Consider the following 56,820-nt stretch of genomic DNA (forward strand, 5'->3'; position numbering starts at 1 on the left):
TCCTTTGATCTTCCTCCCGGTCATCTCAAGATAACCCGCGTTCAGAAGCTCAGCCTGTTCGTGGGGAAGCAGATCAGAAAACGACCCACCCGCGAGTTCGTACATAGCGTCAAGATGTGGAGATCTGTCTTTCCACCAATTCCGATCTGTCCAAAACCACTCCTCGGGCCGGATAAGCGTGTAGCGCGATTCCTTGTTGGCATATGAATTCCACAAGAGCCTCGAGACCGTTTGCTCCGGGAGGCCCGCAGACACCAGATCCCGCCTATTGCAGCCTTTTGATGTATAAAGCTCGTATGTCGGTTGTGTGCTGCGGAAATCAATTCGAAGCCGCCTCGGCAACTGCTGCGGTTTCATATCAGACATGCGAACCCCACAGAAATGTCTCCTTGGTGTCGCTCAAAAAGTGACGGCTTGAATAAATCGATCCGAATCTTCCCGGCGACGGCTGCCTCACACAAGCATCGTTATCGTTTCAAGGCGATCGAGCGACGAGTCGCTGGCCAGCAGAACGCCAAGCTCAATCGAAAGCTCCTGAGCGGCGGCCGTGAAGCCCGACATCGATACGACTACCGCGAAATCGCACTTGTAGTACCGACGTGATCCAGCAGCTTCCTGGACCGCTTTCACGCCCACCGGCTTCACATAGCTCTTGCATTGGAGGGCGTACCGCAGTTCGTCTTTTTCGGCGATGAGATCGGCTCCGAAGTCACCCGTGATCGGGGTGGTCTCGACATCGTAGCCAAGCTTTGACAGGCGTTCGGCGACTTCCTTTTCATATGAGATGCCACGGGTATGGATAGGCTCAGGTCGCCTCCCGAGGGAAAGCGCGCAGATGCTGGCTATCCCTGCGGCCGCCTCCTCCTCGTCGTAGGACTGCATTATCGACACCGCTTCGCGCTTCAGGAAACGCGTGAGCTCGCGAACGACCTTGGACAGGTCTGGCTTTCCGTCCGGGTCGAGCCGGAAGGCATTCTGGTAGGTCGCCTCGACCTGCTTCCTGAAAGACAGGTAGATGCGGTAGTTCTCATGGAACGTCTTGGAGTGGTCACAGAACTTTCGGATTTCAGTCATCACCAAGGCACGTCGCGTGTGATCGAGCATGATGTCCGGCAGCAGCAATGAGAGTGCCGTCAAAGCTTGATACGCAACCGTCTCGCCAGCAAGGCGATCATAGAGCTCCAATCCGACGGTATTTAGTCCTTCAGCCAAGGCAATGTCGATGAGGCCGCCATGGTACGATATCATGTCGCTGCCGCCAGACTTCCGCCACTGGTCGTTCCAGATGTCAATCTTGTCCCCATGGATCGCGCTCTCGGCCTCGATCTCGCGCATGGGGGCTGCACTAATGCTGGCGATGCGTGCGGATAGATTTTTGAACGCGAGGAACGGCGATACCGTTTCGTCTTCCCCAAGCGGGACCAGAGGTTTCAGGTTGACTTCAACGGACCAGCCTTTTGATATCCCAGAACAAGGATAGTGGCGGAGTGCCCCCGGGGTGTCCAAATCGAACCGTTCAGATAGGTCGTCTTTCTTTACCAGTGTGGTCAGCACCCATTTATCGTGCTTTGCGATTCTCAAGGACGCGATGGCAGATGGACAATGCGTGAGCGGCCCGTTGGAAATTTGGTCCCACGCACCGATAAAGTCGCTCGTGTAATCCGTATTCATTGCCTCGCCCCGTGCCTGTGAGGTGAGTTTAGTCAGGTGCTTCACAGCCACAAGAGATCATTCCGACACATGCACATAAGATCGAGGGTGATGGGGAGGGCTCTATGCAGGATGCCAACCGCAGGTTCGCTGAGATGGCGCACCCGCATAGCTGGTACATGACCGCTGAAAACCTGCACGCGCAGGCCCTGTATCTCGGCAAGTCCAGGGGTCGTTCAAGGATCACTTTCCAGGACCACGTCAAAGGAGCCAGCACATGGTGGGATGGCGACAACAGGACCATGTTCCTGCTGGGCGGCTTCGCGCTGGAGAACGCCATCAAGGCCTTCTTGGTTTACGAGAACCCGAACTGGATATCGAACGGCAGGCTGGCGAGGCACATCAGGTCTCACTCCTTGACGAAGCTCCAGGCGCAGGTGGTGGAGATTCCGTACAAGCGCCAGTATGTCTGGGTGCTCAAGCAGTTCGAGGCAGGCATCGACTCCTGGTCTCGATATCCATGCGCCTTGACGGCCGAGGAGACCTTCCAGGAAGGCCATATGCACGCAACCCTTTGGGGCGGCTATCTGCGGGTCATGGATGCCTACGGGAACCGTCTGAGAACTCTGCTGTCGAAGCCTTGGAAGGGGCCTCATGGCGTCGCCGGAACCTATGCCTTCTACAGCGGGCCGCTCGAAGAGGGCGAGGGGATGGGGCGAAAAGGCTTCAAGCCACTCTCGGCCGCCAAGCACCTACGGTGACCCGTCAGCCCTTCAGCTTCGCCCGATCCACAGACCCGGCGGCCGAGGTGCCTTCACTTCCAGTGGATTTCCATGCTGTATCTCCCCATTCTCATCCGTTGAAAGATCAGGATCGGCGACCGCGGCGACAGCGACAATGGGGGACAGGCATGCTCAACATCGAAAAGGACACGGCGAAGCGGATCATCGACGCGCTGGCGTTGGCGATCGACAAGAAGCCGTCTTCGGCGAAGCCTTTCAGCACGGCACCTTACGACAGCCTCGCGGTGTACGGCGATTGGGGTCAGGACAACAACGACTCCAAGAACGACACTACCCGGACCCGTGCACTCTTCCTGTCCTACCTCATATTTTCGGGCGGAAGGATCCCACTGCGCGGCATCGAGATGGACGGCACCTGGCATCGTCCGGACATCTGGGTGGCGGGAGCATTGGTCAAGAAGGGCTATCTGGCCGTCGACGAGGCCGCCGGCGAATTCCATGTCACGCCGGAGGGATGGGAATTCGTCGCTGAGACGCTCGAAGGACTCCAGAAATGACGTCGTCGCTGCTCGCCCGGCCTCCGAACGGTTGGGGGCAGGACTCCCTGACGGGCTACTTCGACAATTTCCGCGGCAACCAGTTCGCCACTTTCAACAACAAGCGCCCCGCCGTCGCGGACTTGATCAGGATCGACGGGCTGTTCGTGAGGTTCCTGCACGGCGCGACTAACCCCCGTCCTTTCGTGCCCATGACTTTCATGCTGCGCGCGCATGCTGCATACCGGGCGGCTGCGGGCGCAGTCCTTGCCGGACAGCTCTACGAGGCGCAGGCCATGCTTCGGCTCTGCCTCGAGCACGGGGCTTACGGCTTCTACATCGGGGCCGACAAGGTGCGGTGGCAGCGCTGGATGAACCGGAACGACAGTGCCGCCGCGAAGCAGGCGGTCAGGGACGAGTTCACCCACAACAGGATCCGGAAGCACATCAAGGCTGCGGCCGCGACCATTGGCGGCCAGTTTGAGCGCCTTTACGAAACGCTCATCGATTTCGGCGCGCATCCGAACGAGCAGGGCTTCTCCATCAATTCCGCCATCCGGAGGGACGGCGAGAAGGTCCACTTCGACACGATCTACCTGCAGGCCGACGGAGTGCCTCTCGACATGGGGCTGAAGATGACCGGGCAGGTGGGCCTATGGGTCCCGCATGTCATGCAGCTGATCTACGTGGAGCGCTTCGAGCTGCAGGGCATACGTGCGGACATTGAGGAAATCCGCTCGCGCTTCTGACGCTCATCCCTCGACGATGATCTTGATCGCCGACGGGTCGACCCCGAACGTCACGGCCAGGCGACGCTTCGCCTCGGCGATCGTCAGCGGAACCTCGTCCGCGTCCGCCGACCCTTCGGCCTCCTCGGCGTCATCGGCTTCCTCGGCGGCGTCCCGCTCCCCGGCCTTGATGCTGGAGAGGGGGATGCGCCCGACGGCAGGGTTGTCTAGCCCGATGCCGGCTCCGACGAGCGTCACCGGGTTCTTGGCCTCGAGATCGTACATCGATAGCCAGATGCCGCGGCCGACTGGCATCTTGTACCCGGCGGCCTTCCGGGCAGCGTAGGCGCGGTCGAAGCGGTCCCGCATTTCGTCGCCCTCGACGAAGTGGACCTGCGCGAAGCGAGGCGAGTCCTTCTCGTCGACCGAGACAGCGACAACCATGTCGGCGCCTTCGAGCGTGCCCCATGCCGTGTCCGACTTGTTCCGTGGGAAGGCGACCCACGTGTTCTGCGTCGTCCGGATCGAGGCGACCTTGCTCTTTCCGTCCTTGGTGATGCGCCGGACGCTGGACTTGCCTGCCCCCTTGATGCGGCTGACTTCCCAGCCCTCCTTTTCCAGCGTCATCAGGCCCGCCTTGAACAGCTTGTCGCGGTTGATCACCTTGCCTGGAGTTGAAAACACGTTGGTCATTTTTCTATTCCTCTCTGGTTAGCTAGAGGAAACTCTCTAGAGGCTAACTCAAACGGTGTCAACGCACACTTGCGAGAACGCAGAGAGAAGCTTGAGAGAAACGAAAGAGAGATCGGAGCCGCCAGTTTCCGAAAGCCTTCTGGAAAGCCTTCTCCGCCTCCTCGGGCAATCTGCGACCAGCGCATTGGCTTCAGCCGCTGATGATTGCCGTGATCGGCACGGCTGCCGACGTGCACAGGTCACAAGCCATGAATCCGGCGACGACCTCATGATCGCAGCCGACGCCTGGATCGGCCGAGCAGATGCTGAGCAGCAGGTACCAGGCATAGGGGGTGAACATGGCAGCCTCTCCTTCGTCGAAGAAGGATCGGCGGTTGCGTGCGTTCGGGCTGCGCCCAAAAGGAAGGGGCCGCTGTCGAGGCGGCCCCTTTTGAGGTTCATCGCTTCCGGGCGCGGGAAGCCTCGACAGTCTCGGTCACGAAACCGTCGAGGTCGTTGAGCACTTGCGCTTTCCGGTCCGGCCAGGTCTCACGCGTGCAGAACAGCGTCGAGGAGGCGCCGTAGAGACCTCGGCGCTTGATCGATGTCGACCAGTCCCAGGACACCGTGATCTGCCCAGCGTAGCCCTCGCCGGCGGGATCGAAGTCGACCATTGTCACCGTGCCCCCAGGCTCGATGCCGAGACGCAGCGACATCGTGTCTGACGGGCGCATGATGACGTGCTCCGCGGAAGCAGCGCTCATGCCGCACCTCCGCACTCGAGCATGAGCAGCACGGCGCGACCGGGCTTCACCACAGCCTGGTGGCGAAGTTCCGGGTCCTCGGACCAAGTGAAGCTAAGCTCGGTAGCATCGCCACGGATTACGCCAAGGGCGACGCTGCCGTCCTTGGTCCCGAGGATCAGCATCGGCTGGATCCCATGTCGCTTGGCGAGGGCAGGGGTGATGCGGAACACACCCGACCTAAGCCCGTCGGGGCTGCGCGTCTTGCCGATACAGTTGGGAAGGTCGACGGCGGGAACGTGAACGTGGTTGAGCAGGGCAGACATAACAAACTCCATGATTCGGGGCCGCGCGGACCGACAATCGGAACCGCTACGGTGGGTAGGTTGGAAGATGTGGAGGGTGGGAGCGTGGTCCCGAGGTGTCGCGCTGCCGGAGCTTGTCGCCCCGCGAACATCACCTGCCCGATAGCATCCGTCTACGGCCAAGGTCCAGATCCGCTGACAGAAAACTTGGAGTCAGGATGAATCCTGCGTTCATGATTTCCGCGGCATCTTACCGAGAAGAAAGCCCGTGGCCGTAATGGGAATCACGGCCGGAGGCTTCTGAAGGACCTGAAGGGCTGCTTCACTTCCCTTCATATGATGATGAGTTCGTCCGGAGACACCAACAAGCCCTCAGTCGAAAATCGTGTTGGTCGGTGTAACCAGCGCGAGGGCCAGCTGCGGCGACACCTGTCGACGATACTTCCCGGCAAGGGCGATCGCGAGCGCTGCATACGCGGCGCTTGATGCGATGCTTTCCCGACGCGCTGGGAGGGCGTGGCCGAGGGCCACCTCGGATGCAAAGCAATGTAACCGCCTGCAGGGTAGGGAAGAAATCCGGGATGGCGTCCGGCGCGGCCCGTCGCTTCAGCGCCCGTCCCGCATCTTCGCGTAGGCATTGCCGGGCCGGATGTTCGCATACTTGGCGTCGCACAAATCATGGATGTCGAAATGGTCGACCCGGGTGCAGCCCTTCCGGCGGGCAATTTCATCGAGCAGCCGACCAAGTTCGCGGTCGCCACCAGCCTCGAGCATTTCGAGCTTGTCGAATTTGGCGCGCATGCCGCATTTTTCACATTCGACGAGGATCTTCGTCGCTGGATACGTCGAGATCAGAGCAGTGCTCTTCCCTTGCGAACTCATCTGGCAATCCTTGCCGCAGCCGTGCTTGAGTTGCTCGGCATGCTGATCCCAACGGCGACAAGGCGCGACCCGCATTTCGGGCATAGCAGCCGCTGAGAAAGACGGCTCAGCGGGAAATCCCTGCCGCGCGTCCAGAGCATCGAATATACGGCCAGTTCGTACCTGTTGTTGCACTCGCGGATGGTTTTCAGGTCCTCCCGATTGCCCCAAATGCATCGAGCAGTCAGCTTTACGCCGTGGTTCCACGCATCTCCAAGGGTCTCGATTTCCATGAGAACGAATAGGGAACAATGTCCTTGCTAGTCAAGACGCGTTGTGGAATCAATCCATCAATTTGGTTCTGACGCGAACGCAACCAACGGGCGTGATCGATGTGCGGCCGGGTACACATAAAGACGAATCTTGACGATATGCTGCAGGCCTTCGCCTTCGCGCAGCACAACGAAGATGTCGACCGGGCAGCCAACCAATTTCCGAGGTACAACGGAGCGCCTGGGTTGGACTACCCGCTGATCATCAACGACGTTGTGAGGGACGCGGTCGAGCCTGTCCTCGGGCCCGTTTTCAAGATGATGCGGTGGGGTTTCATTCCTCATTTCGCCAAGGCCCGCACCGAGGGCTTCAAGCACATCAATGCGAGGGCCGAGGGCGTTGCGACCAACGGCATCTTCAAAAACGCCTACCGATCCCGCCGCGCCCTGATGCCCGTCACCGGATACTTCGAGTGGCAGGACATTTTCGGTACAGGGAAAAACAAGTGGCCCTATGCAATCGCCATGGCGGACGACCAGCCGTTCTGTCTCGCGGCGATCTGGCAGACCTGGCGCGATCGGGGGACAGGCGAGGACGTCGACAGCTTCGGCATCGTCACCTGCGAGCCGAACTCAATGATGGCGAAGGTACACAACCGCATGCCCGTCATCCTGAAGCGTGAGGACTATGGCCGCTGGCTCGGCGACGAACCCGATCCCGCCGACCTGATGAAGCCGTTCCCGAGTGAGTTGATGAAAATGTGGCGCATCGACCGGAAGGTCGGCAATTCGAAGCACGACACACCCGACATCCTTGACGAGGTCCCGCCGGAGGACCTGTTCGAATAGCGTTCAGGGGCCGACGTATAGCGTAACTGACCGACAACCATCCCATCCGTTGCAGCTTGCGCTGGACCGCCGTGCCGGCTATCCCGGAAAGCATGGGCGGCAGCGGCAAGAAAGTTTTGCAGATCGATCTGGAAGGGGAGCTGCTGATGCTCGACCTTCTCGACACGATGCACGACCTCGACCAGAACGGACAGGAACTGGAGGAGGCCTTTGCCGCATTCGCGGCGGGCAATCTCTCGGCGGATTTGCATGACGACGCACCGCTGACGCTGGAGATGGCGGTCTGCCTGCCGGAGCTGCAGGGCGTGTTCACCGTCAATCCGGAATTCCGCGCCAAGTCGGAATCGATCACCGTGAAAACCCTACGAGGGGCGATCGACAAGGGCGACCTCGAATGCCGCCGACCGAACAAGAACATCTTCGTCACCCGCCGCGGGGTCAAGGAATGGCTGGATAAATGCCTCGACCGAAAAACGATCTCCCGACCCTCAAGCTCCGACGCTACAAGGCCGACAAAAAAGGCTATGTCCGCCCAGCCGAACGCTTCATCTACGACGGCGGCAAGCAGCACTACCTTGGAATCGGCGAGGATGATCTTGCGGCGGCTCAAGCAGCCCTCCGCGAGTACGTCGCCAAAAAACACGCCGAAGAAGTAGCGAAGCCCTCCAGCCGTCCGAAAAGGCTGCCGCCTTCGGAGACGGCCATCGCCGACGCGATCGCGCACTACTCAATCAAGGTCGCGCTCCGGTTCGAGCCGTCCGAAAACAACCCCGGCAAGCCGCAGCAGAAGCGGGACTTCCTGATGCGGATGGAAGCCTTGCTCGACTACTGGGGCGAGAAGGTCGTCGACGACATCGACGCGAACACCTGCGGCGAGTTCTCCAGGAATCATTCAGCCTCCACGGCGCGACGCTGCCTTGAGGACCTGCGCGCGGCCGTGAAGCGCTACGTCAAGGACCGCAAGATGGCGGCCGGCGGCGACTACGTATTCGAGCTGCCAACGGCGAACGCCGCCAGATACGGCTTCTTCACCCGCGGCCAGCTGGCACGGCTGGTCTGGGCCGCGCACCGGAAGAAGGGCACCTACAGCTACACCGGGAAGCGGGCAAGGGCCGACAGTCGCGGCAAGACCGTCGAGACGGCTGCGCGTCCCCGCAGGCACATCGCCAGGTTCCTGCTGACCGGAGCCTACACGGGAACCCGCACGGACCGCATCGAGCGAGCCAGCTTCTACAAGGAAGAGGGAAGGCCGTGGGTCGACATCGACAACGGCATCTTCTACCGCAACTGGCAGGGCGAGATGGTTCCCGACAACAAGCGGGCTGGCCCCGTCCGCATCCCGGGCCGCCTGCTGGCGCACATGCGCCGCTGGAAGGCGAACGGCGCGCGTTACGTCGTCGAGCATCAGGAAGGCAAGACGGGGTCGACGGCCAGCGCCTTCTTCCGCCTGCTGCGCGAAACGCTTACTCCCGAGGAGATCGCGGCGCAGGACCTGAACAGGCACACTCTCCGGCACACCTGTGCCACCTGGGCGATGATGGGCGGCCGACCGATAGAAGAGGTCGCAGGGTATCTCGAGACGAGCGACAAGATCATCCGCAAACACTACGGCCACCATCACCCCGACCATCAGGCCGGATTCGGAGAGGCCTTCACGACGGGGCGCGCCGGCCGCCTGGGTTTCGGCCGGGACGACAAGGCCAAGAAGCCCGCCAGGCAGACGGCTGCCAACAACCCGGTGCTCGCCGAGGAAGTGCGCGGCTCGATCCGCGACCTGCTCGAGGCCTTCCAGGCACCCATCGCAGCCACCGACGTGCTATCAGCTACGCCTGACGCCGGGCTTGAGGCGCTGCGTGAGACGGTCAAGCGTTCTGGCCGTTCCGGAGACTGGAGCGCCGTCCTCCACAACGAAATGGCGTGACCGCCACGGATGCCGCCACGAATTGCCACGGAAACAACCGGAACTATCGGGGAACAACGGGCATCAGCGCGAAAAAAGATCAAGGAAAATCAGTTATTTAGTCGTCGCCCCGCTCGTTTACACCGAAGATGTCGGCGGTTCGAGCCCGTCATCGCCCACCATATCTTTCCCCCAGTTGATGTTTTCCGGTTGCGGGCGCCACGAAATCGCCACGTCGACAACGGTCAATAGCTCACCTGTTGTCCTTCGTGCGGGCGGTGCATTGCTTTTTCACGGGTGAGCGGCATTTTCGCAGGAAGTTTTTTGGGCCTCGGGCGTTTATCTCAATAGAGATAGCCATTGCCGTGGAGCTACAGCTCCCGCCGGGGGCAACTGGGCCTCTCGGCTCGCGACCGCGGGTTTGTGGCTGCAGGTCAAGGGAAAATGCCCGTTCAAGCTTTCATTAACCGAATTGCCACGGCCGTCCCTGATCACGGCGTTCACGAATTCTTCCTTCAATTTGCGGGCTCCCAGTTGGCAGATCCCCGCCGCCGCGCAATTTTCAATCGCATGGCCGACAAGGGCGGCATCGAACATCGCTATTCCTGCTTCGCACCCGCTGGTGATCCTGAGGGGCTGAGCGTCGACCTGGCGGGTGTTTTCAAGCGCGGTGCGTTTCCGGGTACCGCCAAACGCATGGAAATGTATTCCACTGCCGCGCCCGCGCTGGCCGAGCGAGCATTGGAGCGACTCCTGGAGGGCGAAGACAGGAAAGGTGTCACCCATCTGATTGTCACCACCTGTACGGGCTTCTCCGCTCCCGGCATCGATCTGGAAATAATCGCCCGGTGCAATCTGCCCACCACCGTGGAGCGCACGATCATCGGCTTCATGGGATGTTATGCGGCAATCAATGCGCTCAAACTGGCGCGGCACATCGTCCTGTCGGAACCTTCGGCCCACGTTGTGATCGTCTGCATCGAACTCTGTACGCTCCATCTCAAGGAGACGGCCGATCTCGAAAAACTGCTGTCTTTCTCGCTCTGGGGCGATGGCTGCGCGGCCGCGTCGGTGACCTCCCGCCCGTTCGGCATCGGCCTGGACAGTTTTCACGCGATCGTGGACGCCGACGCCCGCGACTTGATGAGCTGGAGCTTGCACGACGACGGTTTCGACATGGTTCTGTCGGGGCAAGTTCCTGCTGCAATCCAGAATGCGCTTGGCAAAGGGATCGGCGCCATCTTGGGAAACAGGATCGCCGCCAACATCGACCTTTGGGCTGTTCACCCGGGTGGGCGTTCCATTCTCGACGCCGTGGAGCGCGCGCTGGATCTTCCTCCCGATGCGCTGTTGCCGTCGCGCGATGTGCTTCGCGAAAACGGAAACATGTCTTCCGCCACAGTCATGTTCGTGCTGGAGCGGATGCTTCGCGGGTTCACGGATGATGACGTGGGCTGTGCAATGGCATTTGGCCCCGGCCTCACGGCCGAGACGATGATGTTCCACACGGCCGGCCGTGCGTGACATGGCCACCGGTCTCGACAGCCGTCTTATCCAGCCGGAACTGCTCGATCATTTGCCTCCCGACGATCCCAGGGCGATTGGCTCCCGACGTGATCTGATTTGGATAAATTCGCTGATGTTTCAACATGCGATCATGTCCAACCTCCTGAAGGCCAGCGTGCGCGAGGGTTCGATCAGAATCTTGGAAGTCGGGTCCGGCGACGGTGCATTCATGCTCTCGGTTGCAAGGCGCCTCGCCACGAAGTGGATCGACGTGGAGCTGGTCATGCTCGACCAGGTTGACCTCGTCACCGACCGGCGGCGCGCCGATTTCGCGGCTCTGGGCTGGCGGGTTGAAACCGTTACCGACAATATCTTCGACTGGATCGCAAAACCCGGGGGTGCCGCCTACGACGTTGTCTCGGCCAATCTCTTCCTGCACCATTTTTCCGACACCGCCTTAAAGATCCTGTTCGAAGCCCTATGCCGTCTGGCGCCGGTATTCCTCGCCGCCGAGCCGAGCCGAAACATTGTCGCTTTAAAAGCGTGCCCGCTCCTGCGCCTTGTCGGTGCAAACCAGGTCACCATGCACGATGCGGCGGCAAGCGTCCGCGCAGGTTTCGCTGGCAAGGAACTTTCCGGTTTGTGGCCTCTCGGTTCCGCGCAGCAGTGTGAAGAGCGCAGAATTGGCCCGTTTACCCACGCCTTCCGCGTTTTCCCCAAGGAAGGACTTGCGCGATGTACGATGCCATCGTCATAGGTGCCGGCCCAAGCGGCTCGTCGGCAGCATTGGCCTTGCGCGGCCAAGGTCGTTCTGTGGCCATCATCGAAGCAAGCGAGTTTCCACGCCGCAAGGTCTGCGGCGAATTCATGTCGGCGGTCAATCTGGAGCTGTTGGACCGTCTGAAGGCCGGCGTGGCGGTTCGTGCCAAGGCAGGGCCGGAAGTCAAGCGGGTTGGCTTGTTCGCGTCGGGCCCTGGCATCATAGCGGGCATGCCGCGCGCCGCGGGAAATGCTTTCGGGCGGGCGCTTGGACGGGACGTTCTGGATGGCATCCTCTTGGACACGGCGCGCAATGCCGGAGCCGACGTTTTTCAGCCATGGCGCGCGGTGGAGATCGCCAGCAATGGCGATCGTGCCATCGTCCGGATCGCCAACAGGGAGGGTCAGACAAGTCTTAGCGGGCAGGTGGTGATTGCGGCGCATGGCTCCTGGGGGCAGGGCAGGTTGCCAACCAATCTCCCGAAGAGCAGCGCGGCATCCGATCTGTTTGGCTTCAAGGCCCATTTCAGGGGAGCGTCGCTCGCTCGAGACCTCATGCCGCTCCTGGTGTTTCCGGGCGGCTATGGTGGCATGGTGTGGGCGGATCAGGACAGGATATCGCTGTCGTGCTGCATACGCCGCGACGTGTTGACTAGGCTGCGCAAAGAGGGCGGTGCGATGTCCGCGGCCCAAGCCGTTCACGCGCACATACTGGCATCGTGTCCGGCCACGGTTTCCACGATCGGCGACGCCAGCCTCGAAGGTGAATGGCTTGCCGCCGGTCCCCTACGTCCGGGGATGCGCCCACGATTTGCCGACGACATATTTCGGGTCGGCAACATCGCCGGCGAGTCTCATCCCATCATCGCTGAAGGCATCTCCATGGCCCTGCAGTCCAGCTGGCTTCTCGCTGGCGAATTGGCAAGGTTCGAACAATGGGACCGGACGGCGCGCATCGCCGTCGGCAAACGCTATTCAAGAGCGTGGAGCCGGCAATTCGCCACTCGCATTCATGCCGCCGCACTGTTGGCGCGCATTGCCGTCCTCCCCAACTCTAATACGGCGATGAAGACTTTCGTGGGTTGGTTCCCGAATAGCCTGACCTTAGGAGCCAGATTGTCCGGCAAGACAAAGGCCTTGCCTGCTCTCAGCCATCCGTAAGGGCATGAAGCCGGCCGGACGCTTGGAATTCGCTGAAGCGCTGGAGCCCGAATCGCAACTCAACAGGCACACGCTTCTTGGCGTATGGCTGCCCGCTCACGGCGGCACCATCCGGAAATCCTTGCCCTCGGGCAGCAATTGCCCGCCGTCGACGACAATGGTGGTGCCGGTGATGTAGCTGGCGTCGTCCGAGGCCAGGAACAGGAAGGCGTTGGCCACGTCGCGCGGGCTGCCGAGCCGGCCGAGCGGGATCGAATCCTCCATGTTCTTGATATAGGCGGCGCCGCGATGCTGTTGGATGGCTTCGGTGAGGATATTGCCGGGTTCGACGCCGTTGACGGTGATGCCGTAGCCGGAGAATTCAAGCGCCGCCGCGCGAATGAAGCCGTTAATGCCTGCTTTCGTCGCCGAATAATGGCCGTGGCCAGGGCTGGTGACGTGGGGGCCGGTGATCGATGAGGTGTAGAGCATGCGGCCAGAGCGCTGCGCCTTCATCGGCACGAGGGCGGCGCGGCTGGCATTGAAAGTGCCGCGCAGGTTGACGGCCATGACGCGGTCCCAGTCGTCGGCGCTGGTGTTTTCGATCAACTGCCAGGGATAGATGCCGGCATTCTGCACGATGATGTCGAGGCGGCCGTGCTGTTTCAGCGAAAGTGCCACCGCGGCCTCGGCGTCGCTCATTTGCGAGATGTCGGTGCGGATGAAGGGGACGCCCAGTTCATCCGCACTTGCTTGCCCCGCCTCCGCCTCGCTGTCGGCCAGCACGAGCCGTGCGCCTTCTTCCGCAAAGCGCAGCGCGATGCCCTTGCCGATGCCGCGCGCGGCGCCGATGATCAGCGCTACCTTGTCTTTCAGTCGTCCTGTCATGCCAATCCTCGCCTCACGCCCTCTCACGCCAGTCTTTGGCGAATGGTTTGCTTGAATGCGTCGAGCAGCACCGCGGCCAGAACCAGCAGGCCGTGGATGACCTGGGTGAAATTGGCGGGCAGGCCCATCAGGTTGATCGCCGTGTTGATGGCCGAGAGCAGGAGCACGCCGGCATAGACGCCCGGCAAGGTGCCGACGCCGCCCTTCAGGCTGACGCCGCCGATAACCACGGCTGCAAAGGCATTGAACAGCAGGCCGACGCCAAGATTGGCGGTGGCGCCGGAGGTGCGGATCGCCAGCAGCCAGCCGGCGAGCCCTGCGATGGCGCCGGCGAGCACGAAGGCGATGATCAGGTTGCGGTTCACCCGGATGCCGGCGCGGAAGGTCGCGGTTTCATTGCCGCCGATCATCACCAGGTGCCTGCCGAACGGCGTCTTGGCCATGATCAGCGAGAAGACCACGAAACAGGCCACCGCGATCCAGGCGGTAAGCGGCAGGCCGATCAGGCGCTGGATGCCGAACCACCGGATGGCGGGTGCCAGATCCTGTGCCGAGCGGCCGCCCGAAATGACCAGCACGAGGCCGCGTACCCAGATGTAGGAGGCGAGCGTGATGATGAAGGCGCTCATCTTGACCTTGACCACAAGATAGCCGTTGAAGGCGCCGATGAGGCCGCCGACGGCCAGCGCCAGCAGCAGCGAGACCGGAACCATCAGCCATTCCGGGTGCAATTGAACACCGAGGCCGATGCCCGAGGAGCAAAACAGGATGCCCACCGCCATGGCGCTGAGTGCGGCGACGGATTCGACCGACAGGTCCATGTGGCCGGCAATGATGACCAGCGCCAGGCCGATCGACATGACGCCGAGCACGCTCGACGCCTCGATGATGTTGGCGAAGATGCCGAGTTGGAAATAGTTCGGGATGAACAGCGAGAAGACGACCAGGACAAGGAGCAGCATGAACCAGACGAGGTTGTCGAGGACGAACTCCAGGGCGTGACGCGTGCGAGGGTTCATGTGTCGATCCGGTTGGCGTGCGCAATCAAGGCCGCAGCGAATTGTCTGCGTCTCGTTTCATGCGGGCAGGGATGGGCTCCGGGCCAGGTATGGCCCGGAGCGTTCAGGCGACATGCCTATTCGACCGACTTGACCGTATCGGTCGGCGGCTTCTGGTTGCCCCAGAAGGCCGGGTTGTCGACGTTCTCCTTGGTGATGGCGGCACCCGGAATCTTGATGTTCGGGCCCCACGCTTCCTTGGTGACGGTCGATTTCAGGCCAAGCACGTCGTATTCGCCGGGCTTGATCTCTTGCTTCTTCGCGACCTTGTCCATGAACATGGCGACGGCCGCGGCCTGTGCGTAAAGCGGCTGCTCTACTTCGACATTGAGCCAGCCCTTGCGGATCAGGTCGAGGCCGACCGGCGCGCCGTTCGAGCTCATCAGCATCACGTCGCCCGGCTTCTTGCCGGCGGCCTCTAGCGAAGCGACGGCGGCGACCGACAGGTGCGCGGCATGGCTGAAGATCAGGTCGATGTCGGGATTGGCCAGCATCTGGTCGGCAACGATGGTGCCGGCATTGGTGGCCTCCCATTGCATGGCCGGCAGCGAGATGATCTTGACGTCCGGGAACGCCTTCATCTTCTCTTCAAAACCCTTCTGGATGTCGAGCGTGTAAGGATCGCCGGGGTCGCCAAGCACCTGAAGGACCTTGCCCTTCACCGAGCCGTTCTTGGCTTTCAGAAGCTTTTCGGCCTGATCGGCGGCGACATAGCCGATCTCGACGGTACCCGCGACCGACGTGAAATCGGACGGTGTCGACGTGATCTGGCGATCGAATTCGACCACCGGAATGCCGGCGGCGCGGGCGGCCTCGATCGATGGTTTCAGCGCATCGAAATCGACGGCGGCCAGGATGATCGCCGCCGGCTTCAGCGCGATCACGTCGTTCATCTGCGATTGCTGCGCGTCGGTCTTGTTGTCGGCGTTCAGCGTCTTCATCTCGTAGCCGGTCTGTTTCAGGAACAGCTCCAGCGCGCTCACCGATCCGGTTTGGAACTCGTCGAGCAATGTCGGCACCAAGTAGTAGACAATACCCTTGGACTGGGCGAATGCCGGCGTGAGCGTGGCAAAGGCCAGTGCCAGGATACCGAAGACAGCAAGAAGTATTCGCTTCATGTCGTTGGCTCCCTGTTAAGCCGGACCCCTCTTTGTCCCTCAGCCCGCCGGTCCGGCACCGGCAAGCGTCTCCCCGGTGATCATGTTGATCACCGCATCGGGACTTGTCTTGTTGCGTGCGACATCGCCCGCCACGACGCCTTGCCGGATCACCACGATCCGGTCGGCGACCTGAAAAGCCTGCTGCATGATGTGGGTTATGATGACGACGCCGATACCCTGGCTCGCCACTTGGCGGATCATGTCGAGACCGCGCCGCGTCTGTTCGACGCCAAGTGCGGCGAACGGTTCGTCGAGCAGCACGAGTTTGCCGCCCCAGTGGACAAAGCGGTTGAGCTCGATGGCCTGGCGCTGGCCGCCCGAGAGGTGCTCGACATTGGTGCGCAGTGAAGGAATGCGGGTACCGGCGCTGGCCAGCGCCTTGCCGACGACAGCCTCCATGGCGCGTTCGTCGAGCACGGGAATGCCGAGCACCTTCCTCGTGATCTCGCGGCCCATGAAGAAATTGGCCACAACGTCGACATTGGTGCAGAGCGACAGGTCCTGGTAGACGGTCTCGATGCCGGCCGCCTTGGCTTCCGCCGGCGAACGGGCCAGGAACTCCTTGCCCTCGAACAGCATGCGGCCGGATGTCGGTTCGAGACCGCCCGCAATGATCTTGACCAACGTCGACTTGCCGGCGCCGTTGTCGCCGAGCAGCGCCACCACCTCGCCCTTGCCGATGGAAAAGCTGATCCCCTTCAGCGCTTCGATCGCGCCATAGTTCTTGGTCACGTTGTCGAGCACCAGCAGGGGTTCGCTCATGCAGCAATCTCCCTGGCCGAAAGGATGTCGCGGCCGCGCTCGCGTTCGGCGGCGAACATCTGGCCGAAGCGTGGCGACAACACCCCTGAGACGGCGAGTGCCGCCGCGCCGCGCAGCACGGCATGCTGGCCGCCGCTGGCGACGATGACACGCGGCGTCTTGCGATCAGCGCGAGCCGAAACCGAATTGTGCAGCGGTTCGGCCGCGTCCGCCAGGCGTTCGAGCAACTCCGACGCCGCCAGGCCGCCGAGCACGACCGTCTCTGGGTCGAAAAGGTTCTCGATGATGGCGATGGCATTGCGGAAGATCGGGCCGACCTGTGCCACCCAATCGGCGTCGCCGCCGGCCCGGCGGCCCCGCGCTTCGAGCGAGAGGTAGCGCTCGAGGCAGCCGCGGTTGCCGCAGGGGCAAAGCTCGCCATCAGGGACCACGGGAATGTGGCCGATCTCGCCCGCATTGCCCCAGGCGCCGCGCAGAACGCTGCCGTCATGCATCATGGCGCCGCCGAGCCCAACGCCGAAATAGAGATAGTAATAATCGGAATGGCGGGCTCCGATGCCATAAAGCCTCTCGCCCATCGCGGCGGCGGCCATGTCGCTCTCGAAGAACGCCGGCAATCCCGTCGCGGCCGTCAGCCGTTCACGCAGCGCCACGTGCTTCCACCCGGTCATCGTGGTCGGGCCGACAAAGCTCATGGAGTCCACGTCGAACGGACCGGGAAGCGCCATGCCGATGCCGATGACGCGGCCGCCGGGCCGCTTGCCCGTCAGGTCGCGAACCATGGCGCCAATCTGGTCGAACGCATGATCAGGCGCCGCGTTGGGGGCTTCGCGGCGTGAACTCTCGATAACGTCGCCGCTGAGATTGATCAGTGCGGCGTCTATTCCAAGCGGCGTCAGGTGGATGCCGACGGCATAGCCGCCTTCCGGGTTGATGCGCAGCGTCGCGGGTGGCAGGCCACGGCCCTTCGGCTCTTCGCGTACGGAAAGGATGTAGCCCTGTTCCTCCAGTTCGCGAACGATGGTCGACACGGTCTGGACGGTGAGCCCGACATGCTTGGCGATGTCGCTACGTGCGATCGGGCCATGACGGCGGATGGACTCCAGCACGATGCGCCGGTTGTACGGCCGCCCGAACTCCTGATTGGTCCCCCGCAATGCCATGCCTTGCGCCCTCACGTGACGTAAGGTTCGCATCAAATATTTATTCAGTCAAATGGAATTCAAAAATAATCGGAGCGCGGACGGAACTGAAGATCCGTGGTGTCTCATCCTCGGTGGATCAGCGATGAGGCGGGAGACTGCCTGGTGAGGGAGAGGCGTCGCTCGGCCGGTGGCTCGGGATTCAGCTGGCGGGCGAGCGGTTGCCCTTGTCAGAGATACTGCGCGACTTTCCTTCCGACGGTCAGAAAGCGTAGCGGATCGATCGCCTCGCCATTGTGCCGCACTTCATAGTGAAGATGCGGGCCAGTCGAGCGTCCGCTGCTGCCGGTCTTGCCGATGATGGCGCCGGCGTCGACTTTTTCGCCTACCGTCACGTCGATCTCGCTGAGATGTCCGTAGCGCGTGGCAAAACCATTGCCATGGTCGATCTCGACCATACGGCCATAGCCGCCATTCCAGCCGGCCTTGGTGACGACGCCGGGCGCTGTCACCCGCGCCGCCATGCCGATGGGCGCCCTGAAATCCATGCCCGAATGCAGCGCGGCCGTGCCGAGAAGGGGATCGGTGCGCACACCGAACGGGCTGGTGACGGAGTGGCCGGGGGCGGGATTGGCAAGCGGCAGCCGGCGCGCTTCCTTTTTCAGCTGGTCGAGCGTGTCCAGCGCCTCGTCCAGTTCCTTGACCTTGCTGTCGAAGATCATCGACGAGTCGAGCGGGATCAACGGTCCGCCGACATCGCTTTCGTTCTTGCCGAAATCACTGTCGACCGGCAGTCCGGCTGCCTGCAGCGCCTGCTGGATGGCATCCGCGCTCTTGTAGGCATTGTCCGCGAGCGTGCTGATGCGGCTGAGCTGCTCATTCTCGATGGATTTCAGCGACTGGTTGATCGAGACGAACAGCTTGTCGGCACGATCTGCGGCTGAATCGCTGGGCAGCGGATCGGTGCGGGTCGACCACAAGGAGAAGGGCCTGGTGTCGGCGGTCCCGAGGTCGGCGCCCAGGCTGGCAACCGCGTAGGTCTGCGCGGGCTGGTTGATGCTGCCGGTCACCTCGGCGCGCTTGTCCGTCTTGGCGGCCGCGGCCGGATCGTCGGCGGGTACCGGTCCGGCGTCGTTTTCGGCGCGTTGGAGCAGCGGGCCGAGACGGCCATGCCGCTGACTGAGCTGCGTCTGGCGCTGAAGCAGTTCGCTGACCTTGGTTTCCATCAATTGCTGGTCGAGCAGCTGCCTGCTGGTGATGCGGTCGACCTGGGCGCGAAGCGCCGAAATGCGGTCCTCGTAAGCCTGCTGCATCCGCGCCTGGCGTGCGGTGGTGGCGCCGATCAGGTCGTCGCGCAGCACGAGATAGGATGTGGCCAGGAGGTAGCCGATGGCAATGGCGGCGAGTGCTGAACCGATGAATGCCGCCAGCCAGGGGCGGACCGTGAAGTGCCTGATCTCGTTGCCTCGGGCGATGATGACCGTATGTGGTTCCTTGCGCCTGCCGAAGACTGCGGACTGACCGGTTGCGTTCACGGGACCAAGCTTTCGTTTACGACACCACGAGAGCTTGATTACACATTATTAGGGTTAACAAAGGATTGCCCTATCGGCCGCGCGGCGCCGAATGCACGCAGCGCGGACACGAGGTTGCGCGAAAATCTCCAGGACGCGGACCCTATGCCGCGGAATCGTTGGCGATGAACACTCATGTTCCGTCGGGAGCATCCAGTAGCTCGCAGAGCAAGGCTCGGGTTTCTTAACTGTCTTCGATTGCATTTAGTTGACGCTTTTCGAGTAAAGGCGTGTTGGTATTTGGGATTCACCGTGGCGGTAGGAATGCTGGACGATCTGGTTGGCAAGATCCTCGACAAGATTTCGGGCACCAGTCTGCTGGCGACCGGGCTTTTGCTGCTGACGGCCTTTGTCAGCGCCCTCGTGGCCTATTGGCGCACGGTCGAGGAGAAGAGCTGGAAGGAGTTTTTCGAGTTCGTCATCCCGCATGAGGTCATCACCCATCCGTCCGCGAAGGCCGACCTGCTGTTCTGGGTCACGAAGAAGGCCCTGATGCCCTTCCTGATGCTGCCCGCCGGAATCGTCTTCGTCACGGCGGTGGGCTACGGGACCAACTGGCTGTTTTCCACACTGTTCCAGTTCCAGCCGCCTCTGATCGAGGGGCCGGCAGGGCCGGTGACGGTGCTGATCTTCACCGTCAGCATGCTGCTTGCCTACGACATTTCCTATTATCTCTATCACGTCGCCCAGCATCGCTATCCGCTGCTTTGGGAACTGCACAAGGTGCATCACTCGGCCGAGGTGATGGTCGGGATCACCAAGGACCGGGTCCATCCGCTCGACGAGTTGATGAACCGGGCCTGGGACGGCCTCATCGTGGGGCTCTGCTTCGGCATCTGGTCGCTGATTTCGCTGAACCTTGTCGAACTGACCGTTTTTGGCGTCAACGTCTATGTCATGCGCAACATCCTGATGATGGATTTCGTCAGGCACACGCATTTCAAGATCTCGTTCGGCCCGCTCAACAATTTGATCCTGTGTCCTCATTGGCACCAGTTGCATCACAGCACCGATCCGCGCCACTACGACAAGAACTTCGGGCTGCTCTTCTCGTTCTGGGATCGGCTCTTTGGGACATTGTGTGTGCCGAGGCCCGACGAGGACTTCAAGTTCGGGCTGGTTGACCGCGATGTGCGTGACTACCAGTCTCTCGCCGGCCTTTACGTCATGCCGTTGAAGCGGATGTGGGGGCATATCGCCAGGCGCATCCGGCCCGGAAAATCACGCTCACGCACCTCGCGATCCTCGGAAGGGACACGGCCATGAACGCTCCCGTTGTGCTCGCCATCCCGCGGACACGCACCTTCGAAATCGTGACATCGGCGGTGCGCCTGGCCGAGATCGCACCGGCCTGGAGCGCGCTCTGGCAGCGGGCCGGCGGGCTTGTCTTCCAGCACCCGGACTGGATCGCGGCCTGGTGGCGAACCACCCCGCATCAGGAACGGCGCGCGCTCAGGATTGGCCTTGCCTGGAACGGCGACCGGCTCGACGGCGTGATAGCGCTCGCGACCTTCAGGCGCTCCGGCATCCGCATACTCGAATGGGCAGCGAAGGATCACAGTGACTATGGCGACGCGCTGGTTGCACCTGACAGCGACCCGCGGGCGATCTCCCGCCTCTGGCAGCATGTTTTTGACCAGGGCGGCTTCGACCTGATCTATCTCAACCGTCTGCTGCCGGATGCCGGTGTTCATGCCCTGCTGGAACCGGCCCATGGCAAGGCGCTTCGGCCCAACCACCGCACTGAAATCAGCTATCGTGTCGGCGGCTCCTGGCAGCGTGGGGCGGAATGGTTCGAGACGTTGTCCAAGAAGGGCCGGCAGAACTATCGTCGTGGCCGCAAGTTCATGGAAGAAAGCGGCGCATTGCGTTTCCGGCTGCTGGATCCGGATGAGCCGCGCGAACCGGTGCTCGAGCGGGTCGCGACGTTGAAGCGCCTCTGGCTCGCCCGCCATGGTCGCGCCTCGGATCTGTTCGACAAGGGCTCGCCCGTTCTCGCCGCGCTTATTTCGGTGCTGGCCGACCTCGGGCTGTTGCGCATCTTCGTGCTGGAGCTTGACGACAAGATCGTCGCCGTCTCGATCAATTTCGAGCAGCGCGGCACGATGATGGCTTTCGTCACCACCTATGATCCCGAATACGAGCGCGCCTCGCCGGGTATGGTGCTGATGATGGACTATATCCAGTGGTCGTTCGACCGTGGCCTTGCCACGATTGATTTTCTCTGCGGCGGCGAGGATTTCAAGCGGCGCTTCGCCACGCAATCAGTCACGCTGTCGTCGATGATGGGCGCGCGCGGCTTGCGTGGCCATCTTGCCGCGCTGGCCGATCAAGTGAGCCATGCTTCGAAATCCTGGAGGACGCGGCGGCAGCCGAAGGCTGAGGCCCCTGACGAGTAGCGTCCATAATTGTCGATTGCTTTGGTGGGCTTTGGCGACGTTCAGAGCGCGCGAACGGCTTCCAGCACGGCCTCGGCATGGCCCTTGACGCGGACCTTGCGCCAAATCCTGGCGATCCTTCCGTCGCGTCCGATCAGGAACGTCGCGCGCTCGACACCCATGTATTTGCGGCCATACATCGATTTCTCGACCCACAGATGGTAGGCCTCGATCACCTTGCGCTCCTCGTCGGCGGCAAGATCGATGGTGAGATCGTATTTCGACTTGAATTTGTCGTGTTTCTTGGCGCTGTCGGGCGACAGGCCAATGACGACGGCGCCGGCCTTCTCGAATTCCGGCTTCAGCTGTGAGAAGCTGATCGCCTCTTGCGTGCAGCTTGTCGTGTCGTCCTGTGGATAGAAATAGAGCACCACCGGCTTGCCGGCGGATGCCGCCAGGCTGAGCGATCCGCCGCCGTCCCGCGGCAGGTCGAATTGCGGCGCGGGATCGCCTACGTCGAGGTCGGCCATATCGATGCCCTTGTTTGAGGTTACGCGCGAAGCCACACCGATATAGTGTCGAGCGGGGATTCGTCCACGAGCGAATTCGTACAACGGAAGATTGCGTGGATCAGGAGCAACCGCAGCACGAGAAGATCAGGTTCAGGCGGGACGAGATCACCGACCTGGGGGCTTTGCCGTCCGCGTGCCGCGTCCCGCCTCTCGGTCAGGCGGCCATCGGCCGCGGCGTTCGCATCCTTTCACGCCTGTTTGCCGGCCTGGTCGCGTTCATGCTGCTGGTCGCGGTGGCCGTCTATCTCATCGGCCTTTCCGGCATCGGCTCGGACCGGCTGCGCGTCGAGGCGGAGAGCGCCATAGAGAGGCTGGCGGGCGTCGACGTCAATGTCGCGGTCGGGCCCGCGCGCATTACGCTCGACAGTTCGAGCTTCGTCGCCCTCCAGGTGAGCGATGTCAGCCTGAAGACATCAGACGGCAAGCCGATGGCGGATGCCGGTCGTGTGCGCTTTGGCGTGCGTCTGGTGCCGTTGCTATGGGGTGAGGTGCGGCTGACCAGTGCCAGGATCTCCGATGCCCGTGTCGTCATGGCGGCGATGCCGTCCGGCGGCGACTGGACCGCGGCGCTGCGCAACCAGGACGGCCTCGTCGATCCGGAGAAACTGTCGGACGCGGTGTTCGGCAATATCCATCGCGCGCTCGATGCCGTGCGGGAAGATTCGATGCGCCGGATCGATCTCAGCAATGTCGAGTTCGTGCTGCCCGACGCCGGATCGATCAAGCTGGTCAAGATCGCCGACGCCACCGTGGTTCAGTCGGGGCCGGGGGGCATGAAGTTCACCGCCGAGGCGGATGTCGACGGCAGGACAGTCACGGTTGCCGCCGCCGCCATCCGCGATGTCGCGGCGCACCGGGTAACAAGCCTGGATGCCAGCATCAATCTGGCGGATGCCGACGCCACCGCTGCCGGCTCCGGGAAGCTTGGTGCCGTCGCGTTGAAGCTGACGGGATCGGAAGGCTCAGGCGCCACCGCATCACGCCTGGCCGCCGCCCTTTCATCCACCGGCTCGGTGCTCGATCTTGGCGCGCGCGGGCTGCTGCCGGCGGATGCCGATGTCAATGCGACGCTTGTCTACGGCTCCAACAAGATCCAGGTGGACAGGTTGCTGCTGAAAACCGGCCGGTCTTCATTCGATTTCGGCGGCTCGATCGGGCCAAAACCGGCAACCGGGGTAGCGGGTGAGGAACCCTCGTACCGTTACGATCTGACCAGCGACGGTTCGACCTTGGCACCGTCGGAATCGCCTGAACCCGCATTGATCTTCCTGGCGCGGATTGCCGGCGTCTACCAGCCGCAAAGCCGTAAACTGGTGGCCGAGCAGATCGCGGTTCGGTCCTCTGGTTCCGGCGAGGTGCTTGGTACCTCAACAGTGGAATTCGTTGACGGCAAGGCTCCCGGGATCAATCTGGCGCTCAGCGTCCATGACATGCCGGTCTCGCACGTCAAACAGCTTTGGCCATGGTTTTCGGCGCGTAATGCGCGGCTCTGGGTGCTGAACAATTTGTTCGGCGGCCGCGTGGTCGACGCCAATCTCCAATTCCAGGTGGTGCCGGACCGCCTCGGCAATGGGGTACCGCTTTCCGCCGACGAGGTCTTCGGCCGCTTCCAGATCGAGGGGGCGCGCTTCGACACGGCCGGGCGCATTCCGCCGATCCGCGACGCGGTGGGCGTCGTCGGATTCCACGGCAACGACGTCGACATTTCATTGTCCTCGGGCACCGTCTTCATGCCCAGTGGCCGCGTGGTTGCGGCCAGCAACGGGACATTGACCGTCAAGGCGGCCAACCGCCCGCCGGTCATCGGCGCTCTCGATATCGACGTTGCCGGCGATGCGTCCGCTGTCGCCGAACTTGCATCCTATGAACCGATCAATGCCATGCGCCATGTCGGCCTTCTGCCGGAGGATCTTTCCGGCAGCGTTACCGGCCACGTCAAGGCGGACATTCCGCTGCAGTCGGGCGTCGATACCGCGAAGCTCGATTGGCTGGTGTCGCTCGACTATACCGGCCTGTCCTTGGCCAAGCCGTTCGAGGGACAGGCCGTAACCAATGCCGATGGCTCGATCACCGTCGACCCGCAAAAGGCTGTCATTTCGGCTAAGGCATCGCTGAATGGCATTCCGGCCGAACTCGATCTGGTCGAGCCGCTGGCCGATGACGGGCCGGCGCGCAGCCGCAAGGTAGCCCTGGTGCTCGACGACAAGATCCGCGCCGCCGCCATGCCCGGCCTGACGCCGCTGCTTGGCGGAACGGTGAAGGTCGCGATCGACAAGAGCGGCAACGGCAACCAGAACGTCTCGGCCGACCTGACCAACGCCAGGCTGGACATTCCCTGGGCCGGCTGGAGCAAGGGGGCGGGGGTTCCCGCCAGCGCCACATTCGTCATGACCAAGTCCGGCGACACCACGACGCTGTCCGACTTCGAGCTCGACGGCAAGACGTTCTCCGTCGACGGCAGTATCGTGCTGGTCAACGGCGCCTTGTCTTCGGCCAAGTTCAGCAAGGTCACCTTGAACAGGGGCGACGACGTGGCTGTTTCGGTCAAGCGATCGGGCAAGGGCTACGCGGTCGACATCAATGGCAGTGCGCTCGACGCTCGTTCGCTCATCAAGCAATTTACGTCCGATGTGGACACCGCAACGAAGACGACGGGAACAGACGACATTTCCGTCAGCGCCGATGTCAATCAGCTGACCGGTTTCCACGATGAGCAACTGTCCAACCTGAAGCTCGACTACAGTGCGGCCGGTTCAAGGGTGAACGGACTGAAGGTGAGCGCGACGGCGAGTTCCGGCGCCGCCATCGCCATCAGCAACACCACCGGCGACGGCAGACGCTCGCTCAACGTGCAGTCGGCGGACGCCGGCGCCATCCTGCGGTTCCTCAACATTTATGAGCACATGGAAGGCGGCGCGATCACATTGGCCCTGTCGGGAGCCAGCGATGGACCGATGAAGGGCAAGGTCGACACCAGCAACTTTTTCGTCGTCAACGAACCCAAACTCGCCTCCATCGTCTCGACCACGCCGGCCGGCGATAGCCGCAGCCTCAACCAGGCGGTGAAGGGCAAGCTCGACACGTCGCGAGTGAAGTTCGAACGGGGTTACGCCGAGATCGACAAGGGTAGCGGCTACCTGAAGCTGACCAATGGCGTGCTGCGTGGCCCGCGCATCGGCACGACGTTCCAGGGCATCCTCTACGACCAGAACAACAATATGGACATGACCGGCACCTTCATGCCGGTCTACGGCCTCAACCGTATTTTCGGCGAACTGCCCATCGTCGGCGCGCTTCTGGGCAATGGCCGCGACCGCGGCCTGATCGGCGTCACCTACCGGCTCAGGGGCAATGCCAACAAGCCGGTGCTCGACGTCAATCCGCTGTCGGTGATCGCGCCGGGCATATTCAGGTCGATCTTCGAGTACCGGTGAGGGTCCTCAGGCCGGCCGCACCAGGATGTGCTTTTTCCTGCCCAATGAAAGCTTCACGACATTTTCCGGACTCAAATCCTGAAGCGTGACCAGTCGACGGTCGTCGCTTACCGGCTGGTCGTTCAGGCGCACGGCGCCACCCTGGACGTGCCGCCTTGCCTCGCCATTGGACGATGCCAGCCCCGCGCTGACCAATAGCGACAGGATGCCGACGCCGGATTCGAGCGCGGCCCTGTCCGTCTCGACCGTGGGCAACGTGTCGGCGAGAGCGCCTTCCTCGAAGGTCTTGCGCGCCGTCTCGCTGGCCTGTTCGGCGGCCGCGCGGCCGTGCAGATGGGCGGTGATCTCCGTTGCGAGGATCTTCTTCGCCTCGTTGATCTCGGAGCCACCCAGCCGCTCGAGCCGTGCAACCTCGTCCAGCGGCAGCGTGGTGTAGAGCTTCAGGAAACGGCCAACGTCGGCATCCTCGGTGTTGCGCCAGTACTGCCAGAATTCGTAGGGGCTCAACATCTCTGGATCGAGCCAGACCGCGCCCGAGGCGGACTTGCCCATCTTGGCGCCGGACGAGGTGGTGAGCAGCGGCGTGGTCAGTGCGTAGAGTTGCGCATCCTCCATGCGGCGGCCGAGATCGATGCCGTTGATGATGTTGCCCCATTGGTCGGAGCCGCCCATCTGCAGACGGCAGCCAAGGCGCTTGTAGAGTTCGACGAAATCATAGGCCTGCAGGATCATGTAGTTGAATTCAAGGAACGACAGCGATTGCTCGCGGTCGAGCCGCAACTTGACGGAATCGAAAGCGAGCATCCGGTTGACCGAAAAATGCCGACCGACATCACGCAGGAAATTGACGTAGTTGATCTCCATCAGCCAGTCGGCATTGTTGACCATGACCGCGTCGTTCGGACCGCTGCCGAATTTGAGGTAGGGCATGAAGTTGCGGCGGATACCGGCCAGGTTGTCGTCGATGTCCTGGGGCGTCAAAAGTTTGCGCGCCTCGTCCTTGAAGGACGGGTCGCCGATCATCGAGGTGCCGCCACCCATCAGCGCGATCGGCCGGTGTCCGGTCTGCTGCAGCCAGTGCAGCATCATGATCTGGATCAGCGAGCCGGCATGCAGGCTCTTGGCCGTGGCGTCGAAGCCGATATAGGCCGTCACGGTTTCCTTGGCGAAGATAGCGTCGAGGCCGGCATCATCCGAGGTCTGGTGGATGAAGCCGCGCTCGCTCATCGTGCGCAGGAAATCGGATTTGAAGGCAGGCATGTTTTCTTTCCCGAAAGCGTACGCCCGGTCCGTCGCGGGCATATGTGAACGCGCGCGTTTAGCACTCAAGTCGCATCAGCAAAAGTGGAATCCGGTTTTGCGCCGGATCGCGCGCCAACCAAGAGTTCGCGATCAGCAAAGGCGGAACCTGGTCTTGCTGCCCGCGGATGGCAATTGCGAATCCTTGCCTCATTCATGCCGCTGGCGTAATGAGGCGCCGCGCAAGGGCAGCGCCAGCACGCCGCGACGGGGTCGTCCCGCAGATCAGATCCGGAAAGCTCCCGCGATGAACAGAAACTACCTCTTCCTCTTTCTGTTCAGCTTGCTAATGAGTTTCAGCGGCTTGGCGAGCCTTCCGCCGATCGACCGCGACGAATCCCGTTTTGTCCAGGCGACCAAGCAGATGGTCGAAACTGGCGATTATATCGACATTCGCTTCCAGGATGTCTCACGCTACAAGAAGCCGATCGGCATCTACTGGCTACAATCGGCAGCTGTCGCATTGAGCGGCGAGGGCGCGGCCGCGCCGATCTGGGTGTACCGCCTTGTCTCGATGCTCGGAATCGCGCTCGCTGTTCTAGGCATCGCCTGGACGGGCACAAAAATGTTCGGCGCCAATGCCGGCCTTGCCGCCGGCCTGATGATGGCGGCGATTTTCGCGACCGCCTTCGAGGGACGCGACGCCAAAACCGACGCCATGCTTCTGGCCTGCTGCGTGGCCGCGCAGGGCGCGCTGGCGCAGGTCTATCTGGCGGCGCGCCGCAACGAGCCGGTGGCGGGCCATCTGCCGTGGATATTCTGGTTCGCGCAAGGCGTGGGGATCCTCATCAAGGGGCCCGTGGCTCCGCTCCTGTCGCTGCTGACGGCGGCGGCCCTGTTTGCTTTCGAACGCGACTGGCGCTGGCTTTTGAAGCTGAAATTCGTGCGCGGCGTGGCGCTGGTATTGCTCATCGTGCTGCCCTGGGTCGCTTTTATCGGCTGGAAGAGCGGCGGCGCTTTTTTCCAGGAAGCCGTTGGCAAGGATATGCTGAACAAGGTCGCTTCGGGCGAGGAATCGCACGGCCTGCCACCGGGTTTCTACATGCTGACCTATTCGCTGTTCATGTGGCCGTTCGGCCTGATCGCGGTCGGCGCCGGGCTGCAGGCCCTCAATCGGGTGCGTGACGATTTCAGGCTGCGCTTTTGCCTGGCATGGTACATTCCGTTCTGGCTCGTGTTCGAACTCATCCCGACCAAGCTGCCGCACTACGTCCTGCCGGCCTATCCCGGCATGGCGCTGCTGATCGGCTGGCTGCTGACATTGCAGCCGCAGGACGCCAATGCGCCGCTCAGACGCTGGCAGCAGTGGCTGTGGTGGTCGACCGCGTTCGGTCTGGTGGTGGTCAGCCTCGGCTTGGCGGCGGTCTGCATCGGGGCACCGATCTACCTTACGCACAGTTTCTCGTGGTGGAGCATCCCGGCGGCAGCGTCAGCGCTTTGCGCCGGCTACCTCGCCTTCTCACGGCAGTTGCAGGTGCCGCTGCCCCGTATCGGCGCCACCGCCGCCTGTGCGGGCATCACCTATGCCTTGCTGTTCGGCGTCATCGCCCCGTCCCTGAAGCCGATCTGGCTGAGCCCGGCGATCAAGGAAGCGGTGCGCGCCAACAAACCTTGCGACACGACCGTGCTGGCCTCGGCGCGCTATCAGGAGCCTAGCCTGGTGTTCCTGGTCGGCACGAAAACGGTGCTGACCGATGTCGGTGGCGTGGCGGAGCATCTGCTCGCCGATCCTGCTTGCTCCTTGGGCCTGGTGCCGATCGGTGACGAACAGAAATTGAATGGCATGCTGTCCGTGCAAGGCAAGTCGGCCAACCGCGTTGCCGAAGTCGACGGCCTCAACTACTCATCGGGAGACAAACTGTCGCTCGGTCTTTATCGTGTGAGCCAATGACTTCGATGATGGCGTCGTGTTCCCAATGCTCGTGAAATCGCGCCCACCCGTTTCCAGCTCGCTCCTCGGGATAGGACGCCGATCCTTCGGCAATTTTCGCGACACCCTGCAACTGGCAAGACGACGCCTTGCCGTTCGCCCCGCTCGCTATCCCAACATCTCATGGTGGCCGTGGGGCCTGGTCTGGGTCTTTCTGACGGCAGCAGCCTTTGTTCGTCTCGATACTCCGGCGGGGGTGGCGCATGGTCAATGGTCGCCCGATGTGGCCAGGCTTGCCGAGTTCTTCACGCAGTTCGGGCTGGGCGGCTGGTATCTTATTCCGTCCGCGCTCCTGCTTGTCGCGGCCAACCTGACGGATTGGCGAAGCCTTTCGCGGCGCGCGCTGATGCTGGTCTACAGTTGGACCTGTCTGGCTTTCCTGGTGCTGAGCTCCGTCGGCCTGTCCGGCCTCACCGTCAATGTCCTGAAATATGCCATTGGCAGGGCCCGCCCGCTCTACTTCCAGGATTTTGGCGTCCTTGCGCTGCACCCGTTTGCCTTCGATGCGCGCTTTGCCGGCTTTCCCTCCGGCCATGCCACGACGATGGGCGCCGTGTTCGGTATCCTGCTGCTTCTGTTTCCGCGGCGTTGGTACATCGCTTTGGTGGTCACGGCCTGCATCGCCTCGACCAGGGTCTTCGTCGGCGCGCACTATCCGAGCGACACCGTTGCCGGCTTCGGCCTCGGCTGCGCCTTCGCGCTGGCGTGCGGACTGGTCTTTGCCAGGCTCGGCTTCATCTTCCGGCCGGCGCCTTCAGGATTGCCGGTCCGCAAAACATCGTTCCGACTTATTGCCCCGGAAAAATAGGTCGGTGCCGGATAATCCGCGCCGCGGCAGCCTTACGTCGAGGAGGCGGGCATTGCCCGCCCGCCCTTAGCCCGGCGAATACGGATCGCCCGATGTCTTACCTCAGCCGCTTCGGTCGCGGATCGGACAATTCACCGGCCAGCCGGCGATCGAGATAGTCGGCGCATTCCTCGATCAGCACATCGGCGTCGTTGGCGAAGAAATGGTTGGCGCCGGGCAGGGTCTTCTGCGTGATGGTGATGCCCTTTTGCGTGTGCAGCTTGTCGACCAGGCCTTGCACGTCCTTCGGCGGCGCCACCTTGTCGGCATCGCCATGGATGATCAGGCCCGAGGACGGGCAGGGCGCCAGGAACGAGAAATCATAGGTGTTGGGCTGCGGCGCGATCGAGATGAAGCCTTCGATCTCGGGCCGGCGCATCAGGAGCTGCATGCCGATCCAGGATCCGAAGGAGTAGCCGGCCACCCAGCAGCTCTTGGAATCCGGATGCAGCGACTGCACCCAGTCCAACGCCGCCGCTGCGTCCGACAACTCGCCGGTGCCATGGTCGAATTCGCCCTGGCTGCGGCCGATGCCGCGGAAATTGAAGCGCAGCGTGGTGAAGTCACGCTTCTGGAACATGTAGAAGAGGTCATAGACGATCTTGTTGTTCATCGTGCCGCCGAACTGCGGATGCGGATGCAACACGATGGCAATCGGCGCGCTCTTTTCCTTCGAGGGCTGGTAGCGTCCCTCCAGACGGCCGGCAGGACCGGTGAAAATGACCTCAGGCATGAAATACTCCACGTGACATATACAAGTGCGCGGCGCCCGGAACACTCTTCCTCTGGCTCCGCTTCCACAGACCTTGACGCAGGGCGAGCGTCTTCCTAGAAGCTAGTTTAGAATTGTTCAAAACTGGGTGGCCGAAACGCAATCGCCCGATCGCCTCGCCGCAAGCCGCGTAAATAGGACGGCTTGCCTTGGAATTTCAAGGAAATAACGCCATACGTCGGCGGAATGGCTTCTGACGGGAAGAACTGGACGAAAATGGCCGCGATACGCGCCTATCTCGACTATAATGCCAGTGCGCCGCTGCTTTCTGCGGCGCGCGAGGCCATGGTCGCGGCGTTTGATGCGGCCAATCCCTCGTCGGTCCATGCCGAAGGGCGCGCCGCGCGCAGGCTGATCGACAATGCCAGGCGCGACGTGGCGGCGCTGGTCAACGGCAAGGCCGAACATGTCGTCTTCACTTCGGGCGCGACCGAGGCCGCATCGACGCTTCTGACGCCGGACTGGCAGATGGGGCGCGGCGCCATTCGCATGAGCCGGCTCTACGTGTGCGAGGCCGACCATCCGTGCCTGCTGAATGGTGGACGCTTCCCGGCAGACCTGGTGACGCGGATCGGTGTCGGCGCCGATGGCATCGTCAATCTCGACGCCTTGATGGCGGCGTTGGCCGGTCACGACAAGGCCGATGGCTTGCCCTTGGTCGCGATCCACGCCGCCAACAACGAAACTGGCGTCATCCAGCCGACCGATCGCATCGCGGAGATCGTCAGGGCGGCGGGCGGCATTCTTGTCGTCGACGCGGTCCAGGCCGCGGGCCGCGTTTCCATCGATATGTCGGCTGGATATGCCGACTATGTGATTCTGTCCTCGCACAAGCTCGGCGGCCCCAAGGGCGCTGGCGCCTTCGTTGCCGCTGCCGACCTGATGATGCCGAGGCCGCTGATCAATGGTGGCGGCCAGGAAAAGAGCCACCGTGGCGGCACCGAAAACCTGCCTGGCATCGTCGGTTTTGGCGCCGCTGCGCGGGAAACCCTGGCCGGGCTGAACACCATCGGTGCCGTGCGTCAGCGTCGCGACGAGGTTGAAACCATCATCAAGACCCTGGTGCCGGACGTCGAAATCTTCGGAGCCGGCGCACCAAGGCTTGCCAACACGACATTCTTCGCTATTCCCGGGGTCAAAGCCGAAACCGCCCAGATCGCCTTCGATCTGGCGGGCGTGGCGCTTTCCGCCGGCTCCGCCTGCTCGTCGGGCAAGGTCGGACCGAGCCATGTGCTCAAGGCCATGGGGCACGGTGACAGCCTTGGCGCCCTGCGCGTATCGGTCGGTGCAGAGACCGGCGCCGAGGACATCGAACTGTTCCGCGCCGCGCTGGCAGGCATCGCCGCGCGGATGGCGGGCAGAGAGAAGGCCGCGTAGCGGTTGGAGCATCGGAATCCGATGCTTGAGAAAAACGGATTTGGGCTTCGGCCTTGTAGAGCCGTGCGTTTCATATTGGCCGGGTGAATTTCCGGTCGAGGCGCACTATATGGAACTTACGCTGCCGCGGACGCTGCTCGCGCGTTCATTTGGTGGTGCCATAGTTTGAAAACTGTCGGGCCTTGACCCCGGCGTGGATGGAGAACGCATATGCCTGCTGTGCAGGACACGATCGATCGGGTCCGAAAGATCGACGTCGACCAATACAAATACGGATTCCAGACCGAGATCGCCGTCGACAAGGCTCCCAAGGGCCTGAGCGAAGACATCATCCGTTTCATTTCGGCCAAGAAGGACGAACCGTCCTGGATGCTGGAATGGCGCCTCGAAGCCTATCGCCGCTGGCTGACGCTGGAAGAGCCGACCTGGGCGCGCGTCGACTATCCCAAGATCGATTTCCAGGACATCTACTATTACGCGGCGCCCAAGAGCACGCCAGGACCGACTTCGCTCAGCGACGTCGATCCCGAGATATTGAAGGTTTACGAGAAACTCGGCATTCCGTTGAAGGAGCAGGAAATCCTCGCCGGCGTGCAGAAGACCGACGCCTCGGACCTCGAGGAAGTCAGCGACAACGTCTACAAATCAGGCCGCGTCGCCGTCGACGCCGTGTTCGATTCCGTCTCCGTCGTCACCACCTTCAAGAAGGAACTGGCGCAGGCCGGCGTCATCTTCTGCTCGATCTCGGAAGCGATCCGCGAACATCCGGAGCTGGTGCAGAAATATCTCGGTTCGGTCGTGCCGACCTCCGACAATTTCTACGCCACGCTGAATTCGGCCGTCTTCACCGACGGCTCGTTCGTCTTCGTGCCCAAGGGCGTGCGCTGCCCGATGGAGCTGTCGACCTATTTCCGCATGAACGAGAAGAACACCGGCCAGTTCGAGCGCACGCTGATCATCGCCGAGGAGGGGGCTTACGTTTCCTATCTCGAGGGCTGCACGGCGCCGCAGCGCGACGAGAACCAGCTTCACGCCGCAGTGGTCGAACTGGTCGCGCTCGACGATGCCGAGATCAAATATTCGACGGTGCAGAACTGGTATCCCGGCGATGCCGAGGGCAAGGGCGGCATCTACAACTTCGTCACCAAGCGCGGCGACTGCCGTGGCGACCGTTCGAAGATTTCGTGGACGCAGGTCGAGACCGGCTCGGCGATCACCTGGAAGTACCCGAGCTGCATCCTGCGCGGTGACGATTCCTCGGGTGAGTTCTATTCGATCGCCGTCTCGAACGGCTACCAGCAGGTCGATAGCGGTACCAAGATGATCCATCTCGGCAAGAACACGTCGAGCCGCATCATTTCCAAGGGCATCGCCGCCGGTTTCTCGCAGAACACCTATCGCGGCCAGGTCTCGGCGCACCGCAAGGCGACCAACGCCCGCAACTTTACCAACTGCGACTCGCTGCTGATCGGCGACCAGTGCGGCGCGCATACCGTGCCCTACATGGAAGCCAAGAACTCGACCGCGCAGTTCGAGCATGAAGCGACGACGTCGAAAATATCAGAGGACCAGAAGTTCTACGTCATGCAGCGCGGCATCCCCGAGGAAGAGGCGATCGCGCTGATCGTCAACGGCTTCGTCAAGGACGTCATCCAGCAACTGCCGATGGAATTCGCGGTCGAGGCGCAGAAGCTGATCGGCATCTCGCTGGAAGGCTCGGTGGGCTGACCGGCCCAGACAAATATTCAGGAAACAAAAATGCTTGAGATCAAGAACCTGCATGCCCGCATCGTCGATGACGGCACCGAAATCATCCGTGGCTTGAACCTGACGGTGAAAGCCGGCGAGGTTGCCGCCATCATGGGGCCGAACGGCTCGGGCAAATCGACCCTGTCCTATATCCTCGCCGGCCGCGAGGACTATGAGGTGACCGAGGGCGACATCCTCTACAACGGCCAGTCGATCCTCGAAATGGATCCAGCCGAGCGCGCCACGTCAGGCATCTTCCTCGCCTTCCAGTATCCGATGGAGATACCGGGCGTCGCCACCATGGAATTCCTGAAAGTGGCGATGAACGAGCAGCGCAAGGCGCGTGGCGAGGAGCCGCTGAAAATCCCGGAATTCCTGAAGCGCGTGAAGGAAGCCGCTGCATCGCTCAGCATGGACATGGCGATGCTGAAGCGGCCGCTCAATGTCGGCTTCTCCGGCGGCGAGAAGAAGCGCGCCGAAATCCTGCAGATGAAGCTCCTGGAGCCGAAACTCTGCGTGCTCGACGAGACCGATTCCGGCCTCGACATCGACGCGCTGAAGATTGTCTCGGATGGCGTCAACGCGCTGCGTTCGCCGGACCGGGCTTTCCTGGTCATCACCCATTACCAGCGCCTGCTCGAACACATCGTGCCTGACAGCGTGCACGTGCTCTACAGGGGCCAGGTCATCAAGTCGGGCGACAAGTCGCTGGCGCTCGACCTCGAGGCCAATGGCTATGCCGGTGTGATCGGCGAAGCCGCTTGAGATGCCAAGTCATTTTGTTCCAAAAGACAGGCGAGACTGATGAATATGCACACACAACCGCAGCGGACACCGGCCGAGACGGCGTTGATCGACGCCTTCGGCGACCGGCTGTCGCTGCTGCCGGGTGACGGCGCGGTGATGCTGAAGCGCGACGACGCCATCGAAGCGATCAAGCACGGTCTGCCGACGCGTCGCATCGAGTCCTGGCACTACACCGATCTGCGCCGGCTTTTGAACGCGGTGCCGGACTTCGATCCGGCCGCCGCCGTGAAAGCCATCGCGCCAATCGTCGACGGTTCGACGGTTCTCGCTCTGTTGAACGGCGTGTCGAGCGCCAAGGCGCCGGACGTCGAGGGTGTCAGCGTCCAGCGTCTGTCCGAAAAGCTGACCGACGGCAGCATCGCGCCGGGGCTCGACCCCTATGGCAGTGACGATGCCATTGGTGCGCTGAACACCGCTTTCGTCGCCGACGGCTTTTTCGTCGACATCGCCGATGGCGCCGAACTGGAAAGGCCGGTCGAGCTGCAGAACCTGCAGGCAGGTGGCCAGACCCATGTGCGCTTGCCGGTGCGTGTCGGCGCCGGCGCCAAGGCGGTCATCGTCGAGCGTCAGGCCGGCGAGGGCGCTGCGCTGACGAGCTCGGTCAGCCAGCTCGTGCTCGGCGAGGGCGCCGAGGTGACCTGGTTGATCGTCCAGGAGCAGCCGGAGACGGCGACACACCTGGCGCAGTTCAAGGCCCATATCGGCAAGAATGCGAAACTGACGCTGTTCGTCATGAACGCCGGCGGCAGGCTGGTGCGCCAGGAGATCATGATCAAGACGACGGGCGAAGGCGCCGACTTCAAGCTGCGCGGCATCAATCTTCTGGCCGGCGACACCCACACCGATGTCACCATGGTGCTCGACCACGCCGTGCCGCATACGACATCGACGGAGGTCATCCGCAATGTGGTGACGGGCAAGGCGCGTGGCGTGTTCCAGGGCCGCATCAACGTTCACCAATATGCGCAGAAGACCAACGCCAAGATGGCCTGCAACACGCTGCTTTTGTCGGACGATGGCGAGTTCTCGACCAAGCCGGAGCTCGAAATCTTCGCCGACGACGTCATCTGCGGCCATGGCGCGACTGTCACGGAGATCGACCACGACCATTTGTTCTACCTGATGGCGCGCGGCGTCGACGAAAAGAGCGCGCGGGGGTTGCTCGTGAAGGCGTTCGTGGCGGAAGTGATCGAGGAACTTGACGACGAAGCGATCGTCGAGGCGCTGGAAGCGCGGCTCGATGAATGGTTTGTGACGCATGGGTAATTGGATGAGGCCTCGCCCAGGCGAGCACCCCTCATCCGTCTCGGCGCTTCGCGCCGATCCACCCTCTCCCACAAGGGGAGAAGGTAAAGCACCCTCTTCCTTCTCCCCTTGTGGGAGAAGGTGGCCGCGAAGCGGTCGGATGAGGGGTGCGTGACCGAATGAGGCAATGACGTTGTGATGGACCAGAAGATCGAAACCACCCCCTACGACGTCGAGGCGATCCGCCATGATTTCCCGATCCTGTCGCGCGAAGTCTATGGCAAGCCGCTGGTCTATCTCGACAACGGCGCCTCGGCACAGAAGCCGCAGGTCGTGCTCGATGCGATCCAGCACGCCTATTCCCAGGAATACGCCAACGTTCATCGCGGCCTGCATTTCCTCTCCAATGCCGCCACCGACGCTTATGAGAAGGCGCGGGAAACGGTGCGCCGTTTCCTCAACGCGCCAAGCACCGACAACATCGTCTTCACCTCGAACACGACCTCGGCGATCAACACCGTTGCTTATGGTTATGGCATGCCCAATATCGGCGAGGGCGACGAGATCGTGCTGTCGATCATGGAGCATCATTCCAACATCGTTCCCTGGCATTTCATCCGCGAACGGCAGGGCGCCAAGCTGGTCTGGGTGCCGGTCGACGACCTCGGCGTCTTCCACATCGAGGAATTCGAAAAGCGCCTGACCGACAGGACGAAGCTGGTCGCCATCACGCAGATGTCGAATGCGCTTGGCACGGTGACGCCGATCAAGGAGATTGTCCGGATCGCGCATGCGCGCGGCATTCCCGTACTCGTCGACGGCAGCCAGAGCGCCGTGCACATGGCCGTGGACGTTCAGGATCTCGATTGCGATTTCTTCGTCTTCACCGGCCACAAGGTCTACGGCCCCTCGGGCATCGGCGTGCTCTACGGCAAGAAGGATAGTCTCGCCGGCATGCGGCCCTTCATGGGCGGCGGCGAGATGATCGAGGAAGTGACGGAAGACATCGTCACCTACAACGAGCCGCCGCATCGCTTCGAGGCCGGCACGCCGCCGATCGTCCAGGCGATCGGGCTCGGTGCGGCGCTCGACTACATGGACTCTGTCGGCCGCGAGCGCATCGCGGCGCACGAAGAAGACCTCAAGACCTATGCCCACGAACGCCTGCGCGCCATCAATTCGCTGCGCATCTTCGGTGATGCGCCTGGCAAGGGCGCCATCATCTCCTTCGAGCTGCAAGGTATTCATGCCCATGACGTCTCGATGGTGATAGACAGGCAAGGCGTAGCTGTCCGCGCGGGCACCCATTGCGCGCAGCCGCTGTTGAAACGCTTTGGCGTAACCTCCACATGCAGGGCATCGTTCGGCATGTATAATACCAGGGCCGAAGTCGATGCTTTGGCCGAGGCGCTTGAAAAAGCGCGCAAGTTTTTCGGGTGACGACCATGGATGATGTGAGCACCACCGCAGAGACCGTTTCGGCCGGCAACAGCGTCGTTTCCGCCTCGGCCATCCCCGCGGATGAACTGGCGCGACTGACCGATGACATCGTCTCGGCGCTGAAGACGGTCTACGACCCTGAAATCCCGGCCGACATCTACGAGCTTGGCCTCGTCTACAAGATCGACATCGAGGACGACCGCTCGGTCAAGATCGACATGACGCTGACCGCACCGGGCTGCCCGGTGGCCGGCGAGATGCCTGGCTGGGTGGAAAACGCCGTTGGCGCCGTCGAAGGCGTGTCCGGCGTCGAGGTCAACATGACCTTCGACCCGCCCTGGTCGCCCGACCGCATGTCGGAAGAGGCACAGGTGGCGGTGGGCTGGTATTAGGCTTGAGGCTGAAGGCGTTTAGCTCCAGTCAAATATGATCAGCGCCAGTTTTTCGACGGGCTCGTAAAACAGCACGATCGAATCGGCCCCATGGCTGCGATAGAAATATCCGGGGACCGAGGCGACGTGGACGAAACGATGTCCAGCTCTGCTTGTCGGTATCACTTGGACTTTGCGCCCATCAGGCGTCAACGTTTCCTCGACAGCAAGGTCGAGACTGAAATGCAAATTCCAGAATTCGGCGGCGCCACCGAGTTTCTCGATCAGCGGGTATGGCTCTGGATTGTCGAACTTAAAGCGGCCATCGGGCTCGACACAATGCACGGAGCCCAGCCTCCGATATGTATCGAGACCGTTGCGGTATGACGCCTCTTGCTCTCGGTACTGTTCGCGCAGTTCGACATACTCGTCTCTCAGATCTGCCGTCACCTCTGCTTCGGGCCAATTTGCAAGGAAATAGCGCCTGTCGCCCATGAAGCGGTACCGGTCGCCTTCGACTTTGAAGATGATGCAATTCTCGCCGAGATACGCATTGTGAAACGCCTCGGTGGCGGTGCCGACATAGCCCATGCCCGCCAGCGGCTCGATCGGGCTGACAATATGAACCCACCCCGACCAGTCAGGATTGATGGCATTGAGATCGACTGAAACCAGCGGATGCAGATAGCTTTCTAGGTCCACCTGTTCGGCTATGAAGACATCTTGCGCTGCCGGAAACGGTTTTAGAAAGGCGCTGGGCTTCGTGTAGTCGGCCGCCGCCTGTTTCGGGGCCGATGTCGCGGCCGGCGTGTGGCGTGGCTGGCGCGGATCGGCCAATCCGCCATGCGCCTTGGCGTACTGGACAAAGGCTGCGAAGAAGTCGTTGAAGTCGCCGCTGAATTCGGTGACCGAGACAGCGAGGCCGTCGACACCGAGCGATTTGTTGGCAGATTGTGTCCACCGTGCGCTTCGCGTTAAAGGCAAGCTGCGCGACACTGCCTCGGAAACCTTGACCACAATGAACCTCGAACCTGGGGCCCCCCAGACCGAAAGTTTTTCCACTGCTGCCCAAGGCACCCATGCCGACGACATACGTATGTCTCTGAAGCCTGCGGGCGAGAGCGAAAGAGTTGGCCGGCCTGTTCCGAACAGGCGCCAGACAGCAACCACAAAGCAGGCCGCGAAAAACACCGCGCCCGCCCATCCCGCAAATTGCTTGAAACTCCCGGGAGCTACGCCGGGCAAAAGCCGCCAACCCAAGGCAAGGCCTACGGCGCTCATTCCCAAGGCACCGGCGGCGATCAGGCCCAAACGAATCGGCGATGATCGAAACTCCAAGGGCTGCTGAACATCAATCTGCACCCACACCTCCCACGCTATCCATTGGATATCTCAGATTTGGCGAACCGGAAACAGAGCGATAGTCAAACTGTACCATCGACATAGGTCGCTGCTTCAAATCGACGTGGCCGGGGTTGCACCGACCCACAAACTTCACCATTTTAGGCGATGAATCATTCGGCAGGCCTTGAACCTGCATGGAATGGAAGAGGAAAAAGAATGGGACGCTTTGCCGTCATCACGATGACCGAAAAGGCCGCCGACCGGGTGCGCGAGATCGTTGCCACGCGCGACAACGCGCATGGCATTCGCCTTGGCATCAAGAAGGGCGGCTGCGCCGGCATGGAATACACGGTCGATCTGGTGACCGAGCCCAACACCAAGGACGACCACATCGAGCGCGACGGCGCCCATGTCTATGTCGCGCCCGAGGCCGCCCTTTTCCTGTTTGGCACCGAAATGGATTTCGAGCAGACGACGCTGCGCACCGGCTTCACCTTCCACAATCCGAACCAGAGTTCGGCCTGCGGTTGCGGTGAATCCGTCGAACTGAAGCCGGCCGATCTCAAGGCGCTGGCCGAGGCACGCGCCTCGGCCTGACCTCCCTTCGCCCCGCTACGGGAGAAGGTGGCTCGAAGGGCCGGATGAGGGGCAGCGGTGCCCTCTCGTTAGTTTGTGCGGCCTCATTTGCCTGCCGGCACCTTCACCCCGTGAAGAAAGCTAATCCACCCACATGCCTGTCCGCTTGTGCCAGTCGGCGATCGATTCTTCGGGATAGACGTCGAAGACTTTGTCCTTCGGCCCAACATCAGGCTCGACCCAGTTCGCCTTGTACTTCAGCATCAGATGCACCTTCTCGGGCGGAACGGGCAGGTCGCTGTCGATCGCCGAGGCGAAGGGATGCACCAGATCCGGCCAGGTCGGATCGTAGAGCCAGAGCGCCGACCCGCATTTGCGGCAAAAATTGCGCTCGCCGGTCGAGACCTCGCAACGGGGATGCTCATCGTCCTCGATCTCGGCCCGGTAGACGCCATGATTTCTCTTGCCCCGGATGTTCAACGTTGCGTAATCGGCGCCGAGATTGATGGCGAAACCGCCGCCGCCCTGCTGCTTGCGGCAGATCGAGCAGTAGCAGAGCATGAACGGTACGGGCGTGTGGCTTTCCACCTCGAAACGCACGGCGTTGCAGCGACAGGATCCTTTGAGCAGAAGCGGCATGACGAAACGACTCCGACGGAATGTTCACAACCTGTCAGCATGATTTCGGCTGCGCGATGACAATGTCAAATGCCGGTGACATGATCGCGGCATGGACAATGAACGCATCGCCGAACTTTTCGAAGGCCTGGGCCCGGTCAGCATCCGCAAACTCTTCGGCGGCAAGGGCATCTATTTCGACGATGTCATCATCGCCGTTGTCATTCGCGGTGAATTGCTGCTGAAAGCCGACGAGCAGAGCGTGCCCGATTTCGAGGCCGCCGGCTGCCGGCAATGGACCTATACCGGCACGCGCCACGGCAAGCTCGTCGCCATGCCCTACTGGAGCATTCCCGACAGTGCCTTCGACGATCCCGACGAGATGACGGTGTGGGCGCGGCGGGCTTACGAGGCCGGACGACGGGCGGGAAAGTAGATATAGGCAGGGCACCAGGCCGCCCCCTCATCCGGCCGCTTCGCGGCCACCTTCTCCCCAAGGGGAGAAGAGGTCGACGTCGGCGGCGCCAACTCCTCTCCCCTCGGGGAGAGGTCGGATTGCCCGGAATTGCTCTTAGCAATTTGGTCTTGGCAATTCGGTCTTGGCAATCCGGGTGAGGGAGCCTTCGCCGCGCGACCCTAAAGCGCCTTGGCTATCTTCGCCGCCAGCCTTGCATTGTTCTCGACCAGCGCGATGTTGGTCTTCAGGCTGCGGCCGCCCGTGAGTTCGAGGATTTTTCCCAGCAGGAACGGCGTCACCGCCTTGCCGGTGACGTTGAGGGCTTCGGCGGCCTTCTGCGCGGCTTCGATGTAGCCGGCCATTTCTTCAGCGGGGATTTCGTGGTTTTCCGGCACCGGATTGGCGACCAGCAAGCCGCCGCCAAGTCCCAGAGCCATGCGCGTCTGGTAGAAATGCGCGATGTCTTCCGGCCTGTGCAAGGTCAATGGCGCGCGGAACGGCGACTGCCGCGACCAGAAGGCGGGCATCGTCTCGCAGCCATGGCCGATGACGGGCACACCGCGCGTCTCCAGCACCTCCAGCGTCTTTTCGATGTCCAGAATGGCCTTGGCGCCGGCCGAGACGACGATGACCGGCGTGCGCGCCAGTTCGTCGAGGTCGGCCGAGATGTCGAAGCTCTTTTCCGCGCCCTTGTGCACGCCGCCAATGCCACCGGTGGCGAATACCCTTATCCCGACCATGTCAGCAGCGATCATGGTGGCGGCGACCGTGGTGCCTCCGGTGCGGCCTTGCGCGACGGCGAAGCCGAGATCGGCGCGCGACAATTTCATGGCGTCACCCGTCATCGCCAGCGATTCGCGTTCGCCGTCCGAAAGCCCGACCTTGATGCGGCCGTTGACCACGGCGATCGTCGCTGGCACGGCGCCGCCGTCAGCGATGATTTTTTCGACATTGGCCGCCATGGCGCCATTGTCGGGATAGGGCATGCCATGGGTGATGATGGTGCTTTCGAGCGCCACCACAGGACGCCCGGCGGCCAGGGCCTGCGCCACAGGCGCATGGATATCGATGAAAGGGCGGGCGGTCTCTGGCGTCATTTCTGATCTCCAATCCGGAATACGGCGCATCCATCAGGAAAGCGTAAGCTTTGCTGCGGCGTCATGAATTTGCCGGTCTCATGCCACTTCCCTGGCATCCGGCACAAGGGCCAGCGCTTCCGCGAAGCTCGCCGGGGAGAATTCGGGCACCGCATTGGCGCTCTCAATGGTCAGCGTCGCCGCCGCGACGCCTTCGCGCAGGGCCTGGCGCAGCGGCAGGCCGCGCAGCAGCGCCGCGACCGTCGCACCCGCGAGCGCGTCGCCGGCGCCGGTGACATCGGCGACTTTTCTGGGAGCTGGCGGCAGGATCGAAAAAGCGCCTGTGCTGTCGAAACCCAGCACAGGGCCACTGCCTGCCGTGACCACGCCGCTGGCAAGACCGCTGCATCGCAACCCGTCGATCATCTCCCGCTCGGCGGCATCTGCATTGCCGCCAGCCAGCGCAACGGCCTCCCGCCGGTTCATGAAGAGTTGGGCCAGCCCGCCGAGCACCGGTATCAGCCGCGTCACCTTGGCCGGCGAAATCGCGATGGCGAAAACCGGTTTGCCGGCGGCGAGCGACAGCAACCCCTGCAGTGCGGCCGACGGCAGGTTGGCGTCGCACAGGATGGCATCGGCGGCAGCCACCTCCTGGCGGATCTTGGAACGCCTGATCTGTTTGGGAAAGGCCAGGTCGTACAGCGCCATATCGGCAAAGCCGACGATCAATTCGCCCTCGCGGTCGATCAGGGCCGTGTAGCTCGGCGTGGTACGGTCGAGGAATACCGCCGAAAGATCGGCGATGCCTGCCTCGGCGATGGCCCGTGAAACCGTATCGGCTGATGCATCGCCGCCGCGCACCGAAAGCAGAGACGCGGAGAGGCCGCGCCGCACCATGCCGCGCAGGGCGTTGAAGACGCCACCGCCGACATCCTCGCGCATCGTGCCGGGATTGGAGGCGGCCGGCACGTAAGGGCCGGATACCTGGCCACGCCGGTCGATATGGGCGCCGCCCACGGCCAGTATCTTCACTGATTTCACCATGGCGGCGATATGACCTTTGTTGTTGTAGCCGCACAAGCGCTAGAGTGCGCGACAGAGCTTCGCACGCAAGACGGCGATTCGGCCGGCCGGAATGCTGGGGCCGGCTGGCCCAATGCGGAGCCAGATCCTGACCGGCTTGGCAAGACAAAAAAAGAACAAATCCGGATATCGCTTGTTTTTCAACCGGTTGTCACCCCTTGCCAAATGAGAACAAAAAAGGTACAAAATGCCAGGGATTACGGATTGTCCGGCCTTCATTGACGACCAAGGGGTGATGTATCATGGCTCAGAATTCTTTGCGGCTGGTAGAGGATAAGGCAGTGGACAAATCAAAGGCTCTGGATGCGGCGCTGTCGCAAATCGAGCGGGCTTTCGGCAAGGGCTCGATCATGCGGCTCGGCGCCAACGAGCAGGTCGTCGAGATCGAAACGGTGCCGACCGGTTCGCTCGGCCTCGACATCGCGCTCGGCGTCGGTGGCCTGCCGCGCGGCCGCATCATCGAGATCTACGGGCCGGAAAGCTCGGGCAAGACGACGCTGGCCCTGCATACCGTGGCCGAAGCCCAGAAGAAGGGCGGCATCTGCGCCTTCGTCGATGCCGAACACGCGCTCGATCCGGTCTATGCCCGCAAGCTCGGTGTCGATCTTGAAAACCTGCTGATCTCGCAGCCCGACACCGGCGAGCAGGCGCTGGAGATCTGCGACACGCTGGTGCGCTCCGGCGCCATCGACGTGCTGGTGGTCGATTCGGTGGCGGCCCTGACGCCGCGTGCCGAAATCGAGGGCGAGATGGGCGATTCGCTGCCCGGCCTGCAAGCCCGCCTGATGAGCCAGGCGCTGCGCAAGCTCACCGCATCGATCTCGCGCTCCAACACCATGGTCATCTTCATCAACCAGATCCGCATGAAGATCGGCGTCATGTTCGGCTCGCCCGAAACGACGACCGGCGGCAACGCGCTGAAATTCTATGCTTCCGTACGTCTCGACATCCGCCGTATCGGCTCGGTCAAGGATCGCGACGAAGTCGTCGGCAACCAGACCCGCGTCAAGGTGGTCAAGAACAAGCTGGCGCCGCCCTTCAAGGTGGTCGAATTCGACATCATGTATGGCGAGGGCGTCTCCAAGACCGGCGAACTGGTCGATCTCGGCGTCAAGGCCGGCGTGGTCGAGAAGTCGGGCGCCTGGTTCTCCTACAATTCGCAACGTCTCGGCCAGGGCCGCGAGAATGCGAAACTGTTCCTGCGCGACAATCCCGACACTGCGCGCGAGATAGAACTGGCGCTCAGGCAGAATGCCGGACTGATCGCCGAAAAATTCCTCGAGAATGGTGGTTCAGAGGGCAATGGCGATGACGGTTTTGAGGACGAAGCCGGCGCGATGTAGGGCAGCGCCAGAGTTTGGCCATAAATCCAGCCTATTATCCGATGCTTAAGTAACAGAGTTCTTTAGTACCGCGTTCAAAACCGCCGGCCTTCGCGCCGGCGGTTTTCGTTTGCGTGCCCGCGCAAATGCCGGTGCGAAGCGTGAATTGGCCCAATTCCGTGTTTCTGGACAGGGTCAAGAGCTACGGCTAAAAGGCCAACTCCATCTTCTAGAAAACACTGAGCCATCTCCCGCCGGTCTGGCCGGCGGCTCTCTTGAAAAGGCAGTATCCATGAGTGGCGTGAACGAGATCCGGTCGACCTTTCTCGACTATTTCCGCAAGGAAGGCCACGAGGTCGTGGCCTCGAGCCCGCTCGTGCCGCGCAACGATCCGACCTTGATGTTCACCAATGCCGGCATGGTGCAGTTCAAGAACGTCTTCACCGGTTTGGAGAAGCGGCCTTATTCGCGTGCCACCACGGCCCAGAAAAGCGTTCGCGCCGGCGGCAAGCACAACGATCTCGACAATGTCGGCTATACCGCGCGCCACCTGACCTTCTTCGAGATGCTCGGCAATTTTTCCTTCGGCGACTATTTCAAGGAGCGCGCCATCGAGCTTGCCTGGAACCTCATCACCAGGGAGTTCGGGCTGAAGAAGGACAAGCTGCTGGTCACCGTCTATCACACGGACGATGAGGCGGCCGGCTTCTGGAAGAAGATCGCCGGTTTTTCCGACGATCGCATCATCCGCATCGCGACCTCGGACAATTTCTGGGCGATGGGCGACACGGGACCCTGCGGCCCCTGCTCGGAAATCTTCATCGACCGTGGCGAGCACATCTGGGGCGGCCCGCCCGGCAGTCCGGAGGAGGACGGCGACCGGTTCCTCGAATTCTGGAACCTGGTGTTCATGCAGTATGAGCAGGTGACGAAAGAGGAGCGCGTCGACCTGCCGCGTCCGTCGATCGACACCGGCATGGGCCTGGAGCGCATGGCATCCATCCTGCAAGGGGTGGAAAGCGTCTTCGAGACCGACCTGTTCCGTCATTTGATCGATGCGGCGTCCTCCGCGCTTGGGCGCGCGCCCGACGCGGAAACGGTTGCGTCCTATCGCGTCATTGCCGATCACCTGCGCTCATCCTCCTTCCTGGTTGCCGACGGTGTGCTGCCGTCGAATGAAGGCCGCGGCTATGTGCTGCGCCGCATCATGCGCCGCGCCATGCGCCATGCGCAGCTGCTCGGCGCCCGCGATCCGTTGATGTGGAAACTGGTGCCGGCCTTGGTGCGCGAGATGGGCCAGGCCTATCCGGAACTGGTCCGCGGCGAAACGATGATTACCGAGACCCTGAAACTCGAGGAGACCCGCTTCCGCAAGACGCTGGTGCGCGGCCTCGGACTGCTGTCCGAGGCGACGGAGAAGCTCGGCGCCGGCGACATGCTGGATGGCGAGACCGCATTCAAGCTCTACGACACCTATGGCTTCCCGCTCGACCTGACGCAGGACGCGCTGCGGCAGCGCAGCATTTCGGTCGATCTTGCCGGGTTCACCAGTGCGATGGAGCAGCAAAAGGCGGAGGCGCGTAAGCACTGGGCCGGGTCCGGCGAGGCCGCCACCGAGACGGTTTGGTTCTCCGTGCGTGAAAAGACGGGCGCCACCGAATTCCTCGGCTACGAAACCGAGCAGGCCGAAGGCCTCATCCAGGCTCTGGTCAAGGACGGCAAGACCGTCGACAGCGCCGCCAAGGGCGATGCGGTCGCCGTGGTCGTCAACCAGACGCCGTTCTATGGCGAATCCGGCGGCCAGATGGGCGACACCGGCGTCATCTCGGGTGAGGGGTTCTCGGTCGAGATCTCCGATACGCAGAAGAAGGCCGACGGTCTGTTCGTGCATCTGGGCAAGGTGGCGAGCGGCACGGTCAAGACGGGGGCCGCGGTCGAACTGAAGGTTGATCATGCCAGGCGTTCCAGGCTGCGCGCCAACCACTCCGCGACGCATCTGATCCATGAGGCGCTGCGCGAGGTGCTGGGCACTCATGTCGCGCAAAAAGGCTCGCTGGTCGCGCCGGAGCGTCTGCGCTTCGATATCTCGCACAACAAGCCGATTTCAGCCGAGGAGCTCGAAGAGGTCGAGCGCATGGCCAACGAGATCGTCGTCCAGAACAGCCCGGTGACCACGCGCCTGATGTCGGTCGACGACGCCATCGCCGAAGGCGCCATGGCGCTGTTTGGCGAGAAGTATGGCGATGAGGTGCGCGTCGTGTCGATGGGCACGGGCGTTCACGGCGCCAAGGCCAACCGGCCCTACTCGGTCGAGCTCTGCGGCGGCACGCATGTCAGGGCGACCGGTGATATCGGCATGGTGCGCATCGTCTCGGACGGTGCGGTCGCCGCGGGCGTGCGCCGCATCGAGGCGTTGACCGGCGAAGCCGCGCGCAAACATCTCGATGAGCAGGACCGGCGGCTGAAGGCGGCCGCCGCCACGCTGAAGATCTCGCCGGCGGATGTGCCAGCCCGTGTCGAAGCGCTGCTCGAGGAGCGCAAGAAGCTCGAGAAGGACCTGACCGAAGCGCGCAAGAAGCTGGCGCTCGGGGGCGGGTCGCCTGCCGATGCCCCGGCCGCCAACGAGATCGTGGCTGGCGTCGGCTTCCTCGGCAAGGCGGTTTCAGGGGTCTCGCCGAAGGACCTGAAGCCGCTGGCCGACGCAGGCAAGACTTCGTTGGGCTCTGGCGTCGTCGTGTTCGTTGGCGCCGGCGAGGACAACAAGGCGAGCGTCGTGGTTGCCGTGACCGATGATCTCGTCAGCCGCTTCAGCGCCGTCGACCTGGTGCGCGTTGCCTCCGCCGCATTGGGCGGGCAGGGCGGCGGCGGCCGCCCCGACATGGCCCAGGCCGGTGGTCCGGATGCCTCGAAGGCTAATGATGCGATAGCGGCGGTGAAGGCGGCGCTGGAAGCAGCCTAGCGAATTTAGGCAGGCGCTAGCCGTGCCAACGAGCTAGTCCGAGGCTGGCAGGACAGCGCCTGCCTCTGTCCTGCCGGACCGAGGGTGCTGTCCACGGTTATCCCGATACTTGTCAACCAACCTTTTCGGTGTGGGCAAAGCTTGGGCGGGCAGCCACGCGCGCATACCACTCCTGGACCAGTGCAAACCGCGCCAGCAAGTCGCGCCCCTCGATGACCTTGACGAAATAGCCAATCATCGGCGCCGCATGCAGGTCGGCCAGCGTCAGCTGGTCGCCAAGCAGCCAAGGCCCTTGTGCCTTCAGCGACGTCAGCACCCCGAGCACCGTTTCGGCCTGGCGCAGCCCGTCGGCGATCAGCGCCTCGTCGGGCGCCTCCTTCTCCAGCCGCTCGACGGCAACATCCCAGACCATCGACCTGTAGCCATAGGCATCGAGCATACCTGTCATCTGGCCCATCCTCGCTCGGCCCCGCGCATCGGCCGGCTGCAGCGCCGGCCCCTCGAAAGCCTCATCGACATAGCGCGCGATCGCATTCGTCTCGAAGAGCCGGAACCCGTCATGTTCGAAGGCCGGGATGCGGCCGAACGGGTGATGTTCCAGATACCAGGCGGGAATGCCGTCGGTGGCGAAGACATCGAGCGGCACCAGCTCGTAGTCGATGCCTTTCTCCTCCAGCGCCATCCGCGCGATGCGCACATATACACTGTAGTCCGCGCCGTAGAGGATTGGCTTGGTCATGCTGTCAGCCCTTCGCATGCGCCGGCCCAAAAAGCGAAGGCTCCTTTCGGAGCCTTCGGCATTTGGAACCGCGGGTACTTACGTCATCGCCTTCTGCAAATTCTCGTCGATCTTGTCGAGGAAGCCGGTGGTGGAGAGCCAGGGCTGGTCGGGGCCGATCAGGAGCGACAGGTCCTTGGTCATGAAGCCGGACTCGACGGTCTGGATGCAGACCTTTTCCAACGTCTCGGCAAAACGCTTGAGCTCGGAATTGTCGTCAAGCTTAGCGCGGTGCGCGAGACCCCGCGTCCAGGCGAAGATCGAGGCGATCGAATTGGTCGAGGTTTCCTCGCCCTTCTGGTGCTGGCGGTAGTGGCGGGTGACGGTGCCGTGCGCGGCTTCGGCTTCGACGGTCTTGCCATCCGGCGTCATCAGCACCGAGGTCATCAGGCCGAGCGAGCCAAAGCCTTGCGCCACCGTGTCGGACTGGACGTCGCCGTCATAGTTCTTGCAGGCCCAGACATAGCCGCCCGACCATTTCAGGCTCGACGCCACCATGTCGTCGATCAGGCGGTGTTCGTACCACAGCTTCTTCGACTTGAACTCGGCCTCGAATTCAGCCTCGTAGACCTCCTGGAAGATATCCTTGAAGCGGCCGTCATAGGCCTTGAGGATGGTGTTCTTGGTCGACAGGTAGACCGGATAGTTGCGCAGCAGGCCGTAATTCAGCGACGCCCGGGCGAATTCGCGGATCGACTCGTCGAGATTGTACATGGCCATGGCGACACCGGCGCCGGGCGCGTCGAACACGTCGTGCTCGATCACCTGGCCGTCCTCGCCGACGAACTTGATCGTCAGCTTGCCCTTGCCGGGGAAACGGAAATCGGTGGCGCGGTACTGGTCGCCGAAGGCGTGACGGCCGACGATGATCGGCTTGGTCCAGCCGGGCACCAGTCGCGGCACGTTCTTCATGATGATCGGCTCGCGGAAGATGGTGCCGCCCAAAATGTTGCGGATGGTGCCGTTCGGCGACTTCCACATCTTCTTCAGCTTGAATTCCTCGACGCGCTGCTCGTCGGGGGTGATGGTCGCGCATTTGACGCCGACGCCGTATTTCTTGATGGCATTGGCCGAATCGATGGTCACTTGGTCGTTGGTTGCGTCGCGGTGCTCGATGCCGAGGTCGTAATATTCGAGCTTGAGGTCGAGATAAGGGTGGATCAGCTTGTCCTTGATGAACTGCCAGATGATGCGGGTCATCTCGTCGCCGTCGAGTTCGACGACCGGGTTCGCCACCTTGATCTTCGCCATGGAAAGAATGCCTCGTTGCTGGGATTGGGACGGCCTTGCCCGCGTGGCGTTGGCCGGGGGATGCCGCCCGTATATCAAAGCGCTTTTGGCCACGCAAACGGCGATCGGTCACGAATGTAAGGGCATGGCCGCCGTCATTTGCGAATGCTTCATTTTCGCGGCCGAATATGGCAGGGGACGCTGAAATGCCGCAAACAGCAGTTCATTGACAATCATGCCCATCTCCAAAGATTCCGCTAACCCCGCAGCCGTCGGCCCGGCGATCATCCTGGTCGAGCCGCAGCTCGGCGAGAACATCGGCATGGTCGCCCGCGCCATGGCCAATTTCGGCTTGGTCGAGCTGCGCCTGGTCAATCCGCGTGACGGCTGGCCGAGTGAGAAGGCGCGCGCCGCCGCCAGCCGTGCCGACCATGTCATCGACGCCGTCACCGTTTACGAGGATCTGGCCTCGGCGCTCGCCGACCTGAACTTCGTCTTCGCCACCACCGCCAGGCAGCGCGACGGCTTCAAATCCGTGCGCGGCCCGGTGGAAGCGGGCAGGGTGCTCCGTGCCCGTCACGGAATGGGGCAGCGCACCGGCATCCTGTTCGGACGCGAGCGCTTCGGTCTCTACAATGACGAGGTTGGCCTCGCCGACGAAATCGTCACTTTCCCGGTCGATCCGGATTTCTCCTCGCTCAACATCGCCCAGGCGGCCTTGCTGATGTCCTATGAGTGGATGAAGTCGGGTCTGGAGGACGAAACCAGGACCAATTTTTCGGGGCCGGAGATGAAGCCGGCAAGCAAGGAAGAATTGCACGGCCTGTTCGCCTATCTGGAAGGCGCATTGGAAGCGCGCGGCTATTTCCGACCGGCGCCGAAGAAACCGAAAATGGTCGACAATCTGCGCGCCGTGCTGACGCGGCCCGGCTTCGCCGAACCGGAGCTCAAGGTGTTGCGCGGCATCATCTCGTCGCTGGACAGGTTCTCGCCGGCCATGCCGCGCGGCGACGGCTCTCCGGGCGACGATCCCCGGCGATTGCCGGCGGCGGCCGCGCGTGCTCGCAAGGTGGATGCGGCTGATCAACTCCCCGACGCCAATGGCGACGATACCGACACGCCGCCGCTGGGCGGCAAGGGAACAGACAATGACTGACCAGCCGATCCTGATGTTCGATTCCGGCGTCGGCGGGCTCACCGTGCTGCGCGAGGCGCGCGTCCTGATGCCCGACCGGCGCTTCATCTATGTCGCCGACGATGCCGCTTTTCCCTTTGGCGCCTGGGAAGAGCCGGCACTGCGGACCCATATACTGGAGCTGTTCGCCAAATTGCTCGACCGCTTCGCGCCGGCGATTTCGGTCATCGCCTGCAACACCGCCTCGACGCTGGTGATCGACGCGCTGCGTGAAAGATTTCCTGGCCATCCCTTCGTCGGCACCGTGCCTGCGGTCAAGCCGGCGGCCGAGCGCACGCGCTCGGGCCTGGTCTCGGTGCTGGCCACGCCGGGCACGGTGAAGCGGCAATACACGCGCGACCTGATCAGCAAATGGGCGCAGAAATGCCATGTCCGCCTGGTCGGCAGCGACAGGCTGGCGGGCCTGTCCGAAGCCTATATGCGCGAGGGCTTCGTCGACGAGGAGGCCGTACGCGCCGAGATCGCGCCATGCTTCATCGAGCGCGACGGTATGCGCACCGATATCGTCGTGCTGGCCTGCACGCACTATCCCTTTCTGGTCAATCGCATGCGCAAGACCGCGCCCTGGCCGGTCGACTGGATCGATCCGGCCGAAGCGATCGCACGGCGAGCCCTCTCGCTGCTGCCGCCCATCGATGGAGCGCTGCCGCAAGGCGAACCCGATATAGCGGTGTTCACCTCGGGCAAGGCGGATTTCGCCGTCAGCCGCCTGATGCAGGGCTTTGGACTGACCGTGCGCTAGCCAGTGGGCAACGTCTGCCTGTCAAACAGGTTCGAAGACGATGCTGCGTTGATCCGGATCAGCCAGGACCAGCCTTAGCTTCAGATTTTCGCCCTGTCTGAGCCCCGAGGCTTTTACGTTTGCAACGACAGGCATGTCGGCAAGCTGAACGCGCACGCCATGGTCGACGACGTCGGTGACGACGGCTTTGAACGTCTCACCCTCGCGCCCCTCCAGCATGACCGCCTCGGCAAGGTCGATGGCCGCGTGGTTGATCTGCGAAGCGCGGCTATCGGCACGTCCCATCGCCTTCGGCAACCTGGCGAACGCGTCGGTGACAGCCTGGGGCACGGGCTGGCCGTTGGCGATCGCCAGCGCGCAGCGCACGACATAGCGATCGGCAAGTCGCCTGAGTGGTGCTGTCGCATGGGCATAGGTGGCGGCCATGGCCTCATGCCAGGGGACAACGCCGTCCTGATAGGGCTGGTAGGACGCGCCGGGGCTTGCATGGCGGATTTCCAGCATCAACGCTGCTTGTCGCGGATCGGTGGGATCGAGGGTTCGCTGATAGTCTCGCAAACCGGTGGAGGCCGGCCAGGACAGTCCGAGAGCCTGTGCCGCGTTGCGCAGTCTTTGAACCTTGAACGCATCCGGCCCCGACATCACCCGGAACAAACCGGTGTGATGCGCAAGCATGGCATCGGCAATCGCCATGTTGGCGGCCAGCGAAAGCGCGGCATTGTCCTGCTCGGATTGCAGCAGCGGTCTGAACGAAAGCCGGTATGTGCCATCGGCAAGCCTTTCCACCTCCTGCTCGGGTGGATCGACGCGGGAAGCCCCGCGACGCTTTTCGTTCATTGCCATGCGCCGCGCCATTTCGGCAAAGCCGGCCGGAACGTCGGAAGCCTTCACGCTGTCATAGGCGAGCTTGGCGCGGCTTTGAATGATTGCCCGCTCCGCGCCGTCCAGCTTCGTCGCACCATCCTGCGCAACCCGAACCGTGAAGATGACAGCTGGACGCGGTCCATCAGGCAACAGGCTTGCCGCACCCTCGGCAATCATCGGCGGGTAGAGCCCGGCCTTGCCGTCTGGCAAGTAAAGTGTCTCGCCCCGCGTCCAGGCTTCGAGATCCACCGTGTCGCCGTCCTCGACGAACCAGGCCACGTCGGCAATGGCATAATGCAGCAGAAGATCACTGCCGCTCGCCTCGATCGAGAATGCTTGATCAAGATCGGTGGAGGCAGCCGGGTCGAGCGTGACAAAGGGCATCGCCCTTCGATCGGCATGCTGGTCGGGCACACGTTTGGCCGCCGCATCCGCTGCGGCAACGACATCAGCCGGAAATCCATCCGGCACGTGCAATTCGGTGCGGATTTTCGCCAGGCCAGTGGAGAGAGCCCGTGAGGGATCGGTCAGAGATTTCATTCAGCCGTCCTACACTGGGGTTCCGGACACGGGAAGGCTGCCAACGAAAATCGCCAAGGGCGTCCATCGGCTGGCGCCGAGCGGATCGGGAATGAGCCATTGGCGCTGGAACCGCCGCCGAAGCGCGGCGTTTCTCCTGACAGCAAGAGGAGACCTCGCCATGCCAGCCACCTCGAAAGCCCAGCAGAAGGCCGCCGGCGCCGCACTCTCCGCCAAGCGCGGCGAGACCAAGAAAAGCGAGCTCAAAGGCGCTTCCAAGGGCATGTACGAATCGATGAATGAAAAGCAGCTCGAGGAATTCGCCGAGACGAAGCGCAAGGGTCTACCGGAGAAAAAATCCTAGGCTTGAGCGCTTCGAGCTCGACTACCTTGGAATGAAAAAGGGCCAGCGACATGCGCTGCCCGTGGGATTGTTGTTTGGAGCAGCCTGCCAGCGGTGGCAGCCGGGTATTCTCTCGACGATCACCCTGCGATGACCATGCCGCCACACCACTCGCTTGTTGACGATGACCCGGCGGACCTGTTTGTGGCCGTGCCAGTGGCGCGCCATGCCCGTTCCGGGCCGACCGCCACCGACCCTGCAAGCACCGCGGCACCTGCCAGGGTAAGGAAGAACTTCTTCATGCAATCAGGCTCTCTAGCTCCAGTCCCTTCCTGGTGCCGCTGGCGCAAAACCTCCCGCCACATCGCATCAACGCCTTGAACGCTATACGGTTTGCTCCGCGCCGCGCCACTCACGAACTTGACATCGGTTAAATCTCGGTTTAATCAGCCGCCAACGCCGGGCAGCGATGTCCGGTGTTTGTTTTGTATACGCAAGATCTGTCACGATAGCTGTTTCCGATTTTGTTTGAACTGACGTGTCCCGTGGGTTTTCCGCCGCGTTGCGTGGGAAAATCCTGTCAGGTCTCGAAAACGGAGGCCAGAGGAGGGCGCGTTTCCTTCCCCCGGACCATGAGGTGCCGGGTGTGTCGTTTTGAAAAGGGAATGCGATGAGCAAGCGCGAATCCGCGAAATACAAGATCGACCGCCGTCTCGGCGAAAATATCTGGGGCCGCCCTAAGTCCCCGGTCAACAAGCGTGAATACGGCCCCGGCCAGCATGGCCAGCGCCGCAAGGGCAAGCTTTCCGACTTCGGCCTGCAGCTGCGCGCCAAGCAAAAGCTGAAGGGTCACTATGGCGACGTTTCGGAAAAGCAGTTCCGCAAGGTCTATGAAGAGGCCGATCGCCGCAAGGGCGACACCTCCGAGAACCTGATCGGCCTGCTCGAGTCGCGTCTGGACGCGGTCGTCTACCGCGCCAAGTTCGTGCCGACCATCTTCGCCGCCCGCCAGTTCGTCAACCACGGCCACGTCAACGTCAACGGCAAGCGCGTCAACATCGGCTCGTACCGCTGCAAGCCGGGCGATGTCGTCGAAGTGCGCGAAAAGTCGAAGCAGCTCGTCATCGTCCTCGAATCGGTGGGCCTCGCCGAGCGCGACGTGCCGGACTACATCGAAGCCGATCACAACAAGATGGTCGCGACCTTCTCGCGCATCCCCGGCCTCGCGGACGTTCCGTTCGCCGTGCAGATGGAACCGAACCTGGTCGTCGAATTCTATTCGCGCTAAGCGAACGTCTTTCTGCGATATCGGAAAGGCCGCCTTCGAGGCGGCCTTTTTGTTTCGGGCATCCGCTTTGCCGTTTCGATTTTGCGGCCGATGCGCTAATCCGGGCGGAAGTCACATTCAGGGGCCGCCGTGCCATGAACATGCAGCCAGACATCGAAACGCTTGAACCAGCCGCCGAAGGCGGCTCCCATCCGCTGTTCGCCGAGGTGCCGTCGTCGGTCGAGTTCAACAAATTGCGCAAGCGGCTGCTGCGGCAGACCCGCCAGGCGATCGAGGACTTTTCGATGGTGAAGCCCGGCGAGCGCTGGCTGGTGGCGCTGTCGGGCGGCAAGGATTCTTACGGTCTGCTCGCCTTGCTGCTCGACATGAAATGGCGCGGGCTGCTGCCGGTCGAATTGCTGGCCTGCAATCTCGACCAGGGCCAGCCGAATTTTCCAAAGAATATACTGCCCGATTATCTCGACGCCAACGGCATCGCGCATCGGATAGAATACCGGGACACCTATTCGGTCCTCACCGACAAGCTCCCCGAAGGCAGCACCTATTGCTCGCTCTGCTCGCGGCTGCGGCGCGGCCATCTCTACAGGATCGCCCGCGAGGAGGGCTGTTCGGCGCTGGTGCTCGGCCATCATCGCGAGGACATCCTCGAAACCTTCTTCATGAACCTGTTCCACGGTGGTCGGCTTGCCGCCATGCCGCCAAAACTGCTCAACGACGACGGCGACGTCATGGTGTTGCGGCCGCTGAGCTACTGCGCCGAGGTCGATCTGGAAAAATTCGCCGCCGCGATGCGATTCCCGATCATCCCTTGCGATCTCTGCGGCAGCCAGGAAGGGCTGCAGCGCAACGCCATGAAGGCGATGCTCGAGGACATCGAAAAGCGCATGCCTGGTCGCAAGGACACGATGATCCGCGCCCTGTCCAACACCAGGCCGTCGCATTTGCTCGACCGAAAGCTGTTCGATTTCGCCGCCCTCAATGAAACCCTCGCGATCAGGCAAGACATTTCCGATGACATTTGACGATACCGCCATCGACTGGCTGGCCGGGATTCTGGCCGAGGCAGCCCACGCTGAAATCATGCCGCGCTTTCGCCGATTGAGCGATGGCGATATCAGGCAGAAGACATCCGCCGCCGATCTGGTGACGGAAGCCGATGTCAACGCCGAGCGGCTGATCACCGCCAGGCTGCGCGAGCGTTATCCGTCGGCCATGGTCGTGGGCGAGGAGGCCTGCTCCGACAATCCGGCGCTGCTCGATGGCTTGGGCGATGCCGAATTGGCATTCACCGTCGATCCGGTGGACGGCACCTTCAATTTCGCATCCGGCGTGCCGCTGTTCGGCGTCATGCTGGCGGTCGTGGTCAGGGGCGAGACGGTCGCGGGCATCATCCATGATCCGGTCGGCAAGGATTGGCTCATCGCCGCCAAAGGCGCCGGCAGCCATATCAGGCATGCCCATGGCAGCCTGGAGAAAGTGCATGTAGCGGCGCCCGTGCCGATCTCGCAAATGACGGGCGCGGTATCCTGGCAATATCTCGACGAGCCGGAGCGCTCACGCCTCGCTCGTAACCAGACCAAGGCACTGTCGCAATTCGGCTATCGCTGCGCCGCCCACGAATATCGCTTGCTGGCCAGCGGACATGCGCATTTTGTCGTCTACAACAAGCTGATGCCCTGGGATCATCTGCCCGGCGTGCTGATCCACCAGGAAGCCGGCGGCCATGCCGCGCGCATCGACGGCAGCGCCTATCTGCCGTCCCATGTCGACGGCGGTCTGCTTGTCGCACCGGACCAGGACAGCTGGCAGGACCTGCGCCACGAACTGTGGGCGGAATAGGATCAATTCCTGTGGCTTGAACTGTTGGGTTGTGCGGGTTGAATCGGTGCGTTTGGCGGAGGCTCCCGAATGAAACGTCGGTTCGCGGTTTTTGCGGCACTTGCCTTGTTTGCGAATTGCAACGGGGCTCTCTCGCAAGAGCATCCCTGCCGTAGCACCGATCTCATCGACACCATCAAGGAGATGTCGGACGCCATCTATGCATGCTGGCGGCCGCCGCCAGGAACCGCGGGCATGTCCTTGACGCTGCGGTTCTCGCTCCGCCGCAACGGCACGCTGATCGGCAAGCCTCGTGCCACCTATTCCGACCTGGGAACCGATTCCCAGCTCGGCCGGGCCTTCGTGGCATCCATCCTCAAGGCGCTCGACGACGCTTTGCCGTTGCCCTTTTCAGATGGCATGGGTGGAGCGATCGCGGGGCGGATGCTTTCTCCTCGCTTCACGGCGTCGCTCGAAGGTACATCCTGACCACCCGCAAACGACAAGTCAGTGCAGGTCGGTGACGTGCCCTGAGACGGGTGCGTTCTGCGGCTGGAACATCTTGCCGCGCTCGGCAATCAGGATCATCAGCAGCGCCGCGACGGAGACGCTGCAGAAGCCGGCGGCCAGCGGCGTCACCGTGCCGTTGAAAGCCTGGCCGATCAGCGTGCCGAGAATGCCGCCGAGAAACGTCTGCATGAAACCCAGAATGGACGACGCCGTACCGGCCAGTTGGCCGAGCGGCTCCATGGCCAACGCGTTGAAATTCGCGCCTAGGCAGCCAAACGGCAGCATGGCACCGGCAAAGAAAGTGATGAACAGCCAGAGCGGCATCTTCATTTCCAGTGAAACCACGAGCCAGGCAAGGCTGATCACCAGAAACAGCAGCAGCGCGCCTTGCGACAGGCGGCGCATGCCGATACGTCCGACGAGGCGCGAGTTGAGATAGTTGGAGAAGGCGAGCACGCCGGCGACACCGGCGAAGATGACGGGAAACATCTCGCCGACGTTGAAGATGTTGACATAGATCTGCTGCGCCGAGGCGATGAAGCCGAACATGGCGCCGAAGATGAACGTGCTGGCGAAGGCATAGCAGAGCGCGATGCGGTTGGTGAGCACGATGCGAAAGCCGCCGACAA

54 protein-coding genes (2 of these 54 running past the window's edge) are annotated in these 56,820 nt (G+C 62.4%); 30 read left to right on the top strand and 24 right to left on the bottom strand.

Translation table 11 applies throughout. The features are described 5' to 3' along the window. Both EN850_RS03070 and EN850_RS03075 read right to left on the bottom strand, forming a co-directional pair. Positions 1-366, bottom strand: partial view of a hypothetical protein gene (locus EN850_RS03070; RefSeq protein ID WP_136090606.1) — the 5' end (the start) only. 585 nt of this gene lie to the left of the window's left edge; only the first 366 of its 951 coding nucleotides appear in the window; its start codon is at positions 364-366; its stop codon lies beyond the left edge, outside the window. 87 nt (positions 367-453) lie between these two features. Continuing rightward, positions 454-1,671: a restriction endonuclease gene (locus EN850_RS03075; protein WP_136090607.1), complete on the bottom strand. Its 1,218-nt coding sequence runs from the start codon at positions 1,669-1,671 to the stop codon at positions 454-456. A 104-nt stretch (positions 1,672-1,775) separates the two neighbouring features. Between EN850_RS03075 and EN850_RS03080 the strand changes: the two genes are divergently transcribed. From EN850_RS03080 to EN850_RS03090, 3 genes are all read left to right on the top strand, one after another. After that, the gene (locus EN850_RS03080) at positions 1,776-2,411 is read left to right on the top strand and encodes a hypothetical protein (protein ID WP_189590969.1); all 636 of its coding nucleotides are present in this window, start codon (positions 1,776-1,778) and stop codon (positions 2,409-2,411) included. A 149-nt stretch (positions 2,412-2,560) separates the two neighbouring features. Further along, complete coding sequence (locus tag EN850_RS03085) at positions 2,561-2,950, top strand: hypothetical protein (RefSeq protein ID WP_136090608.1); 390 nt, start codon at positions 2,561-2,563, stop codon at positions 2,948-2,950. Next, positions 2,947-3,678 carry a hypothetical protein gene (locus EN850_RS03090; protein WP_136090609.1) on the top strand — a complete coding sequence of 244 codons (732 nt, stop codon included), beginning with the start codon at positions 2,947-2,949 and terminating at the stop codon, positions 3,676-3,678. Before EN850_RS03085 ends, EN850_RS03090 begins: the two co-directional genes overlap by 4 nt. Positions 3,679-3,681: 3 nt before the next feature. Here EN850_RS03090 and EN850_RS03095 read toward each other — a convergent pair whose 3' ends face one another. From EN850_RS03095 to EN850_RS03110, 5 genes are all read right to left on the bottom strand, one after another. After that, positions 3,682-4,350 (bottom strand): hypothetical protein, encoded by a 669-nt coding sequence (locus tag EN850_RS03095; protein ID WP_136090610.1) that lies wholly within the window; start codon positions 4,348-4,350, stop codon positions 3,682-3,684. A gap of 190 nt (positions 4,351-4,540) precedes the next feature. Further along, positions 4,541-4,690, bottom strand: coding sequence for a hypothetical protein (locus tag EN850_RS36240; protein ID WP_189590971.1), 150 nt, complete (start codon positions 4,688-4,690; stop codon positions 4,541-4,543). Between the two features lie 97 nt (positions 4,691-4,787). After that, positions 4,788-5,093, bottom strand: a complete 306-nt coding sequence (locus EN850_RS03100; RefSeq protein WP_136090611.1) for a hypothetical protein — start codon at positions 5,091-5,093, stop codon at positions 4,788-4,790. Beyond that, on the bottom strand, positions 5,090-5,398 hold the full coding sequence (locus EN850_RS03105; RefSeq protein WP_136090612.1) for a hypothetical protein: 309 nt from the start codon (positions 5,396-5,398) through the stop codon (positions 5,090-5,092). Before EN850_RS03105 ends, EN850_RS03100 begins: the two co-directional genes overlap by 4 nt. Positions 5,399-5,983: 585 nt before the next feature. Continuing rightward, the gene (locus tag EN850_RS03110) at positions 5,984-6,343 is read right to left on the bottom strand and encodes a hypothetical protein (protein ID WP_189590972.1); all 360 of its coding nucleotides are present in this window, start codon (positions 6,341-6,343) and stop codon (positions 5,984-5,986) included. 287 nt (positions 6,344-6,630) lie between these two features. On the opposite strand from EN850_RS03110, the gene EN850_RS03120 reads away from it, so the two are divergent. The 5 genes from EN850_RS03120 to EN850_RS03140 all read left to right on the top strand — a co-directional run bounded on the left by EN850_RS03120 (position 6,631) and on the right by EN850_RS03140 (position 12,685). Continuing rightward, positions 6,631-7,359, top strand: a complete 729-nt coding sequence (locus EN850_RS03120; protein WP_136090615.1) for an SOS response-associated peptidase — start codon at positions 6,631-6,633, stop codon at positions 7,357-7,359. Positions 7,360-7,816: 457 nt separating this feature from the next. Beyond that, complete coding sequence (locus tag EN850_RS03125) at positions 7,817-9,280, top strand: integrase (protein ID WP_136090616.1); 1,464 nt, start codon at positions 7,817-7,819, stop codon at positions 9,278-9,280. 423 nt (positions 9,281-9,703) lie between these two features. Then, positions 9,704-10,783: a type III polyketide synthase gene (locus tag EN850_RS03130; RefSeq protein WP_136090617.1), complete on the top strand. Its 1,080-nt coding sequence runs from the start codon at positions 9,704-9,706 to the stop codon at positions 10,781-10,783. Position 10,784: 1 nt separating this feature from the next. Continuing rightward, positions 10,785-11,522 carry a methyltransferase domain-containing protein gene (locus tag EN850_RS03135; protein ID WP_127278875.1) on the top strand — a complete coding sequence of 246 codons (738 nt, stop codon included), beginning with the start codon at positions 10,785-10,787 and terminating at the stop codon, positions 11,520-11,522. Further along, complete coding sequence (locus tag EN850_RS03140; RefSeq protein WP_136090618.1) at positions 11,501-12,685, top strand: FAD-dependent monooxygenase; 1,185 nt, start codon at positions 11,501-11,503, stop codon at positions 12,683-12,685. The genes EN850_RS03135 and EN850_RS03140 overlap by 22 nt, the downstream gene beginning before the upstream one ends. A 96-nt stretch (positions 12,686-12,781) precedes the next feature. On the opposite strand, the gene EN850_RS03145 is transcribed toward EN850_RS03140, so the two are convergent. From EN850_RS03145 to EN850_RS03170, 6 genes are all read right to left on the bottom strand, one after another. Then, complete coding sequence (locus EN850_RS03145; RefSeq protein WP_135880161.1) at positions 12,782-13,552, bottom strand: SDR family NAD(P)-dependent oxidoreductase; 771 nt, start codon at positions 13,550-13,552, stop codon at positions 12,782-12,784. Positions 13,553-13,575: 23 nt separating this feature from the next. Next, positions 13,576-14,571, bottom strand: a complete 996-nt coding sequence (locus EN850_RS03150; protein ID WP_135864114.1) for an ABC transporter permease — start codon at positions 14,569-14,571, stop codon at positions 13,576-13,578. Positions 14,572-14,687: 116 nt separating this feature from the next. After that, positions 14,688-15,728 (bottom strand): sugar ABC transporter substrate-binding protein, encoded by a 1,041-nt coding sequence (locus tag EN850_RS03155; protein WP_136090619.1) that lies wholly within the window; start codon positions 15,726-15,728, stop codon positions 14,688-14,690. Positions 15,729-15,767: 39 nt separating this feature from the next. After that, a complete protein-coding gene (locus tag EN850_RS03160; protein ID WP_135864119.1) occupies positions 15,768-16,532 on the bottom strand; it encodes an ATP-binding cassette domain-containing protein in 765 nt (254 codons plus the stop codon). After that, the gene (locus tag EN850_RS03165) at positions 16,529-17,695 is read right to left on the bottom strand and encodes an ROK family transcriptional regulator (RefSeq protein WP_136090620.1); all 1,167 of its coding nucleotides are present in this window, start codon (positions 17,693-17,695) and stop codon (positions 16,529-16,531) included. The genes EN850_RS03160 and EN850_RS03165 overlap by 4 nt, the downstream gene beginning before the upstream one ends. Positions 17,696-17,904: 209 nt before the next feature. After that, complete coding sequence (locus EN850_RS03170) at positions 17,905-19,209, bottom strand: M23 family metallopeptidase (RefSeq protein WP_136090621.1); 1,305 nt, start codon at positions 19,207-19,209, stop codon at positions 17,905-17,907. 303 nt (positions 19,210-19,512) lie between these two features. On the opposite strand from EN850_RS03170, the gene EN850_RS03175 reads away from it, so the two are divergent. Together EN850_RS03175 and EN850_RS03180 are read left to right on the top strand one after the other, a co-directional pair. After that, a complete protein-coding gene (locus EN850_RS03175; RefSeq protein ID WP_127280699.1) occupies positions 19,513-20,514 on the top strand; it encodes a sterol desaturase family protein in 1,002 nt (333 codons plus the stop codon). Further along, positions 20,511-21,647, top strand: a complete 1,137-nt coding sequence (locus tag EN850_RS03180; RefSeq protein WP_135880170.1) for a GNAT family N-acetyltransferase — start codon at positions 20,511-20,513, stop codon at positions 21,645-21,647. The genes EN850_RS03175 and EN850_RS03180 overlap by 4 nt, the downstream gene beginning before the upstream one ends. Positions 21,648-21,688: 41 nt before the next feature. Here the strand turns inward: EN850_RS03180 and EN850_RS03185 are convergent, their stop codons facing one another. Further along, positions 21,689-22,156: a peroxiredoxin gene (locus EN850_RS03185; protein ID WP_127869574.1), complete on the bottom strand. Its 468-nt coding sequence runs from the start codon at positions 22,154-22,156 to the stop codon at positions 21,689-21,691. A 95-nt stretch (positions 22,157-22,251) separates the two neighbouring features. Between EN850_RS03185 and EN850_RS03190 the strand changes: the two genes are divergently transcribed. Beyond that, positions 22,252-25,632 carry a DUF3971 domain-containing protein gene (locus EN850_RS03190; RefSeq protein WP_136090622.1) on the top strand — a complete coding sequence of 1,127 codons (3,381 nt, stop codon included), beginning with the start codon at positions 22,252-22,254 and terminating at the stop codon, positions 25,630-25,632. A gap of 6 nt (positions 25,633-25,638) precedes the next feature. On the opposite strand, the gene tyrS is transcribed toward EN850_RS03190, so the two are convergent. Further along, complete coding sequence (gene tyrS, locus EN850_RS03195) at positions 25,639-26,892, bottom strand: tyrosine--tRNA ligase (RefSeq protein WP_136090623.1); 1,254 nt, start codon at positions 26,890-26,892, stop codon at positions 25,639-25,641. Positions 26,893-27,178: 286 nt separating this feature from the next. Between tyrS and EN850_RS03200 the strand changes: the two genes are divergently transcribed. After that, positions 27,179-28,822 carry a glycosyltransferase family 39 protein gene (locus tag EN850_RS03200; RefSeq protein ID WP_136090624.1) on the top strand — a complete coding sequence of 548 codons (1,644 nt, stop codon included), beginning with the start codon at positions 27,179-27,181 and terminating at the stop codon, positions 28,820-28,822. A 25-nt stretch (positions 28,823-28,847) separates the two neighbouring features. Then, a complete protein-coding gene (locus EN850_RS03205) occupies positions 28,848-29,669 on the top strand; it encodes a phosphatase PAP2 family protein (RefSeq protein WP_135864131.1) in 822 nt (273 codons plus the stop codon). A gap of 97 nt (positions 29,670-29,766) precedes the next feature. On the opposite strand, the gene EN850_RS03210 is transcribed toward EN850_RS03205, so the two are convergent. Further along, entirely contained in the window at positions 29,767-30,441 is a 675-nt protein-coding gene (locus tag EN850_RS03210; RefSeq protein ID WP_027028091.1) for an alpha/beta hydrolase, read from the bottom strand. A gap of 255 nt (positions 30,442-30,696) precedes the next feature. Here EN850_RS03210 and EN850_RS03215 point away from each other — a divergent pair, with 255 nt between their 5' ends. From EN850_RS03215 to EN850_RS03240, 6 genes are all read left to right on the top strand, one after another. Next, positions 30,697-31,857 (top strand): cysteine desulfurase family protein, encoded by a 1,161-nt coding sequence (locus tag EN850_RS03215; protein WP_136090625.1) that lies wholly within the window; start codon positions 30,697-30,699, stop codon positions 31,855-31,857. 210 nt (positions 31,858-32,067) lie between these two features. Next, entirely contained in the window at positions 32,068-33,585 is a 1,518-nt protein-coding gene (sufB, locus tag EN850_RS03220; RefSeq protein ID WP_127279010.1) for a Fe-S cluster assembly protein SufB, read from the top strand. Between the two features lie 30 nt (positions 33,586-33,615). Then, positions 33,616-34,371: a Fe-S cluster assembly ATPase SufC gene (sufC, locus tag EN850_RS03225; RefSeq protein ID WP_127279011.1), complete on the top strand. Its 756-nt coding sequence runs from the start codon at positions 33,616-33,618 to the stop codon at positions 34,369-34,371. 39 nt (positions 34,372-34,410) lie between these two features. Next, positions 34,411-35,679 carry a Fe-S cluster assembly protein SufD gene (gene sufD, locus EN850_RS03230; protein WP_136090626.1) on the top strand — a complete coding sequence of 423 codons (1,269 nt, stop codon included), beginning with the start codon at positions 34,411-34,413 and terminating at the stop codon, positions 35,677-35,679. Between the two features lie 177 nt (positions 35,680-35,856). After that, positions 35,857-37,098: a cysteine desulfurase gene (locus EN850_RS03235; protein ID WP_136090627.1), complete on the top strand. Its 1,242-nt coding sequence runs from the start codon at positions 35,857-35,859 to the stop codon at positions 37,096-37,098. A 5-nt stretch (positions 37,099-37,103) separates the two neighbouring features. Next, positions 37,104-37,490, top strand: coding sequence for an SUF system Fe-S cluster assembly protein (locus tag EN850_RS03240; protein WP_136090628.1), 387 nt, complete (start codon positions 37,104-37,106; stop codon positions 37,488-37,490). An 18-nt stretch (positions 37,491-37,508) separates the two neighbouring features. Here the strand turns inward: EN850_RS03240 and EN850_RS03245 are convergent, their stop codons facing one another. Then, on the bottom strand, positions 37,509-38,831 hold the full coding sequence (locus tag EN850_RS03245) for an STM3941 family protein (RefSeq protein WP_136090629.1): 1,323 nt from the start codon (positions 38,829-38,831) through the stop codon (positions 37,509-37,511). A 198-nt stretch (positions 38,832-39,029) separates the two neighbouring features. On the opposite strand from EN850_RS03245, the gene sufA reads away from it, so the two are divergent. Next, entirely contained in the window at positions 39,030-39,410 is a 381-nt protein-coding gene (sufA, locus tag EN850_RS03250) for a Fe-S cluster assembly scaffold SufA (RefSeq protein WP_013532156.1), read from the top strand. A gap of 120 nt (positions 39,411-39,530) precedes the next feature. Here the strand turns inward: sufA and EN850_RS03255 are convergent, their stop codons facing one another. After that, entirely contained in the window at positions 39,531-40,028 is a 498-nt protein-coding gene (locus EN850_RS03255) for a GFA family protein (protein WP_136090630.1), read from the bottom strand. A gap of 91 nt (positions 40,029-40,119) precedes the next feature. Here EN850_RS03255 and EN850_RS03260 point away from each other — a divergent pair, with 91 nt between their 5' ends. Continuing rightward, positions 40,120-40,443 (top strand): TfoX/Sxy family protein, encoded by a 324-nt coding sequence (locus tag EN850_RS03260; protein ID WP_136090631.1) that lies wholly within the window; start codon positions 40,120-40,122, stop codon positions 40,441-40,443. A gap of 200 nt (positions 40,444-40,643) precedes the next feature. Here EN850_RS03260 and EN850_RS03265 read toward each other — a convergent pair whose 3' ends face one another. Continuing rightward, positions 40,644-41,561, bottom strand: coding sequence for a pseudouridine-5'-phosphate glycosidase (locus EN850_RS03265; RefSeq protein ID WP_136090632.1), 918 nt, complete (start codon positions 41,559-41,561; stop codon positions 40,644-40,646). Between the two features lie 78 nt (positions 41,562-41,639). Then, a complete protein-coding gene (locus EN850_RS03270) occupies positions 41,640-42,584 on the bottom strand; it encodes a carbohydrate kinase family protein (RefSeq protein ID WP_136090633.1) in 945 nt (314 codons plus the stop codon). A gap of 281 nt (positions 42,585-42,865) precedes the next feature. Between EN850_RS03270 and recA the strand changes: the two genes are divergently transcribed. Continuing rightward, the gene (gene recA / locus EN850_RS03275; protein WP_013895892.1) at positions 42,866-43,966 is read left to right on the top strand and encodes a recombinase RecA; all 1,101 of its coding nucleotides are present in this window, start codon (positions 42,866-42,868) and stop codon (positions 43,964-43,966) included. A 271-nt stretch (positions 43,967-44,237) separates the two neighbouring features. Further along, on the top strand, positions 44,238-46,904 hold the full coding sequence (gene alaS, locus EN850_RS03280; protein ID WP_136090634.1) for an alanine--tRNA ligase: 2,667 nt from the start codon (positions 44,238-44,240) through the stop codon (positions 46,902-46,904). A 112-nt stretch (positions 46,905-47,016) separates the two neighbouring features. Here alaS and EN850_RS03285 read toward each other — a convergent pair whose 3' ends face one another. Next, a complete protein-coding gene (locus tag EN850_RS03285) occupies positions 47,017-47,643 on the bottom strand; it encodes a glutathione S-transferase family protein (RefSeq protein WP_127279227.1) in 627 nt (208 codons plus the stop codon). Positions 47,644-47,721: 78 nt separating this feature from the next. Next, positions 47,722-48,933 carry an NADP-dependent isocitrate dehydrogenase gene (locus tag EN850_RS03290; protein WP_136090635.1) on the bottom strand — a complete coding sequence of 404 codons (1,212 nt, stop codon included), beginning with the start codon at positions 48,931-48,933 and terminating at the stop codon, positions 47,722-47,724. A 214-nt stretch (positions 48,934-49,147) separates the two neighbouring features. Between EN850_RS03290 and EN850_RS03295 the strand changes: the two genes are divergently transcribed. Together EN850_RS03295 and murI are read left to right on the top strand one after the other, a co-directional pair. After that, complete coding sequence (locus EN850_RS03295; RefSeq protein WP_136090636.1) at positions 49,148-50,068, top strand: RNA methyltransferase; 921 nt, start codon at positions 49,148-49,150, stop codon at positions 50,066-50,068. Next, positions 50,061-50,849 carry a glutamate racemase gene (murI, locus tag EN850_RS03300; protein ID WP_127279224.1) on the top strand — a complete coding sequence of 263 codons (789 nt, stop codon included), beginning with the start codon at positions 50,061-50,063 and terminating at the stop codon, positions 50,847-50,849. The genes EN850_RS03295 and murI overlap by 8 nt, the downstream gene beginning before the upstream one ends. Before the next feature lie 21 nt (positions 50,850-50,870). On the opposite strand, the gene EN850_RS03305 is transcribed toward murI, so the two are convergent. Beyond that, complete coding sequence (locus EN850_RS03305) at positions 50,871-52,253, bottom strand: RNB domain-containing ribonuclease (protein WP_136090637.1); 1,383 nt, start codon at positions 52,251-52,253, stop codon at positions 50,871-50,873. A gap of 160 nt (positions 52,254-52,413) precedes the next feature. On the opposite strand from EN850_RS03305, the gene EN850_RS03310 reads away from it, so the two are divergent. From EN850_RS03310 to EN850_RS03335, 5 genes are all read left to right on the top strand, one after another. Continuing rightward, entirely contained in the window at positions 52,414-52,596 is a 183-nt protein-coding gene (locus EN850_RS03310; protein ID WP_015318153.1) for a DUF3008 family protein, read from the top strand. Positions 52,597-53,245: 649 nt separating this feature from the next. After that, the gene (rpsD, locus tag EN850_RS03320; protein WP_013895883.1) at positions 53,246-53,863 is read left to right on the top strand and encodes a 30S ribosomal protein S4; all 618 of its coding nucleotides are present in this window, start codon (positions 53,246-53,248) and stop codon (positions 53,861-53,863) included. A 134-nt stretch (positions 53,864-53,997) separates the two neighbouring features. Further along, positions 53,998-54,885 carry a tRNA 2-thiocytidine(32) synthetase TtcA gene (gene ttcA / locus EN850_RS03325; RefSeq protein ID WP_136090638.1) on the top strand — a complete coding sequence of 296 codons (888 nt, stop codon included), beginning with the start codon at positions 53,998-54,000 and terminating at the stop codon, positions 54,883-54,885. Then, positions 54,875-55,702, top strand: coding sequence for an inositol monophosphatase family protein (locus tag EN850_RS03330; protein ID WP_136090639.1), 828 nt, complete (start codon positions 54,875-54,877; stop codon positions 55,700-55,702). The genes ttcA and EN850_RS03330 overlap by 11 nt, the downstream gene beginning before the upstream one ends. Before the next feature lie 69 nt (positions 55,703-55,771). After that, positions 55,772-56,170: a cell envelope integrity protein TolA gene (locus EN850_RS03335; protein ID WP_135915476.1), complete on the top strand. Its 399-nt coding sequence runs from the start codon at positions 55,772-55,774 to the stop codon at positions 56,168-56,170. An 18-nt stretch (positions 56,171-56,188) separates the two neighbouring features. On the opposite strand, the gene EN850_RS03340 is transcribed toward EN850_RS03335, so the two are convergent. Then, positions 56,189-56,820 carry the 3' portion of a multidrug effflux MFS transporter gene (locus tag EN850_RS03340; RefSeq protein WP_189521819.1) on the bottom strand. 592 nt of this gene lie beyond the right edge of the window, so 632 of the gene's 1,224 nt are visible here — the last part of the coding sequence; its start codon lies beyond the right edge, outside the window — the gene reads right to left on this strand; the stop codon is at positions 56,189-56,191.

This window comes from Mesorhizobium sp. M8A.F.Ca.ET.207.01.1.1 (genome assembly GCF_004794715.1).
In the GTDB taxonomy this organism is placed as follows: domain Bacteria; phylum Pseudomonadota; class Alphaproteobacteria; order Rhizobiales; family Rhizobiaceae; genus Mesorhizobium.

Bases quoted from the DNA above. Each gene is read 5' to 3' on its own strand.
- EN850_RS03075 (WP_136090607.1), bottom strand. From the start codon at position 1,671: ATGAATACGGATTACACGAGCGACTTTATCGGTGCGTGGGACCAAATT.
- EN850_RS03080 (WP_189590969.1), top strand. From the start codon at position 1,776: ATGCAGGATGCCAACCGCAGGTTCGCTGAGATGGCGCACCCGCATAGC.
- EN850_RS03085 (WP_136090608.1), top strand. From the start codon at position 2,561: ATGCTCAACATCGAAAAGGACACGGCGAAGCGGATCATCGACGCGCTG.
- EN850_RS03090 (WP_136090609.1), top strand. From the start codon at position 2,947: ATGACGTCGTCGCTGCTCGCCCGGCCTCCGAACGGTTGGGGGCAGGAC.
- EN850_RS03095 (WP_136090610.1), bottom strand. From the start codon at position 4,350: ATGACCAACGTGTTTTCAACTCCAGGCAAGGTGATCAACCGCGACAAG.
- EN850_RS36240 (WP_189590971.1), bottom strand. From the start codon at position 4,690: ATGTTCACCCCCTATGCCTGGTACCTGCTGCTCAGCATCTGCTCGGCC.
- EN850_RS03100 (WP_136090611.1), bottom strand. From the start codon at position 5,093: ATGAGCGCTGCTTCCGCGGAGCACGTCATCATGCGCCCGTCAGACACG.
- EN850_RS03105 (WP_136090612.1), bottom strand. From the start codon at position 5,398: ATGTCTGCCCTGCTCAACCACGTTCACGTTCCCGCCGTCGACCTTCCC.
- EN850_RS03110 (WP_189590972.1), bottom strand. From the start codon at position 6,343: ATGCCCGAAATGCGGGTCGCGCCTTGTCGCCGTTGGGATCAGCATGCC.
- EN850_RS03120 (WP_136090615.1), top strand. From the start codon at position 6,631: ATGTGCGGCCGGGTACACATAAAGACGAATCTTGACGATATGCTGCAG.
- EN850_RS03125 (WP_136090616.1), top strand. From the start codon at position 7,817: ATGCCTCGACCGAAAAACGATCTCCCGACCCTCAAGCTCCGACGCTAC.
- EN850_RS03130 (WP_136090617.1), top strand. From the start codon at position 9,704: ATGCCCGTTCAAGCTTTCATTAACCGAATTGCCACGGCCGTCCCTGAT.
- EN850_RS03135 (WP_127278875.1), top strand. From the start codon at position 10,785: ATGGCCACCGGTCTCGACAGCCGTCTTATCCAGCCGGAACTGCTCGAT.
- EN850_RS03140 (WP_136090618.1), top strand. From the start codon at position 11,501: ATGTACGATGCCATCGTCATAGGTGCCGGCCCAAGCGGCTCGTCGGCA.
- EN850_RS03145 (WP_135880161.1), bottom strand. From the start codon at position 13,552: ATGACAGGACGACTGAAAGACAAGGTAGCGCTGATCATCGGCGCCGCG.
- EN850_RS03150 (WP_135864114.1), bottom strand. From the start codon at position 14,571: ATGAACCCTCGCACGCGTCACGCCCTGGAGTTCGTCCTCGACAACCTC.
- EN850_RS03155 (WP_136090619.1), bottom strand. From the start codon at position 15,728: ATGAAGCGAATACTTCTTGCTGTCTTCGGTATCCTGGCACTGGCCTTT.
- EN850_RS03160 (WP_135864119.1), bottom strand. From the start codon at position 16,532: ATGAGCGAACCCCTGCTGGTGCTCGACAACGTGACCAAGAACTATGGC.
- EN850_RS03165 (WP_136090620.1), bottom strand. From the start codon at position 17,695: ATGGCATTGCGGGGGACCAATCAGGAGTTCGGGCGGCCGTACAACCGG.
- EN850_RS03175 (WP_127280699.1), top strand. From the start codon at position 19,513: ATGCTGGACGATCTGGTTGGCAAGATCCTCGACAAGATTTCGGGCACC.
- EN850_RS03180 (WP_135880170.1), top strand. From the start codon at position 20,511: ATGAACGCTCCCGTTGTGCTCGCCATCCCGCGGACACGCACCTTCGAA.
- EN850_RS03185 (WP_127869574.1), bottom strand. From the start codon at position 22,156: ATGGCCGACCTCGACGTAGGCGATCCCGCGCCGCAATTCGACCTGCCG.
- tyrS (WP_136090623.1), bottom strand. From the start codon at position 26,892: ATGCCTGCCTTCAAATCCGATTTCCTGCGCACGATGAGCGAGCGCGGC.
- EN850_RS03200 (WP_136090624.1), top strand. From the start codon at position 27,179: ATGAACAGAAACTACCTCTTCCTCTTTCTGTTCAGCTTGCTAATGAGT.
- EN850_RS03205 (WP_135864131.1), top strand. From the start codon at position 28,848: ATGCTCGTGAAATCGCGCCCACCCGTTTCCAGCTCGCTCCTCGGGATA.
- EN850_RS03210 (WP_027028091.1), bottom strand. From the start codon at position 30,441: ATGCCTGAGGTCATTTTCACCGGTCCTGCCGGCCGTCTGGAGGGACGC.
- EN850_RS03215 (WP_136090625.1), top strand. From the start codon at position 30,697: ATGGCCGCGATACGCGCCTATCTCGACTATAATGCCAGTGCGCCGCTG.
- sufB (WP_127279010.1), top strand. From the start codon at position 32,068: ATGCCTGCTGTGCAGGACACGATCGATCGGGTCCGAAAGATCGACGTC.
- sufC (WP_127279011.1), top strand. From the start codon at position 33,616: ATGCTTGAGATCAAGAACCTGCATGCCCGCATCGTCGATGACGGCACC.
- sufD (WP_136090626.1), top strand. From the start codon at position 34,411: ATGAATATGCACACACAACCGCAGCGGACACCGGCCGAGACGGCGTTG.
- EN850_RS03235 (WP_136090627.1), top strand. From the start codon at position 35,857: ATGGACCAGAAGATCGAAACCACCCCCTACGACGTCGAGGCGATCCGC.
- EN850_RS03240 (WP_136090628.1), top strand. From the start codon at position 37,104: ATGGATGATGTGAGCACCACCGCAGAGACCGTTTCGGCCGGCAACAGC.
- sufA (WP_013532156.1), top strand. From the start codon at position 39,030: ATGGGACGCTTTGCCGTCATCACGATGACCGAAAAGGCCGCCGACCGG.
- EN850_RS03255 (WP_136090630.1), bottom strand. From the start codon at position 40,028: ATGCCGCTTCTGCTCAAAGGATCCTGTCGCTGCAACGCCGTGCGTTTC.
- EN850_RS03260 (WP_136090631.1), top strand. From the start codon at position 40,120: ATGGACAATGAACGCATCGCCGAACTTTTCGAAGGCCTGGGCCCGGTC.
- EN850_RS03265 (WP_136090632.1), bottom strand. From the start codon at position 41,561: ATGACGCCAGAGACCGCCCGCCCTTTCATCGATATCCATGCGCCTGTG.
- EN850_RS03270 (WP_136090633.1), bottom strand. From the start codon at position 42,584: ATGGTGAAATCAGTGAAGATACTGGCCGTGGGCGGCGCCCATATCGAC.
- recA (WP_013895892.1), top strand. From the start codon at position 42,866: ATGGCTCAGAATTCTTTGCGGCTGGTAGAGGATAAGGCAGTGGACAAA.
- alaS (WP_136090634.1), top strand. From the start codon at position 44,238: ATGAGTGGCGTGAACGAGATCCGGTCGACCTTTCTCGACTATTTCCGC.
- EN850_RS03285 (WP_127279227.1), bottom strand. From the start codon at position 47,643: ATGACCAAGCCAATCCTCTACGGCGCGGACTACAGTGTATATGTGCGC.
- EN850_RS03290 (WP_136090635.1), bottom strand. From the start codon at position 48,933: ATGGCGAAGATCAAGGTGGCGAACCCGGTCGTCGAACTCGACGGCGAC.
- EN850_RS03295 (WP_136090636.1), top strand. From the start codon at position 49,148: ATGCCCATCTCCAAAGATTCCGCTAACCCCGCAGCCGTCGGCCCGGCG.
- murI (WP_127279224.1), top strand. From the start codon at position 50,061: ATGACTGACCAGCCGATCCTGATGTTCGATTCCGGCGTCGGCGGGCTC.
- EN850_RS03305 (WP_136090637.1), bottom strand. From the start codon at position 52,253: ATGAAATCTCTGACCGATCCCTCACGGGCTCTCTCCACTGGCCTGGCG.
- EN850_RS03310 (WP_015318153.1), top strand. From the start codon at position 52,414: ATGCCAGCCACCTCGAAAGCCCAGCAGAAGGCCGCCGGCGCCGCACTC.
- rpsD (WP_013895883.1), top strand. From the start codon at position 53,246: ATGAGCAAGCGCGAATCCGCGAAATACAAGATCGACCGCCGTCTCGGC.
- ttcA (WP_136090638.1), top strand. From the start codon at position 53,998: ATGAACATGCAGCCAGACATCGAAACGCTTGAACCAGCCGCCGAAGGC.
- EN850_RS03330 (WP_136090639.1), top strand. From the start codon at position 54,875: ATGACATTTGACGATACCGCCATCGACTGGCTGGCCGGGATTCTGGCC.
- EN850_RS03335 (WP_135915476.1), top strand. From the start codon at position 55,772: ATGAAACGTCGGTTCGCGGTTTTTGCGGCACTTGCCTTGTTTGCGAAT.